This is a genomic window from Bailinhaonella thermotolerans (assembly GCF_003594875.1).
Lineage (GTDB): Bacteria > Actinomycetota > Actinomycetes > Streptosporangiales > Streptosporangiaceae > Bailinhaonella > Bailinhaonella thermotolerans.
The window spans coordinates 1-57,436 of the sequence record NZ_QZEY01000005.1 but is presented as its reverse complement, the minus strand read 5'-3'; the positions used below and the strand labels follow the sequence as shown (position 1 = coordinate 57,436).

46 protein-coding genes and 2 tRNA genes (1 of these 48 cut by a window edge) are annotated in these 57,436 nt (G+C 72.7%); 28 read left to right on the top strand and 20 right to left on the bottom strand.

Annotation, left to right across the window (positions count from 1 at the left end; translation table 11 throughout):
- Together D5H75_RS40880 and D5H75_RS43075 are read right to left on the bottom strand one after the other, a co-directional pair.
- Positions 1-801: the 5' portion of a TrbL/VirB6 family protein gene (locus D5H75_RS40880; protein ID WP_147425163.1), read on the bottom strand. It extends 222 nt beyond the left edge of the window; only the first 801 of its 1,023 coding nucleotides appear in the window; its start codon is at positions 799-801; its stop codon lies beyond the left edge, outside the window.
- 2 nt (positions 802-803) lie between these two features.
- The gene (locus D5H75_RS43075; RefSeq protein ID WP_242454264.1) at positions 804-2,132 is read right to left on the bottom strand and encodes a hypothetical protein; all 1,329 of its coding nucleotides are present in this window, start codon (positions 2,130-2,132) and stop codon (positions 804-806) included.
- Positions 2,133-2,585: 453 nt separating this feature from the next.
- On the opposite strand from D5H75_RS43075, the gene D5H75_RS15645 reads away from it, so the two are divergent.
- The 3 genes from D5H75_RS15645 (at position 2,586) to D5H75_RS15635 (ending at position 6,434) form a co-directional block, all read left to right on the top strand.
- Positions 2,586-3,500: an adenine nucleotide alpha hydrolase family protein gene (locus D5H75_RS15645; RefSeq protein ID WP_242454263.1), complete on the top strand. Its 915-nt coding sequence runs from the start codon at positions 2,586-2,588 to the stop codon at positions 3,498-3,500.
- A complete protein-coding gene (locus tag D5H75_RS15640) occupies positions 3,497-4,525 on the top strand; it encodes a DNA-methyltransferase (RefSeq protein WP_119927207.1) in 1,029 nt (342 codons plus the stop codon). The genes D5H75_RS15645 and D5H75_RS15640 overlap by 4 nt, the downstream gene beginning before the upstream one ends.
- 232 nt (positions 4,526-4,757) lie before the next feature.
- A complete protein-coding gene (locus tag D5H75_RS15635; RefSeq protein WP_119927206.1) occupies positions 4,758-6,434 on the top strand; it encodes a recombinase family protein in 1,677 nt (558 codons plus the stop codon).
- Here D5H75_RS15635 and D5H75_RS15630 read toward each other — a convergent pair.
- Positions 6,413-6,501: transfer RNA gene (locus D5H75_RS15630), tRNA-Leu, on the bottom strand. The genes D5H75_RS15635 and D5H75_RS15630 overlap by 22 nt on opposite strands.
- Positions 6,502-7,131: 630 nt before the next feature.
- Here D5H75_RS15630 and D5H75_RS15625 point away from each other — a divergent pair.
- Both D5H75_RS15625 and D5H75_RS15620 read left to right on the top strand, forming a co-directional pair.
- Positions 7,132-7,929, top strand: a complete 798-nt coding sequence (locus tag D5H75_RS15625; RefSeq protein WP_147425162.1) for a hypothetical protein — start codon at positions 7,132-7,134, stop codon at positions 7,927-7,929.
- A 428-nt stretch (positions 7,930-8,357) separates the two neighbouring features.
- Positions 8,358-10,148 carry a chaplin family protein gene (locus D5H75_RS15620; RefSeq protein ID WP_119927204.1) on the top strand — a complete coding sequence of 597 codons (1,791 nt, stop codon included), beginning with the start codon at positions 8,358-8,360 and terminating at the stop codon, positions 10,146-10,148.
- A gap of 920 nt (positions 10,149-11,068) precedes the next feature.
- Here the strand turns inward: D5H75_RS15620 and D5H75_RS15615 are convergent.
- The gene (locus tag D5H75_RS15615) at positions 11,069-11,254 is read right to left on the bottom strand and encodes a DUF5703 family protein (protein WP_119927203.1); all 186 of its coding nucleotides are present in this window, start codon (positions 11,252-11,254) and stop codon (positions 11,069-11,071) included.
- Positions 11,255-11,483: 229 nt separating this feature from the next.
- Between D5H75_RS15615 and topA the strand changes: the two genes are divergently transcribed.
- The 4 genes from topA to D5H75_RS15595 all read left to right on the top strand — a co-directional run bounded on the left by topA (position 11,484) and on the right by D5H75_RS15595 (position 19,567).
- Complete coding sequence (topA, locus tag D5H75_RS15610) at positions 11,484-14,195, top strand: type I DNA topoisomerase (protein ID WP_242454262.1); 2,712 nt, start codon at positions 11,484-11,486, stop codon at positions 14,193-14,195.
- A 177-nt stretch (positions 14,196-14,372) separates the two neighbouring features.
- Positions 14,373-15,716: a metallophosphoesterase gene (locus D5H75_RS15605; protein WP_119927201.1), complete on the top strand. Its 1,344-nt coding sequence runs from the start codon at positions 14,373-14,375 to the stop codon at positions 15,714-15,716.
- Positions 15,717-15,890: 174 nt separating this feature from the next.
- Complete coding sequence (gene tmk, locus D5H75_RS15600) at positions 15,891-17,942, top strand: dTMP kinase (protein ID WP_119927200.1); 2,052 nt, start codon at positions 15,891-15,893, stop codon at positions 17,940-17,942.
- 443 nt (positions 17,943-18,385) lie between these two features.
- Positions 18,386-19,567 carry a DNA polymerase III subunit delta' gene (locus D5H75_RS15595; RefSeq protein ID WP_119927199.1) on the top strand — a complete coding sequence of 394 codons (1,182 nt, stop codon included), beginning with the start codon at positions 18,386-18,388 and terminating at the stop codon, positions 19,565-19,567.
- 133 nt (positions 19,568-19,700) lie between these two features.
- Here D5H75_RS15595 and D5H75_RS41565 read toward each other — a convergent pair whose 3' ends face one another.
- The gene (locus D5H75_RS41565) at positions 19,701-19,922 is read right to left on the bottom strand and encodes a hypothetical protein (protein ID WP_202638196.1); all 222 of its coding nucleotides are present in this window, start codon (positions 19,920-19,922) and stop codon (positions 19,701-19,703) included.
- A gap of 73 nt (positions 19,923-19,995) precedes the next feature.
- A complete protein-coding gene (locus D5H75_RS15585) occupies positions 19,996-20,421 on the bottom strand; it encodes an SRPBCC family protein (protein WP_119927197.1) in 426 nt (141 codons plus the stop codon).
- 96 nt (positions 20,422-20,517) lie between these two features.
- Here D5H75_RS15585 and D5H75_RS15580 point away from each other — a divergent pair, with 96 nt between their 5' ends.
- The 4 genes from D5H75_RS15580 to D5H75_RS15565 all read left to right on the top strand — a co-directional run bounded on the left by D5H75_RS15580 (position 20,518) and on the right by D5H75_RS15565 (position 23,977).
- On the top strand, positions 20,518-21,114 hold the full coding sequence (locus D5H75_RS15580; protein WP_202638195.1) for a TetR/AcrR family transcriptional regulator: 597 nt from the start codon (positions 20,518-20,520) through the stop codon (positions 21,112-21,114).
- Positions 21,115-21,473: 359 nt separating this feature from the next.
- Positions 21,474-22,295 carry a PSP1 domain-containing protein gene (locus tag D5H75_RS15575; protein WP_119927195.1) on the top strand — a complete coding sequence of 274 codons (822 nt, stop codon included), beginning with the start codon at positions 21,474-21,476 and terminating at the stop codon, positions 22,293-22,295.
- Positions 22,296-22,320: 25 nt separating this feature from the next.
- Positions 22,321-23,841, top strand: a complete 1,521-nt coding sequence (locus tag D5H75_RS15570; RefSeq protein WP_119927194.1) for an alpha/beta hydrolase — start codon at positions 22,321-22,323, stop codon at positions 23,839-23,841.
- A 59-nt stretch (positions 23,842-23,900) separates the two neighbouring features.
- Positions 23,901-23,977 (top strand) — tRNA-Thr (locus D5H75_RS15565).
- A 681-nt stretch (positions 23,978-24,658) separates the two neighbouring features.
- Here D5H75_RS15565 and D5H75_RS15560 read toward each other — a convergent pair.
- Positions 24,659-24,943 (bottom strand): hypothetical protein, encoded by a 285-nt coding sequence (locus D5H75_RS15560; RefSeq protein WP_119927193.1) that lies wholly within the window; start codon positions 24,941-24,943, stop codon positions 24,659-24,661.
- A gap of 39 nt (positions 24,944-24,982) precedes the next feature.
- Between D5H75_RS15560 and D5H75_RS15555 the strand changes: the two genes are divergently transcribed.
- Both D5H75_RS15555 and D5H75_RS15550 read left to right on the top strand, forming a co-directional pair.
- A complete protein-coding gene (locus D5H75_RS15555; protein ID WP_119927192.1) occupies positions 24,983-25,213 on the top strand; it encodes a hypothetical protein in 231 nt (76 codons plus the stop codon).
- A gap of 271 nt (positions 25,214-25,484) precedes the next feature.
- Positions 25,485-26,837 carry a serine/threonine-protein kinase gene (locus tag D5H75_RS15550; RefSeq protein ID WP_119927191.1) on the top strand — a complete coding sequence of 451 codons (1,353 nt, stop codon included), beginning with the start codon at positions 25,485-25,487 and terminating at the stop codon, positions 26,835-26,837.
- Positions 26,838-26,857: 20 nt separating this feature from the next.
- Here D5H75_RS15550 and D5H75_RS15545 read toward each other — a convergent pair whose 3' ends face one another.
- From D5H75_RS15545 to D5H75_RS15525, 5 genes are all read right to left on the bottom strand, one after another.
- A complete protein-coding gene (locus D5H75_RS15545) occupies positions 26,858-27,286 on the bottom strand; it encodes a hypothetical protein (protein ID WP_202638193.1) in 429 nt (142 codons plus the stop codon).
- Between the two features lie 92 nt (positions 27,287-27,378).
- Complete coding sequence (locus D5H75_RS15540) at positions 27,379-28,059, bottom strand: FHA domain-containing protein (protein ID WP_119927190.1); 681 nt, start codon at positions 28,057-28,059, stop codon at positions 27,379-27,381.
- Between the two features lie 127 nt (positions 28,060-28,186).
- A complete protein-coding gene (locus tag D5H75_RS15535) occupies positions 28,187-28,579 on the bottom strand; it encodes a VOC family protein (protein WP_119927189.1) in 393 nt (130 codons plus the stop codon).
- 270 nt (positions 28,580-28,849) lie between these two features.
- Positions 28,850-29,626: a L,D-transpeptidase family protein gene (locus D5H75_RS15530; RefSeq protein WP_119927188.1), complete on the bottom strand. Its 777-nt coding sequence runs from the start codon at positions 29,624-29,626 to the stop codon at positions 28,850-28,852.
- A 531-nt stretch (positions 29,627-30,157) separates the two neighbouring features.
- Positions 30,158-31,351: an ROK family transcriptional regulator gene (locus D5H75_RS15525; protein ID WP_202638192.1), complete on the bottom strand. Its 1,194-nt coding sequence runs from the start codon at positions 31,349-31,351 to the stop codon at positions 30,158-30,160.
- Positions 31,352-31,534: 183 nt separating this feature from the next.
- On the opposite strand from D5H75_RS15525, the gene D5H75_RS15520 reads away from it, so the two are divergent.
- The 3 genes from D5H75_RS15520 (at position 31,535) to D5H75_RS15510 (ending at position 37,044) form a co-directional block, all read left to right on the top strand.
- On the top strand, positions 31,535-33,319 hold the full coding sequence (locus D5H75_RS15520) for an HSP90 family protein (protein WP_119927187.1): 1,785 nt from the start codon (positions 31,535-31,537) through the stop codon (positions 33,317-33,319).
- Positions 33,316-36,297 carry a tetratricopeptide repeat protein gene (locus tag D5H75_RS15515; protein ID WP_119927186.1) on the top strand — a complete coding sequence of 994 codons (2,982 nt, stop codon included), beginning with the start codon at positions 33,316-33,318 and terminating at the stop codon, positions 36,295-36,297. Before D5H75_RS15520 ends, D5H75_RS15515 begins: the two co-directional genes overlap by 4 nt.
- Positions 36,298-36,513: 216 nt before the next feature.
- Positions 36,514-37,044 (top strand): hypothetical protein, encoded by a 531-nt coding sequence (locus D5H75_RS15510; protein WP_119927185.1) that lies wholly within the window; start codon positions 36,514-36,516, stop codon positions 37,042-37,044.
- Positions 37,045-37,135: 91 nt separating this feature from the next.
- On the opposite strand, the gene D5H75_RS15505 is transcribed toward D5H75_RS15510, so the two are convergent.
- The 3 genes from D5H75_RS15505 to D5H75_RS15500 form a co-directional block, all read right to left on the bottom strand.
- The gene (locus D5H75_RS15505; protein ID WP_242454261.1) at positions 37,136-38,086 is read right to left on the bottom strand and encodes an NADP-dependent oxidoreductase; all 951 of its coding nucleotides are present in this window, start codon (positions 38,084-38,086) and stop codon (positions 37,136-37,138) included.
- A 164-nt stretch (positions 38,087-38,250) separates the two neighbouring features.
- Positions 38,251-38,442, bottom strand: a complete 192-nt coding sequence (locus tag D5H75_RS40875) for a hypothetical protein (protein ID WP_147425159.1) — start codon at positions 38,440-38,442, stop codon at positions 38,251-38,253.
- Positions 38,439-39,083, bottom strand: coding sequence for a TetR/AcrR family transcriptional regulator (locus tag D5H75_RS15500; protein ID WP_119927183.1), 645 nt, complete (start codon positions 39,081-39,083; stop codon positions 38,439-38,441). The genes D5H75_RS40875 and D5H75_RS15500 overlap by 4 nt, the downstream gene beginning before the upstream one ends.
- Positions 39,084-39,209: 126 nt before the next feature.
- On the opposite strand from D5H75_RS15500, the gene D5H75_RS41560 reads away from it, so the two are divergent.
- The 5 genes from D5H75_RS41560 to D5H75_RS15475 all read left to right on the top strand — a co-directional run bounded on the left by D5H75_RS41560 (position 39,210) and on the right by D5H75_RS15475 (position 46,159).
- Positions 39,210-39,509, top strand: a complete 300-nt coding sequence (locus tag D5H75_RS41560) for a hypothetical protein (protein WP_202638191.1) — start codon at positions 39,210-39,212, stop codon at positions 39,507-39,509.
- Positions 39,510-39,619: 110 nt separating this feature from the next.
- Complete coding sequence (locus tag D5H75_RS15490; RefSeq protein ID WP_119927181.1) at positions 39,620-40,576, top strand: sigma-70 family RNA polymerase sigma factor; 957 nt, start codon at positions 39,620-39,622, stop codon at positions 40,574-40,576.
- A gap of 78 nt (positions 40,577-40,654) precedes the next feature.
- On the top strand, positions 40,655-41,989 hold the full coding sequence (locus tag D5H75_RS15485) for an FAD-dependent oxidoreductase (RefSeq protein WP_147425158.1): 1,335 nt from the start codon (positions 40,655-40,657) through the stop codon (positions 41,987-41,989).
- A 644-nt stretch (positions 41,990-42,633) separates the two neighbouring features.
- Positions 42,634-43,044, top strand: coding sequence for a hypothetical protein (locus tag D5H75_RS15480; RefSeq protein ID WP_119927179.1), 411 nt, complete (start codon positions 42,634-42,636; stop codon positions 43,042-43,044).
- Positions 43,045-43,441: 397 nt separating this feature from the next.
- On the top strand, positions 43,442-46,159 hold the full coding sequence (locus D5H75_RS15475; RefSeq protein WP_119927178.1) for a family 20 glycosylhydrolase: 2,718 nt from the start codon (positions 43,442-43,444) through the stop codon (positions 46,157-46,159).
- A gap of 223 nt (positions 46,160-46,382) precedes the next feature.
- Here the strand turns inward: D5H75_RS15475 and D5H75_RS15470 are convergent, their stop codons facing one another.
- On the bottom strand, positions 46,383-47,348 hold the full coding sequence (locus tag D5H75_RS15470) for a hypothetical protein (RefSeq protein ID WP_119927177.1): 966 nt from the start codon (positions 47,346-47,348) through the stop codon (positions 46,383-46,385).
- A gap of 413 nt (positions 47,349-47,761) precedes the next feature.
- Between D5H75_RS15470 and D5H75_RS15465 the strand changes: the two genes are divergently transcribed.
- A complete protein-coding gene (locus D5H75_RS15465) occupies positions 47,762-49,186 on the top strand; it encodes a sensor histidine kinase (RefSeq protein WP_119927176.1) in 1,425 nt (474 codons plus the stop codon).
- Positions 49,183-49,854, top strand: a complete 672-nt coding sequence (locus D5H75_RS15460) for a response regulator (RefSeq protein ID WP_119927175.1) — start codon at positions 49,183-49,185, stop codon at positions 49,852-49,854. Before D5H75_RS15465 ends, D5H75_RS15460 begins: the two co-directional genes overlap by 4 nt.
- 113 nt (positions 49,855-49,967) lie before the next feature.
- Here D5H75_RS15460 and D5H75_RS15455 read toward each other — a convergent pair whose 3' ends face one another.
- Positions 49,968-51,446: an AAA family ATPase gene (locus D5H75_RS15455; protein ID WP_119927174.1), complete on the bottom strand. Its 1,479-nt coding sequence runs from the start codon at positions 51,444-51,446 to the stop codon at positions 49,968-49,970.
- A gap of 111 nt (positions 51,447-51,557) precedes the next feature.
- Between D5H75_RS15455 and D5H75_RS15450 the strand changes: the two genes are divergently transcribed.
- Together D5H75_RS15450 and D5H75_RS15445 are read left to right on the top strand one after the other, a co-directional pair.
- Positions 51,558-52,391: a class I SAM-dependent methyltransferase gene (locus D5H75_RS15450; RefSeq protein ID WP_119927173.1), complete on the top strand. Its 834-nt coding sequence runs from the start codon at positions 51,558-51,560 to the stop codon at positions 52,389-52,391.
- A 388-nt stretch (positions 52,392-52,779) separates the two neighbouring features.
- Positions 52,780-53,361, top strand: coding sequence for an HhH-GPD-type base excision DNA repair protein (locus tag D5H75_RS15445; RefSeq protein ID WP_119927172.1), 582 nt, complete (start codon positions 52,780-52,782; stop codon positions 53,359-53,361).
- 112 nt (positions 53,362-53,473) lie between these two features.
- Here the strand turns inward: D5H75_RS15445 and D5H75_RS15440 are convergent, their stop codons facing one another.
- From D5H75_RS15440 to D5H75_RS15430, 3 genes are all read right to left on the bottom strand, one after another.
- Entirely contained in the window at positions 53,474-54,376 is a 903-nt protein-coding gene (locus tag D5H75_RS15440) for a hypothetical protein (RefSeq protein WP_147425157.1), read from the bottom strand.
- The gene (locus tag D5H75_RS15435) at positions 54,316-54,621 is read right to left on the bottom strand and encodes a hypothetical protein (RefSeq protein ID WP_119927170.1); all 306 of its coding nucleotides are present in this window, start codon (positions 54,619-54,621) and stop codon (positions 54,316-54,318) included. The genes D5H75_RS15440 and D5H75_RS15435 overlap by 61 nt, the downstream gene beginning before the upstream one ends.
- A 711-nt stretch (positions 54,622-55,332) precedes the next feature.
- Complete coding sequence (locus tag D5H75_RS15430; RefSeq protein ID WP_242454260.1) at positions 55,333-56,721, bottom strand: benzoate/H(+) symporter BenE family transporter; 1,389 nt, start codon at positions 56,719-56,721, stop codon at positions 55,333-55,335.
- 154 nt (positions 56,722-56,875) lie between these two features.
- Between D5H75_RS15430 and D5H75_RS15425 the strand changes: the two genes are divergently transcribed.
- Positions 56,876-57,385 (top strand): helix-turn-helix domain-containing protein, encoded by a 510-nt coding sequence (locus tag D5H75_RS15425; protein WP_242454259.1) that lies wholly within the window; start codon positions 56,876-56,878, stop codon positions 57,383-57,385.
- Positions 57,386-57,436 lie beyond the last annotated feature (51 nt).

Below are 57,436 nucleotides of genomic sequence, written 5' to 3'. Positions count from 1 at the left end.
CGACCCGTCCGGCGTGAGCAGCACCCTCAGCGCGGTGACGAACACCAGCGCCTGACACAGCTGGATCGCCAGCACCCCGGCCAGCGCCCGCCACCAGAACCGCGCCACCGCCTCGGTCTGCGGCAGCGCATGACAGGCCAGCATCAACGGCGCCGCCACCACCAGCAGGATCGTCACCGTCACCCGCGCGGCGAACATGACCGCCAGCACCACCGCCAGCACGACGGCGGCCAGCACCAGCAGCACCAGGAACAGCCCGCCCGAGGCCACGTTGTGCACCAGCCGGTCCCGCAGGCTCCCCATCGCGACCCCGGCGTCGATCCCCGGTCCGAGCAGCCCGGCGGTCAGCGCGTTGGTCAGCTCGATCGTCCTGCCGGCCAGGTCCCGGCTCAGGTTCGCCGTGATGAAGGCCAAGACCAAACGGGGCAGGACGTCCTTGGCGCTGTAGGAGGTCTGCACCGTCTCGTAACCCATGAGCATCAGCCCACCGGCCATCACCAGCAGCACGAAGCAGCCGTTGGCCAGCGCCGCCGACGCCGTCCACAGATCCACCACCCGGGGCAGCTCATCCACCCGGGGCGTGGACAGCAGCCGATCGCCCAGGGTGTCGAAGGTGGGGCGGATCGCGCTCTCGGTGACGTCACGCAGCCACAGGTCCCAGGTCCGGCTGATCCGGCAGCCGACGTCGAACATGTCGCAGTCGCGCGGATGCGGCAGCGGCGGCTGAACGCTGACCCCGCCCGACGAGCCCGACGAGCCCGGCGAGCCCGGCGAGGGAGCAGGGGCGGGAGTGGGGGTCATGGTCAGACCCCCACGATCGACTTGAGCACCCGCACCAGCAGCGGCGCCAGCGCCGCGATCGCGTACCCGAAGGCGGCGAACCGCAGCGTGTTCTTGGCCTTGCCCACCTCGCCCGGATCGCCCCCGGCCAGCAGGTACCGCAGCCCCCCGATCGTGGCCATCAACGTGGCCAGCCCCACCAGCAGCCCCACGAGCCAGTTCCGCAGATTCGTGATCACCTGATCGAGAGAGGCAGGCGCGGCAAGCGACCGGAAGCCGCTCGGACCCGCTGATGCCGCTTTGGCCGAGCCGACGGCAACGCCGAGCAGCACGAGCACCGCGATGGCAACGAAGAGGAAGCGGGGGGTAAGCCGGGTGGCAATTCGGTACGGCCGACAGCGATACGGCATGCCGCGCGGCATGAGCCGGGCAACGTGCGTCCGCAGGACTGCCAGGGGGAAGGGGCGAGGGTTCCGCGCGGAGCCGGGAAAGGTGTCCCGGCCTCCTTTCAGATCGTCCTTGCGGGTTGTATCTGAGGCGTCCCGGCTCCGCGCGGAAGTCTGTGCCGCCCTCCAAGGGGCGGAGGAAGTGGTCGTCAGGGACAGCGGCGAGGACACATTGCCGTTGGCAATCGCGGAGCACAGGGCAGGCTCGGCCCGCTGCCGCCGCTTCTTGGCCGCCTCCTCGCTCAGCCCCAGCCGCCGGGCTGCCTGGGCCAGTGTGAGGTTCTCCAGCCGGGTCAGCCCGATCAGTTCGGCGTCGACCGGCCGCAGCACGCGCTTGGCAACCGCGTCCGCCAGCACCAGGTCCGGGTGCCCCCACGGCATCGGCGGCGGCGCCGAGCCATACCCGACGAAGCGCCGCTCAACTGCGGCCTCCCGCCGCTCCCTGACCCGCTGCCCCGCCCGCCGAGCGGCCTCGCACAGCCGAGGGCGCACATTCGGCCGCTCGACGTCGATCCGCCCCAGCGCCTCCAGGAACCCGGTCAGCACCTCGCTCTCCAGGTCACCGACCTCGTCCGCGGGCAACCCGTCGGCGAGCGCATGCGTGATGGCCTTCAATGCCGGCACCGACATGCCGACGGCCGCCACCTTCCACGCCGGCCCCGCGCCGCGCGCCCGCCGTACGAGCTCCCGCCAGACCTGATCCCGCGTGGGGTGACTGACCACCTTTCCGCACAACAAGGCCCGTAGCTCCACCAGCCCGATGGCGCGCTGCGGCATCTCCGGCGACAGCTCCCGCCCGTCCAGCCCGAGTCCGCCCGGTCCCTCGGCCAGCAACCGAAAGCTGACCTCGGCCATGTCCAACGGCGAATCGGCCATACCGGCCGCGCGTCGAATTCCACTGCCCATCTGATGCTCCCGAACAAGGTCACGACTACTGCTGTCGACCCCGGTATACGGGTCTTGTCAGGCGAATCAATGGCAGTGTTGAGAGCGAATCAATGGCAATAGACGAACGAATTGACGAGACGATCGGTAAGTGCTCTTACCGAACTGAGACGCGCCTGACACCGCGTAGCCAGATCACTCGCCTGCGACTTGCCTGCGTTGCACAGTCATGGGCAAGCAGGCCTGCCATCTGCTTGCCAACCCTGTGCCGCAGCGATCCTTACCTCAGATGGTGCCGCGCTCACGGTTGCCTGAGATCTGCCAGCCGCGCGTGATCGCCTGAATAGGCACCCGGCTGCGGGTGCACGTATCTGAGGCCCTGTCCCAACGTCAGAAATGGCGACCACACATGCACAAAAGCGAGCGGCAACAGAAACACATCACGATTCCCCAAGGGGTAAGCCGGCACTGCGCGTGCTTTCACTCGGAGCCGGCGTACAGTCCAGCACCCTGCTCCTGCTCGCCGTAGAGGGCGCCATCCCACGCTTCGACGCGGCCATTTTCGCCGACACCGGCTGGGAACCCCGCGAGGTCTACGCCCACCTGGACCGGATGGAGCAGACGGCCGCCCGCGTCGGCATTCCCATCCTGCGAGTCAGCACCGGCAACCTGCGCACCGACCTTCTCAACCCCACCCGCCCCAGCGCCTACCTGCCGCTCTTCGTCCGCAACCCCGACGGCACCCGGGGCCTCCTGGCCCGCCAGTGCACCCACAACTACAAGATCCGCCCCATCAAGGCCAAGATCCGCGAACTCCTCGGCTACCCTCACCCCCGCCGCGTCCCACCGGGCGTCTTCGCGGAACAGGCCATCGGCATCAGCCTCGAGGAGATCCACCGCGCCAAGGACGCCGACGTCCGCTACCTGCGCAACGTCTTCCCCCTGCTCAACCTCGGCTGGACCCGCGCCGACTGCCACGCCGTACTCACCGCCAAGGGATGGCCCGACGTGCCCAAGTCCGCCTGCCTCGGCTGCCCCTTCCACGGCAACACCGCCTGGCGCCGCATCCGCGACACCGACCCCGACGCCTGGGCCGAACTCCTGGACTTCGACGCCGCCATCCGCCACGGCCTGCCCCGCACCCGCGCCATGGGCCGGCCACCCCGCGGCACCTTCTACCTCCACCGCTCCTGCCGGCCCCTCGCCCAAGCCTCCCTCGACGACGACACTCACACCGCCGACCCCGACGGCTGCTCCCCCTGGTCCTGCCGCAACGGCAGCGCCGAGCAATCACCCCCCGCTACCGAACCGGCACCGGCAACCCCGGCACCTGCTCAGGCCGATCAGGTACGGCCGGGCGCCGCTCGCCGGGAGGGGGAGACCCGATGAGGCCGCCGTACTGGAGCGACGACCACACGACCCTCTACCTGGGCGACGCCCGCGAGGTCCTCACTGAGATGCCCACTGGCTCGGCGGACTGCATCGTCACCAGCCCGCCGTACTACGGCCTGCGCGACTACGCGCACCCCGACCAGTACGGCCAGGAGCCCACCCCCGAGGCCTACACCGAGACCCTGCGCGCCACGTTCGCCGAGGCTCGCCGTGTCCTGGCCGATGACGGGACCTGCTGGCTCAACCTCGGAGACTGCTACGCCGCCAACTCTGACGGATGGGCGCGCGGGGAGGCATACAACCCGCGGCAGCCGCGCATCCGCCCCCGAGCACGCCTGGCGGTCCCGCCCAAGAACCTGCTGGGAATGCCCTGGCGGGTCGCCTTCGCCCTCCAGGCCGACGGCTGGATCATCCGCAACGCCATCGTCTGGCACAAACCCAACGCGATGCCCCAATCGGTGCTGGACCGGCTCAGTACCCGGCACGAGCTGATCTTCCTGCTGGTCAAGCAGCGGCGGTACTGGTTCGACCTGGATGCCATCCGCCAGCCGTACACCGGCGACCGCGCACCCTCGCGCCGCGCCCGCCGGCCCGGCTGCGGGACCAAGCACACCACGATCAAAACGGGCTGGCCTCCAGGCAAATACACCGACGCCCAGCCGGCATGCCGCGGCAAGAACCACGGCCGCGCGATGCTGCCGACCGGACGTCGGCACGACGCCGCCCACCAGGCAGGTGCCAACCCCGGCGATGTCTGGTCCATCTCGACCCGGCCGCTGCGGCAGGCGCACTTCGCGGCATTCCCCATCGACATTCCGCTGCGTGCGATCGCCGCAGGCTGCCGCCCCGGCGGCACAGTCCTGGACCCGTTCTCCGGCGCCGCCACCACTGCCCTTGCCGCCCGTCGTCTCGGACGCCACTTCAGCGGAATCGAGATCAACGAGACCTTCTGCGACCTGGCCCGCGCCCGCATCCTCGCGACCATTGAGCCTCCCGAGACAGGGGAGGCGCAGGGTGACTGAACGGCTACAAAGGGCCTGCTCGGGGCCTCCCGAATCGGGTTCACGCCCGTACGCTGACGGGCCCGGGACCAGGGATGGCGCTCGCGGCAACCAGGTCCATGTGCTGTTGCCGGAGCTGCCGTCGCGGCTTCCTCCGGTTGCCGCCCGGGCGCTGTTGCGCATCCTCCTCGCCGCCTACGAGAGGCGGCAAGGGATCAAAGCCGAACACGACTAGGAGAGGTAGGAGACGAACGTGATCGATCTGGCCTTCTGGGGGCGGTGCTCGACCGAGGACCGGCAGGAACCTGAAGCCTCCCGGGCGTGGCAGCTCCGGCGCGCCAAAGCCCTTGTGGAGCCCCAGGGAGGCCGGATCGTCGCGGAGTACTTCGACATCGATGAGTCCCGCTCCATCCCGCCCCAGCGCCGCCCGGAGGCCAGCCGCCTGCTGGCCTCCCTAGGCGACGCGGGGCGGGGCTTCGACGCCGTTGTGGTGGGCGAGCCGCAGCGGGCCTTCTACGGCAACCAGTTTGGGCTGACCATTCCGCTGTTCGAGCACTACAAGGTGCCGCTTTGGGTGCCCGAGGTCGGCGGGCCCATCGATCCGGCCAACGAAGCGCACGAGCTGATCATGTCCATGTTCGGTGGTATCAGTAAAGGCGAGCGCAACCGCATCAAGATGCGGGTCCGGACGGCCATGTCCGCGCAGGCGCAGATCGAGGGGCGTTTCCTCGGCGGCCGACCCCCGTACGGCTACCGCCTCGCTGATCTCGGACCTCACCCCAACCCGGCCAAGGCGGCCGACGGAAAGCGGCTGCACGGCCTGGTCATCGATCCGGAGCCTGCCGAAGTCGTGCGGCGGATCTTCCGGGAGTACATCGCGGGCTACGGGATCGGTGCCATCGCCGAGGGCCTGACGAAGGAGGGCATCTCGTCGCCCTCGGCCTACGATCCCGCCCGCAACCGGCACCGCAACGGCATCGCCTGGTCCAAGTTCGCGATCCGGGCCATCCTGCTCAATCCCAGGTACACCGGCTATCAGGTCTGGAACAAGCAGCGCACCGACGAGGTGCTGCTCGACGTCCAGGACGTCGCCCTGGGCCACACCGCCAAGATGCGCTGGAACCACAAGGACACCTGGATCTGGTCCGAGCGGCCGGCTCACGAGCCGATCATCCCCATGGACACGTTCCAGCGCGCCCAAGGGCTTATGGCCGGCCGTGCGCGAGCCGCCGCCCCGCACAAGCCCCACCGGGCCCGGCACGACTACGTCCTGCGCGGCTGCATGTACTGCGGCGTCTGCCATCGGCGCATGGAGGGGCACTGGACCAACAAGGCTCCCTACTACCGATGCCGCTTCCCACAGGAGTACGCGATCGCCAACAAGCTGGACCACCCCCGCAACGTCTGCCTGCGCGAGGACGCCGTACTGCCCCACCTGGACCGTTGGCTGGCCGAGGTGTTCGCGCCCACCCGCATCGAGCACACCATCGAGGCCCTCGCGGCCGCCGCAGGGGAAGGCAGGCGCGAACGCGGGCGCGATGACGAGGCCCGCCGTCAGGTGGCCGAGTGTGATCGCAAGCTCCAGCGCTACAAGGACGCGCTCGACGCCGGAGCGGATCCGCTCGTCGTGACCGAGTGGATCAAGCAGACCCAGGCTGAACGCCATGCCGCCCTGGCCAAGCTCGACCAGATCGGCGGCCAGACCACGAACACCCGAGAGCAGATCGCCCACATGATCAGGAGGTTGGGAGACATGGTGGCGGTGCTGACCGACGCCGAACCGGAGAAGAAGAGCGACCTCTACCGCGGGCTCGGCCTGCGGGCCGAGTTCGACCCGGAAACCAAGAAGGTGCGGGCCGAGGTCACCCTCGATCCCGCACCCTCACGAACATCCCATTGGGATTCGGTTGGTGTCCGAGGGGGGACTTGAACCCCCATGCCCCGCAAAGGGCACTAGCACCTCAAGCTAGCGCGTCTGCCTATTCCGCCACCCGGACGTGGTGCCTGCACGCGACTCCTGTTCGCGTCGGCTGACCTAGGTTAGCAAACCTTTGGGGGTGAGGCATACACGCGGGCGGGAGGGCCGCGGGGGTTGTGGCCGGCGGGGGCGCGGGTGGTGGGGGCGCAGGCTGGGGGCGGGGGCGCGGGGGGTCGCCCGAGTCCTGGGGGTGGTGGGCGTGCTGGGGATGGAGGGCTGGGGTGCGGGGCGGTCTCTTCGTGTTTCGGGTGGTTTAGGGATGTTGGCGGTATCTGAGGGCTGTTTCTTGAGTTGTATGGGAATTGGGCGGGTCTGGGGGATGAATTATTGGAATATGGGATGGGTTTGCTGGGAAAGGTGGAGGTTTGGGAGGTGGGGTTGGGGGATTGTTGGTGAAGGGGTTAAGGAAGTTGGGAGAGGTTTTTGGAAAGGGGTGGTGTTGTCGGGGGCGAGTGCTACCTTGATTTGGCGTTCGGAGTTCTTGGCCGTCGGTTTCCGGCGGCTGGGTGGTTCGTTGGTATAGGGAGGCCTTGTGGGACGGCAAGAGTTGGATCGGGGGGCCCTGGGTCCTTTGGTCGGCTTGCCGTCCCTCAAGGTCGAGGCCGAAGTGGCCGCGACTTGCCGGGATTGGGCCAGGCGGGTCTTCGTCGTGGGTGGGATGCTGCTCGCCGGGTGGTTGCTCGGCGGGGCGGCGGCCCATGGCGATGTCGCGCCGGTGGAGCCGGTCGCCGGGGCGGTGGCGGAGGCCATCGGGCAGGCCGAGGAGGTCGCCCGGTCCGTGCCCCGTGAGACATCCGTGCCCGCGGCGGTCTCCCCCGAGAGGGAGGAGCCCGCGGCACGATGCGGCCGGGCGTGCGCTGTCGCGCCCGACGCGCGGCGGGTCGTGGCGCGAGTCGCCCGGCCTGTCGAGCGGATGCTCGCCGCCGCTCCCGTGACGCGGCGGCCCGCCGCGGACCCCCGTGCCGTCGAGCCGGTGGTCCGGGCCGCATGGCCGGCGGAGGTCCTCGGGGCCTTCGTCGCCGGCTCCGAGCGCATGTCGCAGGAGCTCCGGTCGCCGCGAGGCGGCGATGAGAGCGCCTGGGACTCCATGATCACGTCGGTGGGCGCACGTGCCGACCGGCGGGCCACGACGGACACCTCCCCGGCCCAGATCGGCGGGAGGTCTCCGTCCTCTCTCGCGGAGGCGATGGCGGGGCGCGGGATCAACGGTCAGACGACCGGCGACGCCGACCCCCGGCCGTTCCCGAGGGACGCGGGTCAGTCCCCGGACCTGCATGGATTCGTGCCCCAGTCGTTCGGCGGCGCGAGCCAGCACCTTCCTGTCGCCGGGGACGTCGCGCGGATGTTCGACCCCGCGCGGCAGATGACGGTGCGCGCCCCGCTGGCGTCGCACCTCCCACCGGCGGTCCGCACAGCCGCGGACGAGCCGTCGTTCTCCCCTGATTAGCGCCCTCGCGGGCTCCCGGCCGTCCCCCAGGTCGTGAGCCGCCCGGCGGCCGTGACTCTTCCAGACGCCGTACGCGGGCCGCCGCGCGCATCGAGTTCGCTCCAGCGCCACCACCGGTAGTCGCCGCCGGAAGCGGCGCGCCGCATCCGATCCGGTAAGCGGGCTGATCCTCGGCCCGGAAACGATCCGGTGCGAACAGCGGCCCGCATTGGAAGGCCCTGCGGAATTCACGGTGGTCCGCGATTCCCTGAGGACGTCGCAGCCACGGGTTCTCCCCGTCGCGCCGGCGTCAGCCGTACCCGAAACACGTTTCCGCCGTACGGCGGGGCGGCGCGTTTCCGGTGCCGGGGAGCGGCGGAGCGGGAGCGACGGGCGTTCACAGGAATTCAAAGTCAGGTATCCCCCCCGAAAACAAGGAGCAATAGACAATGCGAACGTGGGCGAAGGGCTCTGCGTTTCTGGCCGCCAGCGTCGTCGTGATGGGCGGCGGCGTCGCCGGAGCGACCGCGCACGCCGACACCGACGGGCAGAGCTCGGTCGGCGGCGGGAACCAGGTCAACCTGCCCGTGTCGGCGCCGATCGACATCAGCGGCAACAGCGTCGCCGGGTTCGGGCGGTCGCGCGCCGGGTCCGTGGGCGGGGCCTCGGTGGACAACGGCAGGCGCGGGGGCACCGGATCCACCTCCGGGCGCAGCAGCGTCGGTGGCGGCAACCAGATCACCGCGCCGATCAGCGCCCCGATCAACGCCTGCGGCAACGCGGTGTCGCTGTTCGGGAACGCGGACGCCGGCTGCAAGGGCGGCGCGACCGTCAGGAACAACGGCGGCGTCGGCGGGCGCGGGACGACCTCGGGCAAGAGCAGCGTGCTCGGCGGGAACCAGGTGACCGCGCCGATCTCCGCGCCGATCAACGTCTGCGGCAACGCCGTGGCGATCTTCGGCCAGGCGGTCGCGGGGTGCAAGGGCGGCGCGAGCGTGGACAACGGCGGCGGGCGCGGCGCCGGCCACACCTCCGGCCAGTCGTCGGTGGGCGGAGGCAACCAGGTCTTCGCACCGATCGCCGCGCCCGTCAACGTCTGCGGGAACGCCGCAGCCGTGTTCGGGCAGGCCGTCGCGGGCTGCAAGGGCGGCGCGACCGTGGACAACGGCGGCGGCAAGGGCAACCACTCGGCCCGGCCGTACGCCCAGCGGCGGCACCAGAACGGGCACGTGTTCGGGTTCGTCACCGACGGGCGGTCCTCTGTGGTCGGCGGGAACCAGGTGGTCAGCGGGGTGACCGCGCCGATCAACGTCTGCGGGAACGCGGTGGCGGTCCTGGGCGACGCGGCGGCGGGCTGCGTCGGCGGCGCGGACAACACCGGGCAGGCCGGCAAGGGCCGCAACCCCTTCACCGTCCCGCGCAACAAGACGGCCAAGGCGGACGGGGGCGGCCTGCTGCCGTCGCTGCCGCTGGCGCCCGGCGACCTGGGCAGCAAGGCCGGTGGCCTCACCAGCGGCAAGGTGGGCGGACTCACCGGCGGCAAGGCCGCGGGGATCGCGAGCGGCCAGACCGGCGGCGGGCTCGCCGAGCGCGAGGCGGCGAAGTACTACCGCTCGGCGCAGCTTCCCCCGGTGCCCGCCGTGGGCGACCCGACGGACACGTTCGGCCTGCCCGAGCTGCCCCTGCTGCCCGACGTCGGCGGGATCGCCGGCGGGCTGCCCGGCGGCGACCAGGCCAAGGGGCTCGGCGGCAAGGGCTCGGGCAAGGGCAAGGGCCTGGGGAAGGGCAAGGGCAAGGGCGTGCTCCCCGGCGGTAAGGGCAAGGGCAAGGCGGCGGTGCCCGGTCACGTCCGGCACGCGGCCACCGACATGCCCGCGCTCGTCCCGGTGAAGAACGCGCTCCAGGGCGTGCCGGTCGGCGACGGCCTGCCCTCCGCGGGCAAGCTGTCCGCGGACAAGCTGCCCGTCGACGGCCTGCCTACGGAGGGCCTACCCACGGACGACCTGCCCACCGGTGGCCTGCCGTCGACGGACGGCCTGCCCGGCAGCGGCATCGCCGACGTGGGCCTGCCGGCCGCCGACGGCCTGCCCCTCGGGAAGGCCGGCCTGATGAGCGCCGAGCAGCCCGGCCTGACCGGGATGAACAACGCCTCCCTGGCGGCCCTGCTGCTGGGTGGACTGTTCGCGGCCAGCGCCGCCGTCTCGGCCTTCGCGCGCCGCGCCCTGCGCCGGGTCAAGTAGCCACAGACGTGACCGGGGGCGACCCGGCGGCCCGCGCGGCCGCCGCCCCCGGTCCCCGTCGGTCCGGGCCGCCACCGCCTTCCGCAGGCGAACGGAGGCGGGCGGCACCAGGCCGAACCGAGCGCCGGCCGTACTCGGCCCGGACGGTCGGGATCCGGTAGGCCGGAGGATCGCGGACCCTGTACGCCGAAGGCACGGTCCACCATCGCCAAGTGAGGGAACGGACGGTCGTGACGCGGCCGAGAGCACGTGACCGGGTCTGGGAGGACGGGCTCCCGGAACGGCGGGCACGGCGATCGCGAGCGGCACGGCCGGGCGAGCCCCGCGCCGGAGGACGGGATCCGGCGCCGGAGCGGACCCGGGACGGGACATCTCGCCCCGGACCGGTGGACCGGCGACGACGTGACGGCGGCCCTCAATCCGCAGGGAACGACGCCGGGGAGGACGGGCTCCCCGGCGCACCGCCCGGCGGGAAGGCCGCCGAGGGATCGCGGGGAAGATCGGGACTTTCGTGGCGACACGGAGCGTTGGGACGACGGAAGGACCGGGAAGACGGGTTCCCGGACCGGCCGTCACGACCCCCGATCTTTCCGCCCCCGGCTCGCCGGACACCCTCGACGGGTTCCGGGCCGAGGCGGAACAGCGCGCGTAAAACGCGGGAAGGCGTAAGCCGTACGCCTTCCGAAAGTCGGCCGGCGCGTAAGCCGTACGTGATCAACAACACAATGCGGCCGAAGCGCGGCGACTTGGCCTAACACCATGTGACACCGCACAGGAAACAAAGCAGCACAGAGAACGCCGCTTTGCCCGCTCCGGGGACGAGGACCGGGGCGGGCGAAGCCGTATCCGGGGCGGAAACGCCTGAAACTCCAAGCCCCCAGACCAGGGCATACGCCATGGAACGGACGGCCCCGAGAGGCTCAGAACGTGCGCCTGGCGCGGATGATTCTCCGGCGGAGCTGCACTCGGCGGCTGCCGTCGGGATACAGTCGCAGGCGGTCGAGTTCCCAGTCTCCGTATTCGGCGTGCTCGGTGAGAATCCGCCTGGCGGTGTCACGCGACGTGCCCCGAGGCAGATAGAGCACTAGGTAGGAGTACTCCAGCATTGGCTCTATTCTGCGTCCTCACGGACGCACTCGAAAGGCCCGATACAGGGCCTGGTACGCCGGGCCGCGGGTTGGGTAGCTCAGGGGGAGGCCGCCCGAACCGCCAGAAGGGGTTACCGTCAGGCTTGTGACGTTCACCTGAACCGCGAACGGGCAAGCGGCGCGGGGGAAGGTCGCAGGGGGACCGGGGCAGCCGGACATGACAGCGAACAGCGAGGTAGGAAGCAGCGTGCCAGCCAAGAACGGCAACGGCGGTGGAACCCGCCTGGTGATCGTGGAGTCGCCGTCCAAGGCGAAGACGATCGCCGGGTATCTCGGCCGTGGGTACGTCGTGGAGTCGAGCATCGGCCACATCCGCGACCTGCCTGAGAAGGCCGACGACATCCCTGAGCGGTACAAGAAGATGCCGTGGGCGCGGCTGGGTGTGAACGTCGATCACGAGTTCGAGCCTCTCTACATCGTCAACGCGGACAAGAAGGCCCAGGTCAAGAAGCTCAAGGAGCTTCTGAAGGACGCCGACGAGCTCTACCTCGCGACAGACGAGGACCGCGAGGGCGAGGCGATCGCCTGGCATCTGCGCGAGGAGCTCAAGCCCAAGATCCCGGTGCGCCGGATGGTCTTCCACGAGATCACGCCCAAGGCGATCCAGGAGGCCGTGCGCAACCCGCGCGACCTGAACCTCAAGCTCGTGGACGCCCAGGAGACGCGCCGCATCCTGGACCGGCTGTACGGCTACGAGGTCTCCCCGGTCCTGTGGAAGAAGGTCAAGCCGCGGCTGTCCGCCGGCCGCGTGCAGAGCGTGGCGACCCGGCTGGTGGTGGAGCGCGAACGCGAGCGCCTGGCGTTCACGGCCGCGCACTACTGGGACATCTCGGCGCTGCTGGACACCGGCCGCGACGAGGACCCGCGGGTGTTCACCGCCGGCCTGATCAGCGTGGACGGCCGCCGCGTGGCCCAGGGCCGCGACTTCGCGACCACTGGAACGCTCAAGAACGCCGACACGCTCCACCTCGACGAGCCCGCCGCCCGAAGCCTCGCGACCAGGCTGGAGAACCGGCCGTTCGAGGTCACGAGCGTCGAGCGCAAGCCGTACAAGCGCAGCCCCTACGCGCCGTTCCGCACGACGACGCTTCAGCAGGAGGCCAGCCGCAAGCTGGGCTTCTCCTCGAAGTACACGATGCAGATCGCGCAGCGGCTGTACGAGAACGGCTTCATCACCTACATGCGTACCGACAGCATCACGCTGTCGGAGACCGCCATCGCCGCGGCGCGCTCGCAGGCCGTCAAGCTGTACGGCTCGGCGTACGTGCCCGACAAGCCGCGGGTGTACCAGAGCAAGGTCAAGAACGCGCAGGAGGCGCACGAGGCGATCCGGCCGTCCGGGGAGGAGTTCCGCACCCCGGGCGAGACGGGGCTGAGCGGGGACCAGTTCCGGCTGTACGAGCTGATCTGGCAGCGCACGGTGGCGTCGCAGATGAAGGACGCCGTCGGCGAGTCCGTGTCGGTCCGGATCCAGGGCACGTCCACCTCGGGCGAGCGGGCCGAGTTCGGCGCGTCCGGGCGCGTGATCACGTTCCACGGGTTCCTCAAGGCGTACGTCGAGGGCGCGGACGACCCGTCCACGGACCGCGACGACCAGGAGCGGCGTCTCCCGGCGCTGGCCGAGGGCGACCGGCTGACCGCGACCGAGATGAACCCCGAGGGGCACTCGACCCGGCCGCCGGCGCGCTACACCGAGGCATCCCTGATCAAGGAGCTGGAGGAGCGGGAGATCGGCCGCCCGTCCACCTACGCCTCGATCATCGGGACGATCCTCGACCGCGGATACGTCTTCAAGAAGGGCACCGCGCTGGTGCCGAGCTTCCTGGCGTTCGCCGTGGTCAACCTGCTGGAGAAGCACTTCGGGCACCTGGTGGACTATGAGTTCACCGCCCGCATGGAGGACTGCCTCGACTCGATCGCCCGCGGCGAGGCCGAGCGGGTGCCCTGGCTGAAGAGGTTCTACTTCGGCGACGACGCCGCGGCCGACGGCAACGGCGACACGGGACTGAAGTACCTGGTCACCGACCTGGGCGAGATCGACGCGCGGGAGATCAGCTCGATCCCGATCCGGGGCACGGACATCGTCGCCCGGGTCGGGCGCTACGGGCCGTACCTCCAGCGGGGCGACGACCCGCAGCGGGTGAACATCCCCGACGGCATGGCGCCCGACGAGCTGACGGCGGAGAAGGCCGAGGAGCTGTTCTCCGCGCCGAGCGGCGACCGGGTGCTGGGCAACGACCCGGTGACCGGCCGCGAGATCGTGGCCAAGAGCGGCCGCTACGGGCCGTACGTCACGGAGGTGCTCCCGGAGGACGCGCCGAAGGACGCCAAGCCGCGGACCGCGTCGCTGTTCAAGTCGATGTCGCTGGACACGATCACGCTGGAGCAGGCGCTCCCGCTACTCTCGCTGCCGCGCGTGCTCGGCCGGCTCGACGGCGAGGAGGTCACCGCGCAGAACGGCAAGTTCGGCCCGTACATCAAGAAGGGCACGGACTCGCGGTCGCTGGCGGCGGAGGAGGACCTGCTCACGGTGACGCTGGAGCAGGCCAAGGAGCTGTTCGCGCAGCCCAAGCAGCGCGGTCGCGGCCGGGCCGCGGCGCCGCCGCTGCGGGAGCTGGGCGAGGACCCGAACTCCAAGAAGCCCATCGTGGTCAAGGAGGGGAGGTTCGGCCCGTACGTCACGGACGGGGAGACCAACGCGTCCCTGCGCAAGGGGGACACGGTGGAGGACATCACCCTCGCCCGGGCGGCGGAGCTGCTGGCCGAACGGCGTGAGAAGGCCCCCGCGCCGAAGAAGAAGGCCGCCGCGAAGACGTCGAGCAAGAGCACGACCAAGAGCACGACGAAGACCGCGGCCAAGACCACCAAGAGCAAGGCCAAGTCGAGCACCAAGTCCTGAGATCCGGTCTGGGCTCGGCCGGGGCCCGTTCGCGTCGCCGCCGCCGTGCGCGCGACGTGGGCGGGCCTTTCGGCGTCTCCGGGCCGCGCGGGCGGCTGAGAGCGCGCTGAGAGCGTTCCGCGCGCATTCGGCTCGCCGCCGTAGCATGTCCGGGCACCTCTCGGACATCAGGGAAAGATGGGGCGGGCCGTGGGATTCGTGGTCATGATCGCGCTGGTCACCTTCGGCGTGCACTATTACCTGTGGCGGCGGCTGGTGCGCGACACCCTCAGGCCCGGTCGTGGGCGGCGCGTGGCCACGGTGGCGCTGGTGCTGCTCGGGTCCCTGATCCCGATCACGCAGTTCCTCGCGCGGGCGATCGGTCCCGAGGCCTCCCGCTGGGTCGCCTGGCCGGGGTACCTCTGGCTGGCGATGATGTTCTACCTGTTCGTGATCCTGCTGGTCCTGGAGATCCCCCGGGCGATAGCCGTACGGCTGGCGCGCCGCGGCGGGGACGCTGCGGGGAAGGCGGGGGAGCCGGCGAGCGAGGTCGCGGCGCGGGACCTGGTGACGGCCTCGGCGGTCGCCGGGGACGCGGCGGGTGCCGAGGCGGTGCCCGCCGGTGTGGCCACCGACCCTCAGCAGCCGGGGAAGGGCGAGGACGGCGCCGGGGTCTCCCTGAGCGCGCCGGACCACCCCGAGGCCGGGATGGACCGGCGGATGTTCGTGACGCGGACGGTGGCCGCGGTCGCGGGGGTGGCCGCCGTGGGGACCGTCGGGTTCGGGATGCGGACGGCGCTGGGAGACCCGCTGATCAAGCGGGTGCCCGTGACGCTGGCACGGCTCGACCCGCGCATGTCGGGGCTGCGGATCGCGGTCGTGAGCGACATCCACCTCGGGCCGCTGCTCGGGCGGGCCCACACCGAGCGGATCGTCCGGAAGATCAACGAGCTGGAGGCCGACGTCGTCGCCGTCGTCGGCGACCTGGTGGACGGCTCGGTGCGGGAGCTGGGCGCCGCGGCCAGGCCGTTGCGCGACCTGGAGTCGAGGTACGGGTCGTTCTTCGTGACGGGGAACCATGAGTACTTCTCCGGTGCGGACGAGTGGGTGGAGGAGGTGCGCCGCCTCGGCCTGAAGCCGCTGCGGAACGAGCGCGTGGAGATCGCGCACGCGGGAGCCGTACTGGATCTGGCGGGCGTGGACGACGTGACCGGGACGGGTTTCGGGCGGGGGCCGGACTTCGGCAAGACGCTGGGCGGCCGGGACTCCGAGCGGGCGGTCGTGCTCCTGGCCCACCAGCCGGTGCAGGCACGCGAGGCGGCGCGGCACGGGGTGGATCTCCAGCTCTCCGGGCACACCCACGGCGGCCAGATGGTGCCCTTCAACCTGGTGGTGCCGGTGCAGCAGCCCGTGGTGAGCGGGCTGGGCGAGGTGGACGGGACCCAGGTCTACGTCACCAACGGGGCGGGTTTCTGGGGGCCGCCGGTGCGCGTGGGGGCCCCGCCGGACATCAGCCTCGTGGAATTGCGGTCGAAGCGGTAAATAGCCTGGCGCCGCCGAATTGTGATTTTTCCCTTTAGTCCGACCTTGCCTGCGGAGGGGCGTCTTCCCGTATACGCTCTGGGCCACGAGCGGACCCTCGGATCCGCCCGCAGACGCCGCCTCTCCTGCCTCAGACCTGCGTAAACCCGCGAATGTACTGGATACGCTGACAGCATGACCGCATCGGGCCGGGCCACACGCCGCAAGCAGCCGCACGTCCTGAGCTTTCCGTCGTTCAGGCGGCTGTGGGTTTCCATGTCCCTGTGCAGCCTCGGGGACTGGCTGAACTTCCTGGCGCTCCAGGCGCTCGCGGTCGGCATCACCGCGCGGAGCAGCTACACGGCGATGGGCCTGGCCGTGGGCGGTGTGCTCGCGGTCAAGATGCTGCCGGCGATCATCCTGGGCCCGGTGGCCGGGGCCGTCGCCGACCGGTTCGACCGGCGGATGACCATGGTCGTCGGGGACCTGCTGAGGTTCGCGCTGGTGTTCTCGATCCCGCTGGTGGGCAGCCTCCAGTGGTTGCTGATCGCGACGTTCCTCGTCGAGTGCGTGAACCTGTTCTGGGTGCCGGCGAAGGAGGCCACGGTCCCCAACCTGGTGCCCAGGGACAAGCTCGCCGAGGCGAACCAGTTCGGCCTGCTCGTGACGTACGGCTCGGCGCCGGTGGCCGGCGCGTTGTTCGCCGTGCTGTCGCTGATCAGCGGGCCGCTGTCGGACGTGCTGCCGGTCTTCGAGAACGAGGCGTATCTCGCGCTCTACATCAACGCCCTGGCGTTCCTCGCCTCCTCGGTCATCATCTTCACCACCCGCGGCATCCCGCGCGGCGGCGGGCGCGTCTCGACGCCGTCGGTGCTCAAGCAGATCTTCGAGGGATGGCGGTTCGTCGGGGCGACGCCGCTGGTGCGCGGGCTGGTCATCGGCATGGTCGGGGCGTTCGCGGCCGGCGGGGCGGTCATCGGCGTGGCCACGCTGTACGTCAAGGCGCTGGAAGGAGGCGAGGCGGCGGTCGGCGTGGTGTTCGGCGCGGTCTTCCTCGGCATGGCGCTGGGCATGTTCTTCGGTCCCCGGATGCTGCGGGAGCTGTCGCGGCGGCGGATGTTCGGGCTGGCGATCGTGGCGGCCGGCCTCGCGCTGGCGCTGGTCGCGCTCATCCACAACCTGGTGATCGTGGTCTTCCTGACCGTGGCGCTGGGGCTGTGCGCCGGGGCCGCGTGGATCACGGGCTACACCATGCTCGGCATGGAGGTCAGGGACGAGATCCGCGGACGGACGTTCGCGTTCCTCCAGTCGCTCGTGCGGGTCACGCTCCTCCTCGTGGTCTCGGTCGCGCCGGTGCTGGCGGCGCTCGTCGGCAAGCACGAGCTCCAGGTCGGCAGCGAGAGCGTCTACACCTTCGACGGCACCAACGCCGTGCTGCTCGTCGCCGCGCTGGTGGCCGTGGTCGTCGGGTCCCTCGCGTTTCGCCAGATGGACGACCGCAGGGGCGTGCCGCTGCTCGCGGACCTGCTCGCGGCCGTGCGCGGCGAGCAGTACGTCACCGAGACCGAGGACCAGACGCGCGGGCTGTTCATCGTCTTCGAGGGCGTGGACGGCTCGGGCAAGACCACCCAGTCGCGGCTGCTCGGGATCTGGCTGCGCGACCAGGGCTACGACGTGGTCACCACGCGCGAGCCGGGCGCCACGAAGGTGGGCATGCGGCTGCGGGCGATCCTGCTGGACAGCTCCCACCAGGGGCTCTCGCCGCGCTCCGAGGCCCTGCTGTACGCCGCGGACCGCGCCGAGCACGTGGACAACGTGATCCTGCCGGCGCTGCGGCGGGGCGCGATGGTGGTCTCCGACCGCTACGTCGACTCCTCCCTCGCGTATCAGGGGGCGGGGCGGGTCCTGGAGATGCGTGACGTGGCCCGGGTGAACGCCTGGGCGACCGGCGGGCTGGTCCCGGATCTGACGGTGCTGTGCGACCTGCCGCCGGAGGTCGGGCGCGGCCGGTTCGCCAGCCCGGCGGACCGGATCGAGTCCGAGCCCCAGGATTTCCACGAGCGGGTGCGCCGGGAGTTCCGCGCGATCGCCGCGGCCGACCCCGACCGCTACCTCGTCGTGGACGCCACGCAGGACATGGACGTGATCGCCCGGCAGATCCAGGACCGCGTCCGCGAGATCCTCCCTGACCCGGTGGCTCCCGGCGCCGAGGACATCACCCACACCATGCCCGCCATCCGCGACTGATCCGCTCCCGGCGAGGCGTCTCAGCGCCGCCCGGGCACCTCTCGCCGCGCCCGGGAGAGCGCCGTGCGAGCCGTACGGCATCGCCACATGCGTCGGAGCGCCGCGCGCGCCGTACGGCATCGCGTCAGGTGCCGGGTCGCCGCGCGAATCGTGCGGGGGCGCGCCGCGCGAGCCGTACGGCGGGATGCCGGGCACGCGCGGGGGAATCCGGCGCGGCGCGGCCGTGGGTGCGGGGCGCGCGCCGTACGGCATCGCCACATGCGTCGGAGCGCCGCGCGAGCCGTACGGCATGGGGCCGTGGGGGAAGGAAGCGAAGGTGTCCATGGCCGTGAGTTTCATTTATGGGCGGAGCCCCGCGGGAAGCCGAACGCGGTTCTGTGGATAACGGCGAGGCTGTGGATAACGGGCTTGACGGGTCGCGGGGACGGCTAGGCTTCGGAGTCGTGAGCGTGTTCGACGACCTGGTGGGGCAGGAGCGGGTCGTTTCCGTGCTGCGGGACGCGGCGGCGGCCGGGGCGCAGGCGCTCGCGGGCGGGCGCGGCATGGGGATGACGCACGCCTGGCTGTTCACGGGACCGCCGGGATCCGGGCGGTCGATGGCGGCGCGGGCGTTCGCGGCGGCGTTGCTGTGTCCCGACGGCGGGTGCGGGCACTGCGCGTCCTGTCACCAGGTGGACGCGGGATCGCACCCGGACGTGGAGTCCGTACGCCCCGAGGGACTGTCCTACAGCGTGAAGCAGACGCGCGAGCTGGTGCTCAGGGCGTCGGGCGCGCCGACGCAGGGGCGCTGGCGGATCGTGCTGTTCGAGGACGCCGACCGGGCCACCGAACAGGCGGCGAACGCGCTGCTCAAGGCCATCGAGGAGCCTCCGCCGCGGACGGTGTGGCTGTTGTGCTCGCCGTCGCCCGACGACATGGTGATCACCATCCGGTCCCGGTGCCGGGTCGTGACGCTCGCCGCGCCGTCGAGCGCCGCCGTCGCGGAGGTGCTGGTCAGACGGGACGGCATCGATCCGGCGACCGCCGCGTTCGCCGCGCGCGCCGCCCAGGGGCATATCGGGCGAGCCCGGCGGCTGGCGCTGGACGAGGAGGCCCGCGCGCGGCGCGACGCCGTGCTCTCCCTGCCGCGTTCGCTCACCGGGCCCGCGACCTGCATCGCGGCCGCCGAACGCCTGGTCAAGGCGGCCGAGGCCGAGGCCGCCGCCGCGACCGGCGAACTGGACGAGAAGGAGACCGCCGAGCTGCGCCAGATCTACGGCGACGGCTCGTCGGGCAAGGGCCTGGGCAAGGGGCTCGTGCGGGGCGGCGCCGGCGCGATGAAGGAGCTGGAGGACCGCCAGAAGTCGCGCGCGACCCGCATCAAGCGCGACTCCCTCGACCTGGCGCTCCTCGACCTCATGGCTTTCTACCGCGACGTGCTCGCGGTCCAGCTCGGCGCTCCCGTCGAGCTCGCCAACGAGGACCGCCGCGGCGACCTCGACGCCCTCGCCCGCGAGTCCACGCCCGAGCAGACGCTGCGCCGCATCGACGCGATCAGCGAGTGCCGCGAGCGCCTGACCGCGAACGTGAACCCGCAGCTCGCCGTCGAGGCCATGGCCCTCGCCCTCGGCGCCCGCCGCCCCTGACCCGTCCTCAAGGGGCTGGCCGAGAGCGCCCTCCAGGGCCTGGCCGGGGGCGGTGAGCGACTGGTCGTACGGCTCCGCGCTCCTGCGACCCCGCTGAACGGCACCGCGTCGCGCGGGACCTGGAAGCACGGCGTCACGCGGGGACCTGGAACGGCACGCTGTCGCGGACGTGGTGAACAGCCCTGGCGAACGACCCGCTCTGAACCTCGTCGTGCGGCACCGCGTCGTGCGGCACCGCGTCGTGCGGCACCGCGTCGTGCGGCACCGCGTCGTGCGGCACCGCGTCGTACGGCACCGCGTCGTACGGCACCGCGTCGTACGGCACCGCGTCGTACGGCACCGCGTCGTACGGCACCGCGTACGGGGATCGCGGACGAGAACGGCAGGCGCGGCGACCCGAGGCAGCGCGCACGCGCCGCGAACCGGTCTCAGGCGGGCCCGGCGACGGTCCCCTCGTCCCGGGACGCGAGGGAGCGCCGCAGGAGCGGGATGAGGCGGTCCATCGCCGTGGCGAGCCAGCCGGACAGCTCGTCCGGCAGGGTGTCGTGGATCCACACGAGGCGACTGCGCCCCGGGCCGTCCGCGAAGACCTGCATCGAGGTGTTGTCGTGGACGACGTCGTCGGAGATCCAGCCCCAGACGACACGCCTGGCCTCGTCGTCGCGGGCGATGAGCCGTTCCCTGACCACGGTTCCGTCGGGGAAGGTGAGGGCCCGGACGCCGGGCTCGACCAGGCGGCTGTCGGTGAACGCGCCCGGCCCCATGCGCAGCGGGCCGCCGACGAAGTCGCTGATCGCCTCCCAGACCGTCTCGGGGGAGGCGTCGATGTCGATCTCTCGGATGACCGATGCCATTCGCTCGTCCATTCTGCGAGGGAAGTGAGGCGAGTAGACAGGTCTGTCTGCTCGATGTGTGCAACGGTAGACAGATCTGTCTGGTACCGTCAAGGGGTGATCGCGAAGACCTCGGAGCGTCCCGAAAGCCCGGCCCGTCGCCGCATCCTCGACACCGCCGCGGCTCTCTTCTACGCCGAGGGGGTCCACGCGGTCGGCATCGACCGGATCATCGCCGAGGCCGCCGTCGCGAAGGCGACCTTTTACCACCACTTCCCGGCGAAGGACGAGCTGGTCCGCGCATACCTGGAGCGGGAGTTCGAGCGGCAGCGCGGGGCCCTCGAAGCGGTGCGGGCGGCCTCGGGCGGGCCGCGCGAGGCGCTGCTGGCGATCTTCGACGCGCTGGCCGCCAACGGAGCGGCCGCGGGCTTCCGCGGGTGCCCGTTCACCAACGCCGCGGCCGAGTACCCCGATCCGGCCCATCCGGTGCGCCGGACGATCGCCGCCTACCGGGACTGGAACCGCGGCCTCTTCCAGGAGCTGTGCGCCGGTGCCGGAGACCCCGCACCGGGCCGTACGGCCGTCCTGCTCATGATGATCCGTGACGGAATCGTCGTCGGGAGCGACCTCGACGACCCGGGGTCGCTTGGCCCCGTCGTCCGTGACGCGGTCAACCGGGTGCTGAGCGGCGGTGAGACGCCCGGCGCCGGCTGACCGGGCCGTGCCGGGCCGCCGTGCCGGGCCGAGCCGCGCCGGGCGGCGCCTTCCCGGATCGCCCCGGGGCGGCGATGTGTCGGACTGCACCGGGGCCGGGCCGGCGCCGGACGGCGGCGTGTCGGACTGCGGACGTGTCGGCCCATCGGTCGCTGGCCGTTCGGGCTTGAGAGTGCCGCGTCGGAGGGGACGCGGGACGCGAGGTCTACTCTCGATCGTGGTGATCGGAGGCATCGCCGGCGCACCTGTGGGGGATCACCCCGCGGCGTCCCCGGCTCGACTTCGCCCGAAGTTATCCACAGGCTGTGGATGGGCGGCGGGGGCTTGGTGGAGGCGTGACGTAGGGTGGGCGTGTGGGCATGGTCATGGCGGTCAGCTTCACCCGTTACGGGCGTCTCTATTACCTCGATCCCGGTGAGCACAGTCCCAAGGTCGGGGACAAGGTGCTGGTCCCGACCGACTCAGGGCCAGAGGTGGCGGAGTGCGTGTGGGCCCCGCAATGGGTGTCGGAGGACATCGAAGGGCTGCCCGTGTGCGCCGGGATCGCGACCGAGGAGCATCTCGGGCGCGATGAGGGCAACCGGCGGCGGCGGGCCGAGGCGCGGAGCGTGTCCAAGCGGCTGATCCGCCGCCACGAACTGCCCATGAAGGTCATCGCCGTCGACTATCTGGATCAGGACAACGTTTTCACCGTCTATTTCTCCGCTCCGCACCGCGTCGACTTCCGCGCGCTGGTCCGCGATCTGGCCCGCAACCTGCGCGCCCGTGTCGAGCTGCGGCAGATCGGCCCGCGCGACGAGGCCCGGCTCCAGGGCGGCATCGGGCCGTGCGGGCGCGACCTGTGCTGCGCGACGTTCCTCAAGGAGTTCGAGCCGGTCTCCGTGCGCATGGCCAAGGACCAGGATCTCCCGGTCAACCCGCTGCGCATCGCGGGGGCGTGCGGCCGGCTGATGTGCTGCCTGAAGTACGAGCACCCGCTCTACACCAAGGCCCACAAGGAGATGCCCGAGATCGGCGAGACGGTGGAGACCCCGTCAGGAGTCGGGCGCGTGGTGGGCCGCAACGTCCCGTCCGACACCGTGACCGTGCGATTGGAGGAGTCCGGGGCTCGCTGCGCGTGCCCGTCCGCGTCCGTGTGCTCTCCGCGACGGCAGCATGACGCGATGTATACCTCCGAATGACGCCCGGGCGGTGTATGAAGGGGAGATGGCCGAGTTCCGCACCCGGACGCGCCGTGTCCTGCCGGCGATCCTGCTGATCGCCCTCACCGCCTGCACCGCGCTCGACCGGTCGAGCCCGAGCACGCCCGACACCACCAGGGCGCCCGCGCCCGGCCTCGCGCCGTTCTACTCCCAGAGCCTCGACTGGTCCGACTGCGGCGACGGTTTCGAGTGCGCCAAGCTGGCCGTACCCCTCGACTACGACAACCCCGGCGGCGACCGCATCGAGATCTCGGTCATCCGCCTCCCCGCCCAGGGCTCCGGGCGAATCGGCTCTCTCCTGGTCAACCCGGGCGGTCCTGGCGGTTCCGGGGTGGAGTACGCCCGCTCCGCCTCCTCCATCGTCAGCCCGGCGCTCCTGCGCGCCTTCGACATCGTCGGGTTCGACCCGCGCGGCGTCGGCGGCTCCACGGCCGTGCGCTGCCTGCCCGCCGAGCGCCTCGACCACTTCCTCGGCCTCGACAACACCCCCGACTCCGCCGCCGAGATCGCCGAGCTGGAGAAGGGCGCCCGCGAGTTCGGCGAGGGCTGCCGCGCGCGCTCGGGAAAGCTGCTCCCGCACGTCAGTACGGCCGACGCGGCCCGCGACATGGACGTGCTCCGCGCCGCCCTCGGCGACCAGGGCCTGACCTACCTCGGCAAGTCCTACGGCACCCTCCTCGGCGCCTACTACGCCGAACTCTTCCCCGCCCGGGTGCGCGCCCTGGTCCTCGACGGCGCGGTGGACCCGCAGGTGCCCCCGCTGGAGATGAGCGCGGCCCAGGCGCGCGGCTTCGAGGTGGCCCTGCGCGCGTTCGCCGAGTCCTGCCTCAAGGATTCCGCCTGCCCGCTGAAGGGATCCGTGGACGACGCCCTGAAGGAGGTCGCGGACCTCATGCGTACGGCCGACGCCGAACCCCTCGGCAACCAGGCCGGCGACAGACGCCAGGTCACCGAGTCCTGGGTGTCGCTGGGCGTGGCCGCGGCGCTGTACGACAAGGGCGCCTGGCCCCTCCTGCGCGAATCCCTCGCCCAGGGCGCGCGCGGCGACGGCTCCGGGCTCATCCGCCTGGCCGACCTCCTCATCGGCCGCGACTCATCCGGCCGCTACACCAACCAGACCGAGGCCAACATGGCCGTCAACTGCGTGGACGAGACCTTCCCGACCACCTCGAAGGACTTCGCCACCGCCGCCGAGAAGGCGCTGCGCGGCGCCCCGCGCTTCGGCTCCTTCATCACCTGGGGCTCCCTGCCCTGCGCCTACTGGCCCGCCGAATCCGGCGAACCCGACCGTCCCCTCAAGGCCGCCGGCGCCGCCCCCATCCTCGTCGTGGGCACCACCCGCGACCCCGCGACGCCGTACGAATGGGCCAAGGCCCTGTCCCGCCAGCTCACTTCCGGCGTCCTCCTGACCTACGACGGCGACGGCCACACCGCCTACCGATCCGGCTCCACCTGCGTGGACAAGGCCGTGGACACCTACCTCACGACCGCCCGCGCCCCGTCCCCCAACACCACCTGCCCCTGACCCCTGCACACGTACCCGCCCGAACCCTGTAGACTTCCGCATGCTGACCCGTTCAGCACGCCGCCTTAGCTCAGTCGGCCAGAGCGACGCACTCGTAATGCGTAGGTCAAGGGTTCGATTCCCTTAGGCGGCTCCAGTCAGAAAGGCCCCGCGTGAATCCCACGCGGGGCCTTTTCGCGTACGGGCTCGGCCCGCGAAGCTTCCGTACGGCGTCCGCCCCGGTCCGGCGACGTACGGCGTCCGCTTGGGGGCGACGTACGGCTTTCGCCCCGTGAGGAAGGTCGTACGGCGTTCGCCCCGCCTTGAGGGCGGCGTACGTCAGCGACGGGGCGCGGGCGGGGCAAGGAAGGGCGGCGGCGGGGGTGGGTGCGTTGGAGGTGAGCGGGGCGAAGGGCGGGGCGCTGGAGGTATGCGCGGCGAAGGGCAAGGGCCTTCGCGTGTGAGCGCTTCGCGCGTTCGTGCTTCGGGCTCTGCTTGGCGGGGGCTGCGCCCCCGCGCCCCCGGCGAGGGGCTGCCGCCCCTCGCGCTCCCCGCAAGCCTCGGGCGCATGAACGGCCGACGGGCCGCGGGGCCGGCACGAATACCGCGGGGCCGGCACGAATACCGCGGGGCCGGCACGAATAACGGGCGTCGCCGCCGCTGACGGAGCGGCGGATGGAGGCGCGCTGAGGCGGGAGCGTCGAGGGAGGCCGATCGCGGGGGAGCGCCGGCGAGGGCGTGCCGGCAAGCGCGTCTCGGGGAGCGTTGGCAAGGGGGATCTCGGGGAGCGTCGGCGAGGGGGTCTCGGGGAGCATCGGCGAGGGGGCTCGGAGGGCGGTCAGAGGGGTTCCTGGAGGGCGGCTTCGGTTTCGGCGTCGGTCGCGGCGCGCCATTGGCCCGTTGTCTCGTCTTGGAGGAGCCAGGGTTGGTGGAGGGTGGCCTCCGCCCAGCGGCGCAGCCACTCCGTCAGGCCGAGGTGCTGGGGGAACAGGGAGACCTCGCGCATTTCCAGGGGGGCGGGGTTCGGGTCGATCGCCCACATGGGATGGGCCGGGTCGGTCAGGTCGACGTACGAGGTGATGCCGCATCCCCAGTGGCAGACCGGCAGCAGGGCCGGGGCCATGGGGCGCCAGGCATCGGGCCAGGCCCGCTGTTGCTCTCGGTGGTCCTTCCGGATCGCCCGGAGGGACTGGAGGCCCTGGCCTGGGCCGAAGCCGCCGTCGCCGAGTTCCAGGTAGCAGCGGCGCAGCAGGGGCGGCAGAGGGTGGCCCAGGTGGATCTCGCATTCCTCGACGGCGTCGGGCGAGGGAGGGTCGGCGGCGGCAGGGGTTCGAGCAGGCCGGCGGCGCGGGCGGCGTCGTACTCGGGCGAGTCCCTCCAGTACACCCGTTGAAGCCGCCCGTCCCGGGAGCCCTCGAACACTCCGCCGCCTCCGACGTCGGCGCCCGGTGATCCGTACCTCCGGTCGAGGTGGTCCCCCGACTCCACCCGTGCGCGCACCGCCGCGAAAGCGCGTTCCTCTCCATCGGCCATGGGCCAAGGAGGCCGGGAAATCAGGATGAATCGGGGTCATTCCCGTGGTCTCAAAGCGAATGAGAGAACGTTGGGTATCGGGTCCTTCAAGGGTGTTGACAATTTCCTGAGAATCGCGAGACATACGGTGTGTGACGGGTGACGCTCGGTATCGAAGAAGTGAATTGTTGGGGGCTGGGGCTTTCGCTTCGGTTTGGCGGGGCCATGACGAGGAGCTGGATGTGGCGGTCGCCGTCAAGGTGCTCGCCGAGAACTGGGCTCGGCGGCCGGCCGTCCGGAGGAGGTTCCTGCAGGAGGCGCGGATTCTGCGGCAGGTCTCGTCTCGGCACGTCGTGCGGGTCTTCGACCTCGGGGAGGCGGACGGCCTGCCGTACCTCGTGATGACCCTGGCGGATCAGGGGACGTTGCAGGATCTGCTGGCGCGGGGGGCGGTGCCCCTGGACGAGGCCGTCGGGATGATGCGGCAGATCTGCGCGGGAGTGGGCGATCTGCATGGGTTCGGGGTGATCCATCGGGATCTGAAGCCCGCGAACATACTGATCGCGACGGACCCGGACGGGGGCAGGGTCCTGCTGGTCGCCGATCTCGGCCTGGCCAAGGCCGCGACCGACCCCACCGGCCTCACGGTCGGCGGGACGCCCGGGTACATGGCTCCCGAGCAGCGTCAGCCGGGGGCCTCGGTCGACGAGCGCACCGACGTGTACGCCCTCGGCGCGATCACCTTCCACCTGCTCACCGGCGAGCCGCCGGCGGAGCGGAACGTCTCGCCGCGGCGGCTGCGGCCCGGGTTGCCGGTCGCGGTCGACGAGGTCGTGGTCCGGGCGCTGGAACCGGAGCGGGAGCGCCGCTGGGAATCGGCGGCGGCGTTCGCGGAGGCGCTGGCCCTCTCGGCCGCGGGCGGAGGGGCCGGGAGGCACTGGCGGGTGCGGCGCCGGCTGCGGCAGGTGCCCAGGTCGTGGGTCTACAGCAGCCTCGGGCTGGTGGTGGGGGCCGGAGCGGCGACGCCGGTGCTGGCCGGCCTCTTCGCGCCGCCGCCGTCGCTGCGCGAGGGGACGGACATCCCCGCCGCGTACCACGACCTGATCATCGACGCGGGGACCAAGTGCGAGCTCGAAGGGCTCAGCCCGCCGCTGATCGCCGCGATGCTGAAGGCGGAGAGCGGCTTCGATCCGCGCCTGGTGGACGACGCGAAGGACGAGTACGGCGTCGCGCGCTGGACGCCGCGTGTCCTGGCGGGATACCTGCCGCCCGGGGCCGACGCGAAGAAGGCGGCCTTCGACCCGCGGATCGCGATCCCGAAGATGGGTGAGCTGATGTGCAGGTTCGGGCCGATGGTCCTGGATGTGCGGGCCGATCCCGCGTTGCGGCTCGCCGCCGTCTACCGCACGAGCGCGGGTTCGGTACGGCGGGCCGGCGGGATCGCGCCCGCGCTCAGGCCGTACATGGACAGGGTGCGGGCGTACATGGCCGGCTACCGGCCCTGAGACCGGTAGCCGGCCGTGCCCTAGTGGAGCCCGAGCAGGATGGAGTCGATCGGGTCGAAGTTGTAGACCCCCGAGCCGCCCATCGGAATCCAGACCCGGCAGTCGCGGCCGCCGTACTCCCAGCACAGGTCCGCCCAGGCGTGCTTGCCCTTGTCGGGGTGCTGGTTGTTGACGACGAGGCGGTTGCCGTAGACGTTGCTCAGGTTGTGCGCGCCGTATGTCCAGAACGTGCGCTGGATGCCGCTGCCCGCGGTGCTGCCCCGGTACAGGCAGACCGCCCCGGACGGGCAGGCGGCGGCGGATTTCGCGGCGAGCGCGGACATCGCGCCGGCGGCGGGCTTCCGGGCGGCGGACTCCGCGGCGGCGGGGGACGCGTGGACGGCGGCCGTGGCGCCGAGGGCGGCCAGGAGGAACGCGGCCGAGAGGACGGAACGAGCGGACTTCGCCATGATGAGCTCCCTTGTTCGTAGGCGTTCGGCGAGTGATCCGATGGTCCGCCGGGAGCGGCCCGCCCGACTATCCGGAAGCTGCCAGGGTCCCCTCAGGTGAGCAGGTCAAGGTGCTCGGCTCGCACCAGGTCGTACCGGAGGGCGGTCGCCACGAGCGCGGCGCGCTGCCAGTCGGCCTTGCCTCCCTCACCGGTCTCCTTGATCCGGAGTTTGCGGGTCGCGAGGTACTCGATCTGGAAGGCGATGGCCTTGCGGCTCAGGCCGTACCGGCTGAGGCGTTCCTGGAGCTGCGGGGTGCCGGGGATGACGGCGGTCGCGGGGTCGCGCAGGCGCGGCTCGCAGAGGGCGACGAGGACGAGGAAGTACTTGGCGGTGTGGTCCAGGGGGTAGGCCAGCATGGTCGGCTCGCCTGCGCTGTCGATCTCGGCGTCGAGGAACGCCTGGCAGGGGGCGAAGACGAGCAGCGAGGCCGCGGTGCCGGGAACCCGCAGCCTGCCGAACTCGAACGGCACGGGCGCGTCCACCCGTCCCGGCGGGATCTTGATGAACTCGCCGCCGCCCTCGGGGTTCTCCACGACGTACGTCACCCGGGCGCTCAGGTTGGTGACCAGCCAGTGGTCGCCGGCCGCCACGAGCCGTCCGGCGCGGCGGGAGACGGCGGGCTCGTCCAGCACGACGTCGCACTCACCCGCCCGCCCGAACGTCAGCCGCTCGCCGGGCGCCAGTTCCCAGCTCGCGCTGCCGCCTTCAAGCTGCACGATGACGGTCTCCACCGTCGGAAATTATCAGGTCCCAGCCTTTCGGCCGGACGCGGAAAAGCAATTCCCCTTGGCGTGGGAGGCGATGGCGAAAAGGGTTTGGCCGTTGTCGTCGGGGGGCGCGCCGTTTACGCGAGGATTTTCACTTCTCGGTGGGATCCGGGGGGAAGGAAAGGAGATGGACTATTCCGGCGGGATTCTTGATCCAGTGCGTTCGGGTGCCGTGGCTGGGGAGGGGTTCCACCTCGTCGCAGGGGCGGACGCCCGTCGCGGCCAGGGTCGCCACGGCGGCGGGGAGGTCGTCGGTCTGGAGCTGGAGCCAGAGTTCGGCGCGGGTGCAGGTGTCCACGCGGTCCAGCCACAGCGTCATGGGGCCGAATTCCACGGTGTGGGTCTCGGCGACCGTGGGCGCGTCGCTCGCGTCGGCCTGGCGGACGTTCAGGCCGAGGGTGTCGCGGTAGAAGGCGACGGTGCGGGCGTAGTCGGCCTTGGGGATCTTCATGGCGATGTTGAGGCCGGGGGTGAACTCGGGCATCGGCGTACCTCACGGGACGGGGCTCGACTCAGGGGGCAGCCTAGCCGGGGGCACCGACGGTTTCGGGTACGGCGAGCGAGCCCGTCTCCCCATGGCAGGCCCCCCGGCCCCCGCCGTACGGCAGGCCCCGCGCCCCCGCCGTACGGCGAGCGAGCCGCATCCGCATGGCAGGCCCCCGGCCCCCGCCGTACGGCGAGCCGCGTCCGCACGACGGGCAGGCGGTACGGCGGGCCGCCGGCCTCCGCCGTGCCCGAGCCCCGGCGACGGCGGTCAGTAGACGTGGACCTCGCTGCCGCGTTTGAGCCAGGGGCTCTTCCAGAGCCAGTCCATGGCGTCGAGGCTGACGCGTACGCAGCCGTGGGAGGCGGGCTGGGGCGGGACGGAGCCGTACCCGTGGACGGCGATGCCGCCGCGGAAGTACTTCGGGCGGTAGAGGGAGCCGAGGGGGCCGCTGTCCCAGCCGTCCACCTGCTTGTACACCTTCCAATCGCCTTCGGGGGTTACGGCGACCTTGGAGATGCCGCGTGAGACGTAGGACTCGCCGCTGCCGGTCGAGGTGTTGAGCACCTGCTCCACACGCCCGTCCCGCACCAGGACGAGGATCTGTCTTCGCAGGTCCACCTCGGCGTGGTAGCCCGGGCTCGTCAGCCTGGCGCGCGGCGCGGTCCCGCGTTCGAGGGCGGCCCAGGTCTTGCGGCCGACGACGCCGTCGCGGGGCAGCCCGGCCGCCTTCTGGAGCGCGTACACCGCCTGCGTGGTCCGCTCCTCGAACCGGCCGTCGGGCTTCCCGTTCCAGTAGCCCGTCGCGTTGAGCCGATCCTGCAGGTCACGGACGTCCTCGCCGGTGTCGCCGGGGTTGAGCTTGCCTGGGAAGCGGCGTGGTTCCGGAATGTGCGGAAGCTGGGGTTCCCGTACGGTCTTCACCTTCTTGGGCACGGCGGCCGCGCCCGCCCGCGCGTCGGTCTCGGGCGCCTTCCGTTCCGCCCCGCACCCCGCCACGATGATCGCCGCACCGCCCAGCAGAGCACCCGTAAGCCGCAGCCTCATGCCGCCCCCCTAAGCCCCTCCCGGAATCGGTCGGGCTCCCGTCGGAACCGCTGTCCCAATCCCGGCTACCCCCAACAAACTCGGACATTCATCCGAAAGTTCCAGCTCACGGAGCTTTCAGACCGTCTCCCCCCACCCCTCCGCGGCCTCCCCGCCCCCAGCCGGCCGCCCGCGCCCACGAGCCCGCCGCAACGGAAACGCCCGGAAACGACCGGAAAAGGCGGACACGCCGCATGGCGGAGAGAACCGCCACCATCTCGTACGGCTGGCGCCGGGCTCGACGGACGAATTTCTGGTGTCCGCGCCCGCCCCTGACGGGCAGCACGCCTCGGCGGGAGGCGGCCCCGGCTCGCCGGGCTCCCCGTTCCCGGCGCGAGCCCCGAACCTCGGGACCGCCGCCCGGACCTCGGGACCGCCGCCCCGAAACCACCCCGCCCGACCGCCCTTTCGCGGCGATCGCGCCCCCATGAAGCCGCCTCAACCCCACGCCAGGAAGCCGCGGGTCTCCGGCCGCGGGCCGGGACCGCGCGTTCAGGGGTGGAGGTCGGACCAGGTGGCGAGGGCGGATTCGGTGGTGATGTGGTCAAGTCCCACGGCGGCGGCGCCGTGGAGCGAGCCGTCGTCGGCGTGGGCGGCGTCGAGGACGGGCGGCGGGGCGGCGCGGTGGAAGGACATGAGCCCGTCGAGGTACGCGGCGTCGAAGGCGTCCCGCGCGGCGGCGCGGAGGGGGGCGGCCAGCCCGCCGAGGGTGATCACGTCGGGGTCGTGGGCGTTGGCCAGCCCGGCGAGCCCCGAGGCCAGCGCGACGGCCGCGTCCCGCACCGCCCGCCCCGCGCGGACGTCCCCGGAGGCCGCGCGGGCGAGGACCGTTTCGGTGTATGTCCGGACGTCGGAGGGGGTGGGATCCCCGAGGGAACGCGCCAGCGCGTTCCCGTCCACCACCACGTCCCAGCAGCCGCGCGCCCCGCACAGGCAGCGCAGCGACCGGTCCCCGAACGGCATGTGGCCGAACTCGCCCGCCGTGCCGTGCGCGCCCTCCATCGGCCGGCCGTCGAGGATGAGCGCGCCGCCGATCCCGGCCTCCAGGATGAGGTGGACCGCCACGGCCGCGCCGACCGCCGCGCCGGTGCGCGTCTCGGCGACCCCCGCGAGGATCGCGTCGTTGCCCACGAGCAGCGGCGCTCCCGTTCCCGCCGCGAGGTCGGCGAAGTCCACCGCCCGCCAGCGCAGCGTGGAGTTCTCCACCAGCCGCCCGCCGCGGACCGGCGCGGGCACCGACAGCGACACCGCGCGCACCCGCCGCTCGCGGCCCCGCCGTACCCGGTCCAGGCCGGAGCGCATCGCGGCGAGGACGTCGGCGGGACCGTGCCCGGGGCCGTGGCGCACCGTCTCGACCAGGCGCACCGCGCCGTCCAGGGAGGCGACGGCCGAGCGCCAGTCCTCCTGGCGCAGTTCGAGCACGGCGACGAGGGGCCCCTCGGGGTGGGCGCGGAGCACGGTGGTGGGGCGGCCGCGGCCCCGCGCGGGGGCGGGTTCCTCGGTGAGCAGGCGCAGCTCACGCAGCCGGGCGCACAGCTCGGTGGCCAGGCCGCTGCTCAGGCGCAGCCGCCGCGCGATCTCGGCGCGGGTGACGCCGGGCGTGCGGCGTACCTCCGCCAGCAGGTCCGCGGCGGTGCGCCAGCGGGCGCGGCGGGCGCGTTCCGGCCGGTCGTCGTCCTCGCTCACGATCACCCCGCTTTTGCTCGTTCTCCGAGTCTAAGCCGGAGGCGGCACCCGCTTTCCCATGATCTCGCCCGTGCCGCCGGCTGGGAAACGGGAAGGCGATTTGTCATTCTCCGCCGCTAAGGTTGAGCATCCGCCGGGCGAGGACGGACCGGCGGACTCGGACGAGGCGGGAGGTTCAGCCGGGTGGAGAGTGCCTTTCAGGTCGATCTTCGAGGCGTGGTGGACCTGCTCAGCAGGCACCTCTACTCCAGCCCGCGCGTCTACGTCCGGGAGCTGCTCCAGAACGCCGTGGACGCGATCCGCGCCCGCCGCCTGGACGACCCCGCCGCGCCGGCCGAGGTGCGCGTGACCGTGGCCGACGGGATCGTGCGCGTCCACGACAGCGGCATCGGCCTGACCGAGGACGAGGTCCACACGCTGCTGGCGACCATCGGGCGCTCGTCCAAGCGTGACGAGCTGGGGTTCGCGCGGCACGAGTTCCTCGGCCAGTTCGGCATCGGCCTGCTGTCCGGGTTCCTGGTCGCCGACGAGATCGAGGTGGAGACGCGCTCGGCGCGCGGCGGCGCCACCGTGCGGTGGACCGGCCTGGCCGACGGGCGTTACCGCGTGGAGAAGGCCGCGGCCGAGCGCCCCGAGCCCGGCACCACCGTCACGCTCCGGGCGCGGCGCGACGCGGCCGAATGGGTCACCGAGCGCAAGGTCGCCGAGCTGGCCCGCCTCTACGGCTCGCTGCTCCCCGCCGAGGTCACCGTGAGCGGGATCCGCGTCACCGAGCCCGAGACGCCCTGGTCGCGGTCCTACGCGAGTACGGCCGAGCGCCGCGCCGCCCTCCTGGCATACGGCCGGGAGCTGTTCGGGTTCACCGCGCTGGACGTGGTGGACCTGGCGGTGCCGGAGGCCGGGCTTACCGGGGTGGCGTTCATCCTGCCCACCGCCGCGAACCCCGCCGTGCGGTCCACGCACCGCGTCTACCTCAAGCGCATGCTGCTGACGGAGAACACCGAGGGCCTGCTGCCGCCGTGGGCGTTCTTCGCGCGCTGCGTGGTGGACGCCTCCGAGCTGCGCCCGACCGCCAGCCGCGAGGCGCTCTACGACGACGATCTGACCGAGCAGACCCGCGACCGCCTGGGCGAGCAGCTCCGGGCGTGGCTGGTCCGGCTGGCCGAGACCGACCCCGACGGCCTGCGCGCGTTCCTGCGGCTGCACCACCTCGGGGTCAAGGCGCTCGCGCTGCACGACGACGACATGCTGCGCCTGGTGGACCGCTGGCTCGACTACGAGACGAGCGACGGGCCGATGACGCTCGCCGAGTTCCGCCGGCGGCACCCCCGGGGCCGCTACTCCGGCACGGTGGACGAGTTCCGGCAGCTCTCCGGGGTCGCCGGGGCGCAGGGCGTGGGGCTGGTCAACGCCGGATACGTCTACGACCGCGACATCCTCGAACGCCTGCCGCGCATCGACCCCGACGCCCGCCTGGACCGGCTCGACCCCGCCGACCTGGCCAGCCACCTCGGCCCCGCCGACCCGCTCGCGGAGCTGGAGGCGCGGCCGTTCCTGCTGGCCGCCGCCCGCGCGCTCGACCCGCTCGGCTGCGACGTGGCCCTGCGCGACTTCGACCCGGCCTCGCTGCCCGCGCTCTACCTCACCAGCCGCGCCGCCGAGCACCAGGCCGAGCTGCGCGAGAGCCGCGAGCTGAGCGACGGGCTCTGGGCCGACGTGCTGGGCGCGGTCGAGCGCGCCGTCGCCGCCGACCGGCCGCTGCTCGTGCTCAACCACCGCAACCCGCTCGTACGCCGCGTCTCCGGGCTCGCCGACACCGATCTGGCGGCCTCGGCCGTGGAGGCGCTGTACGGCATGGCGCTCATGCACGGCCACCACCCGCTGCGCCCGGCCGACACCGCCGCCCTCAACCGTTCGTTCCTCGGCCTGCTCGACGCGGCCGTCCTCAACCAGGAGGGACCTCGATGACCGCCGGTGAGGTGCACGCCCTGATCGAGCGCGCCGAGGGCATGCCGTACGGCGAGGCGCGCTCGGTGCTGCTGGAGGAGGCGCTACGGCGGGCGGACGCCCTGCGCGACGACATGCTCGCGTTCAACGTCCGGCTGGAACAGATCAACTCCTACGTGCACGGCGGCGAGCCGGCGAAGGCGTTCGCGCCGTTCTCCCGGTGCCTGGCGGCCTACGACGCCGAGCCGGGGCGGTTCGAGCGCTGGCAGCACCACACGCTGCTGTGGCACTTCAAGGCCATCATCGGGGCGATGACGCGGTTCCCCGAGGTGCCGCTCCAGCGGACCTACGACGCGCTCGACGAGATGGAGCGCCGCTACCTCGCCGCCGGGCACAGCCTCCACCCGGTCTACGCCCAGCGCTGCTACGTCGCCGGGCACGTGGGCGACGGCACGGCCGCGGACTGGTTCGAGAAGTGGCGCACCGCGCCGCGCGGGGAACTGTCCGACTGCGTCGGCTGCGACCCGAGCGGGCAGGCGTGGTTCCTGTCGAGCCAGGGCCGCTACGAGGAGGCCGTCCAGCTCGCCGAGCCCGTGCTCGCGGGCCTGCTGACCTGCGCCGAGCAGCCCCAGGACATCCTGGCCGAGCTGCTGGTGCCGTACGTCGCGACCGGCCGCCACGAGGAGGCCGCGCACGCGCACCGCCGCGCCTACCGGATCATCCGGGGCCGGGTGCAGGATCTCCAGGAGATCGGCAAGCACATCGTCTTCTGCGCGCGCACCGGCAACGAGGCCCGGGGCCTGGAGATCCTGGAGCGCGAGCTGCCGCTCCTGGACCGCGCGCCCAGCCCCCGCGACCGCATGTGGTTCGCGGCCTCGGGGGCCCTCCTCCTGCGCCGCCTCCGCGAGACCGGCCACGCCGACCTGCCCGTACGCCAGAGCGCCGGCGTCCCGGACGCCCCCGCCGTACGGCGGGACGCCACGCCCGGCGGGAGCGCGACGGGCGCCGCCATGGCGGACGGCGGGACCTCGGACGGCGGGACCTCGGGTGGCGGGACCGCGGGTGCTGGGACGGCGGGCGGCGGGACCTCGGGTGGCGGCCTCCGGCGGGACGGCGAGATCACCGTCGCCGAGCTGGAGGCGCGGCTGGCGGCGACGGCCCGGGAACTGGCCGCCCGCTTCGACGCGCGCAACGGCACGGGCGAGCAGAGCCGGCTCATCGAGGCCCGCCTCGCCGCGGAACCGCTCACCGAGTACATCCCGCTGACCTCCCAAGCCCGCCGCCTCACCGCCTACACCTCGGCCCCGCCCGCTCCGTCGCCGGCGTCCGGGACGTCCCTGACGTCGGACGCTGCGGCCGGTGACGCGCCCGCCCAGGGGGCGGAGTCCGGCGTCGCCGGGGCGTCCGGTGTCGCCGGGGCCGGCGCGGCGGCGGCCGTTCCGGACTCGGGCCAGGTGGCGACGGATTCCGGCCAGGGGGCGACGTCCGGTGTCTCCGGGCTGGGCGAGCTTGGGCCGGACGAACTGCTGGACCTCGCCGAGGCGCGGTGGGCGGCCGAGGACGCCGAGGGGGCGTTCGCCGCCTGGGACCTCTTCGCGGAGCGGCACGCCGGGGCGGCGACCGACGCCCAGGCCGGGCGCCTCGCCGACGGGAAGGGGCTGGCGGCGGCCGTACAGGACCGGTACGAAGAGGCCGTCGCCGACTGGGAGCGGGCGGCCGAGCTGCACGGACGCGCGGGGGACGAGGAGCGGCGGCAGGTCTCGCTCGGGCGGCTCGGACTGGCGCTGTGCCGGGCGGACCGCGTGAGCGAGGGAGTCGCGCTGGTCGAGGAGTCCTCGGCGTACCTCATCGGGCTCGGCGGGGAGCGCCGGGACGCGGCCGAGCTCCGCCTCGCCCAGGCTTACGCCATGAGCGGGCGCGAGGCGGACGCGGTGCGGCTCCTGGAGGAGACGATCGACGCGGAGCGGCCGGACCCGGACAGGCTCCGCCTGCTCGCCGGTCTGCTCGCGAGAGATCCCGAGCGCCGGGCCGACTGCGTCGCCGTGGCGGGCCGGGCGCGGGAAGCGCTCCGCGAGCGGGGTGGCGACGACTTCGCCGAGGCGTGCCTGTTCCACGGCGCGCGGCTCCGGGAGGTCGAGTCGCCGGACCCCGAGGAGCTGCTGAACGCGTTCTCCGAGGCGCTCGCCCACGCGTCCCGGCGGCACGTCCCGCTGCGCGCGGCCGGTCACGCCATGCGGGGTGAGCTGCTGGTGAACCTCGGCCGCGGCGACGAGGCGGTGGACGACCTGGAGGAGGCGGTGGCGTCGTACACCGCGATCGGCGACGCGCCCCGGGCCGCGCTCGCGCGGGTGGACCTCGGGCAGGCGTACCTCTCGGTGGGCCGCGCGCTCGACGCCGCCGAGATCGCCGAGGAGGCCCTCGCGCTGCTCCCGCCCGAGGACACCCTGAACCTCCTGACCGTCCGGTCCGTCCGCGCCCACGCCCTGCGTGACCTGGGCGAACTCGACGACGCGCTCGCCGCGTTCCGGGCCCTCGCCGGGGAGCACGCCTCGCTGGGGCACGACTGGGACGTCGCCCGCTCCTTCGAGGAGGCGGGGGGCGTTCTCGACCGGCTCGACCGGGACGCCGAGGCCGCGGCCGAGTTCGCGAAGGCCGCCGAGGGTTACGCGGGCGCCGGCGACGCGGTGAGCGGGACCAGGGCGCTCCGCCGTCACGCGGTCTCGCTGAAGTGGGCGGGTGAGCCCGAGTCCGCCGAGGCGGCGTTCGGCCGGGTCAGGGAGTCGCTGAGCGGGCTTCCCGCCGACCCGCCGGAGGCCCGGACCTGGGAGGGGGCCGTCCTCGACTACGAGTACTCCCTGTTCCTGGCCAACCAGGACCGCATGCCCGAGGCCGTGAAGCACTGCGCCGACGCGATCGAGGCCTTCTCCGCCCTGGGCGCGGAGGACGCCGCGGGCCAGGCGCGCGAGCTCCTGGAGCGCCTCGAGGCGGAGGTGTCCTGACCCGGCCGGCCTCACCGCCGCTGTCAGGGGTGCCGCCCGGCTGAGGGGTCTGGGGGCGTTCCGCCGTCATGGCGGCGGGGCGGTTCCGAGGCGGCGGGGCGGTTCCCCGGGCGGAGGAGCGCTTCCCGGGCGGGGGAGCGGTTCCGGGTCTGGGGCGTGGTTCCGGGCGGGGGAGCGGCCCGCGCCGGGTGGCGATCATCGACCTAGACTTCGGGTATGCGGCGGCTGAACAGCACTGTGGTCGTGGTCGTGGGGGAGCGGGCCGCGGAGGTCGTGGGCTCCCTGGGGTCCCTGCACAACGTGCGCGCGGTGGTCCGCGGCGATCGCGACCCCGCCGAGGTGACCGAGGTCGTGCGCCGGTCCGGCGCGATGTACGTCGTGCACGACGCGGACCCGCTGGCCGAGGTGGCGCGGACCTGGGAGGCGTTCTTCGACGGCGACGAGCCGACGGGCGGCCTCGAGGTGGCGATCGAACGCGCCCTGTCCGACCTCCGCGCCGACCGCGCGATCCTCCCCGACTACTACGTCGTCCTGGACCCCGAGGACCTGCCGCCCACCCGCCGCCACTGGTGGATGGGCGTCATGGCCGCCGCCGCGCCCGTCCGCGTGGTCCCCGCGAAGGCGTCGGCCCCCGACGTCGCCGAGGCCCTGAGCGGCCTGTCCGCCGGCCGCTGGTGGCCCCAGGACCTTGCCTCCTGGCTCCGTGCCCTGCCCAGGACGGTCCCCGACCAGCCCCTCCTCACCTGACCGCCCGCCCGGCGCCCGCGGGACGCCGTACGGCACGCGCGGTGCGGGAGCCGTACGGCGTGGCGCGGGCCGGGCCTTCGCGGCTGGGAGGTCAGGGCACGGTCAGGACGATCTTGCCGGTGGCGCGGCCGGTCTCGACGCGGGCGTGGGCCCGGGCGGCCTCCTCCAGGGGATACACGCTGTCGATCAGGACGCGCAGGCGGCCGGCCGTGGCCAGGTCCGCGAGCGAGGTGAGCGCGAAGTGGTCGGGCTCGACCAGCATCGACTCCGCGCGGATCCCCAGGTCGGCGGCCCGCGCGTCGAGGCCCTCGGCGACGTCGCTGAGCACGAGGGACACGAGCACCCCGCCGGGCCGGAGCGTCCGCAGGGAACGGGGGCCGTACTCCCCGCCCATCGTGTCGATCACCGCGTCCACGTCCCGGACCGCCTCGGTGAAGTCCACCGCGCGGTAGTCGATCACCTCGTCCGCCCCCAGCCCGCGCACCAGCTCGTGCTTGGCCGCGCTCGCCGTGCCGATCACGTAGGCCCCGCGCGCCTTGGCGATCTGCACGGCCAGGTGCCCGACGCCGCCCGCCGCCGCGTGGATCAGCACCCGGCTCCCCGCCCCGGCCCGCGCCGTGTCCACGACGGCCTGCCATGCGGTCAGCCCCGCCAGCGGCAGCGCGCCCGCCTCGACGACCCCGAGAGACTCCGGCCTGCGCGCGAAGGTACGGGCGGGCGCGGCGACGTACTCCGCGTAGGCCCCGTTCCCGAAGGGGTACCGCAGCATCCCGAACACCTCGTCGCCGGGCTTGTGGAGGGCGACCCCCGGCCCGACCTCCTCGACGGTCCCCGCCACGTCCCATCCGAGCACGAACGGCGGCTCACCCAGCCAGCCGCCCCAGGACCGCGTCTTCCCGTCGGCCGGGTTGACCCCGGCCGCCCGCACCCGCACCAGCACCTCGGCCGGCCCGGGCTCCGGCCGCGCCACCTCCACCATCCGCAGCACCTCGGGCCCGCCCAGCGTGTCCTGCCGCACCGCGCGCATCGTCTTCTCACTCATGCCGCCCACCTTCTCGCCCCCGGGCGCCGCCCACGAGTGGCCTGATGGCCAATCCCCGAAAGATTCCGGCCAACTCGTCCCCGCCCCCGGCCCGGCCGCCGCGCTCGCCGCACGGCTTCAGCTCCGCACGACTGAACGGCCCACGCCGGGCTCGCCGCACGGCCTCAGCGCCGCACGTGAAAACGGCTCGCGCGGGTGCCGTACGGCCTGATGCTCCCGCCGTACGGTTCGCGCCGGGCCGCCGTACGGTTCGCGCCGGGCCGCCGTACGGCTCGCGCCGGGCCGCCGTACGGCTCGCGCCGGGCCGCCGTACGGCTGGCGCGGGGTGACGTGGGGTGGGCGGGGTGGTTCGTCATGGGCGGGGGCGGATGGCGTAGTCGCCGAGGGAGGGGTGGAGGAGGTCGAAGACGCGGAGGGCGGAGGCGGTCACGCGTTCGGCGACCTCGTCGCCGGGGAGGCCTTCCAGGGTCAGGCGCTGGATCTGCTGGAAGAGGACGCGGTGGGCGGCCCCCAGTTGCGCGCCGACGGCGTCCGGCGTGATGTCGTCGTCCACGGCGTTGGTCTCGGCGCGGAGCACGGCCGCCAGGGCCTGTTCGCGTTGTTCGTGCAGGTCGCGCAGGCGGGCCACGAGTGTGGGGCTCTGCTCGATCATGCGGGTGAAGGGGAGGCCGGCGAACCCGGCGACCGGGTTCTGCTGCCGCGCGGCCTCCAGGAACGCCTCGCGCAGGGCGGCCAGGGCGGACTGGCCGGGGGCGCGCGAGGCGACCACGTTGGCCAGGCTCGCCACGAACTGCTCGTGGTGGTCGAGGGCCAGGTCCTCCTTGCGGGCGAAGTAGTTGGTGACCGTCTTCTTGGCGACCCGCGCGGCGTGCGCGATGTCGGCGATGGTCGTCTCCTCGAAGCCGCGCTCGATGAAGAGCCTGGTCGCTTGGTCGGAGATGAGCTGGCGGGTCTCCAGCTTCTTCTGCTCGCGCAGGCCCAGCGTATCCGTCGTCATGAGGCCATCCTTCCATAGGTCCGAGGAAAATTTACCCTCATCCTAAGATTGCTGTTGACATACGCGCCACGCTCGTTCTAAGTTTACGTCCGTCGCAAACTTCTCCTCGACGAAAGGTCGCCGCGTATGCGCACCACCCCCCGCCGCCCCGCCCCTGCCGTCGCCTCCACCGAGATCCACCGCACCGCCGAGGAGACCCACCCCATGCGCGCGAACGTCGAACTCCCCCTCACCGCCCCGGTCCCGCTCGCCCCCGCCACGCTCGGCGTCACGGTCAAGCTCGGCCCCGCCGTACGGCGCGACCAGGGCGGGAACTCCCTCCCGCCGCGCCGGTCCCGCCGCGACCACCACGACGCGGCGGCCGCCACCGCCCGCGCCTACCCCTCGCGCCGCCCCGTCGCGGTCCCCCGCCGCCACGGGAACTGATCCGCGGGCGCCCCCCGGACCGGCCCCTCCCGCCCAGAACGCCGCGGAGGGGAACACACCAGGCCGAACCCTCGTTGCAACCCCCGCCGATCCTCCGAAAGAAGGTGCCGATGTCTGTGACCGCGCTCGCCCCCGCCCGCGCCGCCGCCGCCACGCCGGGCGAGGACGCCGTACACCACTACCTGCGCCGGATCGGCCGGATCTCCCTGCTGGACGCCGAGGGGGAGGTCGCGCTGGCCAAGCGGATCGAGGCCGGGCTGCTCGCCCGGGAACGGCTGGAGCGGGAGGCCGCGCGCCTCACCCCCGAGGAGCGCGCCGGCCTGGAGTGGCTGGCCGCCGACGGCGGCCACGCCAAGGACACGATGGTGACGGCGAACCTCCGCCTGGTCGTGTCCATCGCCAAGCGGTACGCCGGCCGCGGTCTCTCCCTGCCGGACCTGATCCAGGAGGGGAACCTCGGGCTGATCCGCGCCGTGGAGAAGTTCGACCACACGATGGGGCTGAAGTTCTCCACCTACGCCACCTGGTGGATCAAGCAGGCGGTCGGCCGCGCCCTCGGCGACCAGTCCCGCACGATCCGCGTGCCAGCGCACATGAACGACAGCATCAACCGGGTCAACGCCGCCCTCTCGCGCCTGCGCCGGGAGCTGGGGCGCGAGCCGTACCCGGAGGAGATCGCGAAGGAGACGGACATGACCGTCGAGAAGGTCGCCGAGGTGCGGTCGTACGACCGGCTGCCCGTGTCCCTGCACACCCCGCTCGGCCAGGACGGTGAGGCCGAGCTGGGCGACCTCATCGAGGACTCCGACGCCGCGTCGCCGTTCGAGGAGATCGACCACGGCCTGCTGCGCGACCACCTCCGGCGCGTCCTGGCCGCCCTGCCCGAGCGCGACGCCAAGGTGATCAGCCTGCGGTACGGCATGGCCGACGGGGAGCCGAAGACCCTGGACGAGATCGGCCGGCTGTTCGGCCTGTCGCGGGAGCGGGTGCGCCAGATCGAGGCCAAGACCCTCGGCGTCCTCCGCCGCCCGGCCAACGCGAGCGCGCTGCGCGCCTACCTCAACTAGGCGCGGCCGGGGTACGGCTGACAGGAGGGGGAATTGCGGCGTATGTTCGAACCGCGGTTCCCCCTCCCGGAGGTTCACATGTCGCACGCGGTGGTCCTCGGCGCCGGGATGGGCGGCCTGCTGGCGGCCCGGACGCTCGCCGAGCACTTCGACCGGGTGACGGTGGTCGAACGCGACAAACTGGACGCCTCGGTGGCTCCCCGGCGCGGGGTGCCGCAGGGCAGGCACCTCCACCTGCTCCTCCCGCGCGGGGGCCAGGTCCTCAACCGCCTCTTCCCCGGCCTGACCGGCGAACTCACGGCGGCCGGGGCGCCCCTCGCCCACCACGAGCGCGAGGTGCGCGTCGTCCTGTCCGGCCTCACGCAGGCCCGGCCGCGCCTGGACGCGGTGACCATCCTCGCGAGCCGCCCCCTCCTGGAGTCCACGGTCCGCGCCCGGGTCGCCGCCCTCGGCAACGTCAAGATCCTGGACGAGCACGCCGTCACCGGGCTGATCACCCACCGGGGCCGCGTCGTCGGCGCCCGCGTTTCCCCAGGTCATTCTGGTACGGCTGACGCCGGCGCGGCGCCGGTGGGATCGGGCGAGGAGGTGGAGGCCGACCTGGTCGTGGACGCGCTGGGCCGCGCCGGCCGGACGAAGGCGTGGCTCGCCGAACTGGGCCACCGCACGCCCCCGGAAGACCAGGTCAAGGTCAACGTGGCGTACGCCAGCCGGTTCCTGCGCATGCCGGCGGACGCGCTCGGCGGCGACCGCGTCGTGCTGGTCGCCGCGATCCCCGGGCGTCCCCGCGCCATGGTCCTCGCCCGCCAGGAGGGCGACCGCTGGATGCTCAGCCTCGGCGGCCTGGCCGGGGACCATCCGCCCCTGACCGGCGCGGGGTACCTCGACTTCGCCGCCACCGTCGCCCCGCCGGACGTCCACGCGGCCCTCCGCGACGCCGTCCCGCTGAGCGACCCGGTCCGGCAGCACTTCCCCGCGAGCGTGCGCCGCCGCTACGAACGCCTCCGCACCTTCCCGCCCGGCCTCCTCCCCTTCGCCGACTCGCTGTGCAGCTTCAACCCGCTGTACGGCCAGGGCATGACGGTCGCCGCCCTGGAGTCGGAGGCGCTGGCCGCCGGCCTGAGAGCGGGCACCCGCGACCTCCCCGAACGCTTCTTCCGCGCCGCTGCCCGCGTGATCGCCCCCGCCTGGCTCGTGGCCGCCGCCGGTGACCTGGCCCTCCCCGAGGTCCCCGGCCCCCGCCCCGCCCGCATCCGCGTCCTCAACACCTACATCCGCCGCCTCCACCGGGTGGCCCACCAAGACCCCACGGTCGCCACCCCCTTCGCCCAGGTCATCACCTACCTGGCCCCACCGGCGAGAATCGCCGCCCCCACCACCGCCCGCAAAGTCCTCCGCGGCCCCCGCCCCTAACACCAGCCCAGCCCGCCGCACCCCCGCCCGCCCCTCACCGACCTGCGATCTCGCAACCGCCGCCCATCCCCCGACCCACCCGAACGTGATGGCGCGACCTGCTGCCTCGAACCAGCCCTGCGGGCAGGACCCGGACCAGGTCCCGAGGGCCGCGAGATAGCCCCCTCCGCCGTGAGCCGGCGCGTGCTCCCCTTCCCGTCGTGATCTGGCAATCCCCACCTCCATCCCGGTCGAGGAGTCAGGAAGGGGGAGGCCGGGGCGGGATCGCGAGATCACGGGCACAGGGGTGGTCGCGGCACGTTATGGGCCTGTAGCGGCATTCACGCAGGTACCGCGAAGGTTCGCAGACGTTCGGCACGGGCGCGGCGGCCCGTGCCGGAGTGGTCCGGGTCCCGGGGCGTTCTTCGAAGGCCGGTGGGGGCCGGGGTTGGCCCAGCTCAGGCCCAGACCGTACGCGCGGTGCGAGGGCCGGGCTCAGGGAGAGGTCGGTCCGGGCCGGCGGGGAGCCGGGGGGCTGAGACGTCGGAGGGTGGGGCGTCAGGGGCGTGTAAGGGCGGTGGCGGTGTGGTGTCAGTGGAGGGCGGGATTGTTGGTGTCGTAAGCGGTTCCGCGAGGGCGGGGCCGGGATCTGAAGGAGGAGCACCATGACCGTCACCCTCACCGACCAGGACAAGCGCACCCTGCGGACCGCGGCCTACGGCGCCGTCGCGCTGATGAGCGCCGCCGACGCGGCCGGCTCGCCGCACAAGGCCGCCACCGCCGGGTCGATCGCCCTCGCCTCGGGGACCGGCCTGATCGGGCACGTGCTCGCCGCGAAGACCCGGGACCTGAAGCTGGCCGGCAAGACCACGGCCGCGCTCGCCGACCAGGTGCTGCCGTCCCTGACGGAGTCGATGAGCCTGCTGAGGAAGCAGGACGCGGCGGAGGCCGGGCACTTCCGGGCCGCCGTCATGATCGCCGTCGAGGCGGCCGCCCGGACCCACGAGGGCGCGCCGAGCCCCATCGTGGCCGGGATGGCCCGCAAGATCACCGAGGCTCTCGACGCCGCCGCCTGAGGGCCCGGCATGCGCGGCCACAATGTGTCACGGGGGTTTTGGAGCCCCCGTGACACAACGCGGCCGGTGGGGGCCGAGTCCCGAGGTGGGCGCGCGGGGGCTGGGTCGCCGCTTCGGGAGATGGCGACGTGGCTGCCCGATGGGGTGTCTGCGGGAGTGGCAGCCCTGTGACCTGCGAGTTTCTTATGAAGCCGCGAGTTTGGATCCCGGCGGACGGGCGGTTCGGGAGGGGGTCCGCCCGCGCGGTGGAGGGCCGATGGCCGGATGCGGACAGAGGGCGGACAGGCGGGAATTGAAAGGTTAGTTTCCTATTTGCGGCGCGATGGGCGTCGCCACCCTCGTGTTGGTGGAGGTTCTCTCAATGTACGCCTCCCTACGTTCTTCGCTTCGGTCGCGCATGGCGGCCGTCGTCGCGGGGGCGCTGGTGCTTTCGGTGGCGCCGGCGTCCGTGGCCGCCGCTGAGGGGCGGGCCTGCCGCCCTGACGCGAACGAGCTGCTCGTGACGTTCCAGCCGGTCGATCACACGGTCGGGGATCACCGGTACTTCCGGGGAGAGATCACCGTTCACAACCGGGACCGGGGTTGTGAGCTGGGCCGCGACTGGGCCCTGTACTTCAGCTCGGTCCGGCAGCCGCTGGCCGTCTACCCGCCGGAGCTGGGGGATCCGGCGCGGGCGGAGCTGGCCGCGCAGGGGCTCACGCTGACGCGGGCCGACAAGGCGCAGAGCGGCGACTACTTCGTGCTCAAGCCGACCGCGTCGTTCCAGCCGATCCGGCCGGGGCAGCAGCGGAAGATCGGCCTGAACCTGGAGTTCTGGGCGATCCACAAGAGCGACGCCCCGGCGGGCTGGCACATTTCGTACGGCGGGGCCACGCCGCGCTGGGTCCCGGGTAAGACGCTGCTCGACCCGGACGACCCCAAGCAGACCACCGCGTTCGACGGCGACGTGCGACCCGTCGAGACGGCGGCCTCCCGGTTCAAGGAGAACACGGCGCAGCGCGCGGACCTGGCTCTCGCCGACCGCATCCTGCCCAGGCCGCTCTCCGCGACCGCCGGACAGGGCACGCTCACGCTTGAGGCGCGCGGCCTGACCGTCGAGAGCGCGCCCGACCTGCGCAACGAGGCGTCCTACCTGGAATCCGCCCTCGACGACGTCCTGGGCGGCGACCGTGGCGACGCCGCGTCCGCCGGCGCCGGGTCGCCCGAGGCCGCGGGCGGGAGCCGTACGCGGATCAAGCTCGCCACCAGCGCGGGCCTCGACGTGGACGGCGACGGCAAGGCCGATCCCGAGGGCTACCGGCTCGCCGTCGGCGACAAGGGCGTGGAGATCACCGGCGCTGACCGGGCCGGCGTGCTCTACGGCATCCAGACGCTGCGCCAGCTCATCCCGGTCGAGGCGTACGCCGCGGCGGCGCGCGGGCGTGAGCCGGACCGGATCAAGATCCCGCGGGCGACGATCGCGGACGCGCCGTTGTTCGGGTATCGGGGCATGGCGATCGACGTGGGCCGCCACTTCGAGACGCCGCGCACGGTGAAGAAGTTCCTCGACCTCATGTCGTATCTCAAGCTCAACCGGCTCCACCTGCACCTGACCGACGACGAGGGCTGGCGCGTGGAGATCCCCGGGCTGCCCGAGCTCACGACGTTCGGGGCGCGGCGCGGGCACGACCTGGCCGAGAAGTCGATGCTGCACCAGGCCATGGGATCCGGCAACGACCTGCGGCCCGGTGACGGGATCGCGGGCAAGCCGCGTGACGAGCGGCAGGCCAACCTCGGCCGGATCCCGGCCTACCAGGGGTACGAGGACGCGATGGTGAACCTGGTCGGCAAGGGCAGCGGGCACTACTCCCGGCGGGAGTTCGTGGACCTGCTCGCCTACGCCAGGCAGCGGCACATCCAGGTGGTGCCGGAGTTCGACTTCCCGGCCCACGCGCGGGCGGCCGTGCAGGCGATGGAGCGGCGCTACCAGCGGCTCAAGGACTCCGACCCGGCCGAGGCGAACAGGTATCGCCTGCTCGACCCCGAGGACACCACGCGCCACGTGTCGGTGCAGTACTACACGGACAACATCGTCAACCCGTGCATCTCCTCGACGTACGCCTTCCTGACGAAGGTCGTCACCGAGGTGAAGAGGATGTACGACCAGGCCGGGGCGCCGCTGACCACGGTGAACCTCGGCGGCGACGAGGCCCCGCACCCGACCTGGACCGAGTCGCCCGCGTGCGACCGGAACCCGGAGACGGCGGGCAAGACCGACCAGCAGCTCATGGACCTGTTCTTCGCGGAGTGGAACAAGATCGCGCAGACGGTCGCGCCGACCACGGCGGGCTGGGAGGACGTGCTCAAGAGCGAGGGCCGGGAGATCACGCTGCCGAACTTCATCGCCCTGCCCTGGCAGAACGTGTGGGGCTGGGGGCGTGAGGACTGGGCCTACCGGTTCGCCAACAAGGGCACGAAGGTCGTGCTCGCCCACGCGACCAACCTCTACATGGACCTGGCGTACAACAAGGACCCGGACGAGCCGGGGTACTACTGGGCGGCGTACGTCGACGAGGAGTCGACCTTCACGTACCAGCCGTTCAACGTCTACGCCAACGCCACGGAGAACCGCTGGGGCGGCCCGGTGACCCCGAGCCCGGCCTGGGAGCGGCTCACCGAGGAGGGCAAGAAGAACATCCTCGGCATGGAGGCCCAGCTCTGGGCGGAGAACGGCAAGGCCCCCGAGATCCGGGAATACCAGGCGTTCCCCAAGCTCCTCGGCGTCGCCGAGCGCGCCTGGAACCGCCGCACGCCGACTCCGGAGCAGATGCCGGCGGCGTGGAAGGTCTTCGTCAACACCCTCGGCCAGGTCACGTTCCCGCTGCTGTCCTTCTACCAGCCGGTCGGCCTGGACGGGGTCGGGGTCAACTACCGGATCCCGCTCCCCGGCGGCGAGATCAGGTCCGGCACGCTCACCGCGAACGTCCGCAACCCGGGCCTGACGATCGAGTACTCGACCGACGGGCGCACCTGGCGGACGTACACGGCCCCGGTCCAGGTGGGCGACCGCGCCTTCCTGCGCACCAAGGCCCCCGACGGCCGTACGAGCCGGGTCGCCCCGGTCAAGTCCGGCTGATTCGTCCGATCGGTCCGCTCCTCCCGATCGGCCCGGCGGCCCGCCCCCACCACCTGGGGGCGGGCCGCTCCGTGTCATGGCTCTTCCCGCGTGGCTCATGTCCGGCCCTCCCTGCGAAGTCGTGCGGCCCCTGCGGACGCCGTACGAGCATCGCCCGAAACCGGGACCCCCGAGCGGCCCGAGCCGCGTTCTGGGGATAAGTGGCCATTACCCCCGGAGGGTGTCAGCGGCGACGCGGTACGGCTCGCGCCGCGACCGCCCGGACCGCCGCGACCGCCCCGCGTGCCGCGACCGCCGCCGGCACCGCCAGGAGCCCGGCCGCCAGGACGTAAGCGGCCACGAAAGGCCAGGTGAGGCCGGTGATCGGCGGCAGTCCTGCCGCGGTGCGGGCCAGCACGACGCCGACCAGCAGCGCGTACCCGAGGATCGCCGACACCACGAGGGCGAGCTGCCGCCGTACGGCGAGCCCGGAGAACGCCAGCGCCCCGGCCAGCACCGTGAGGGCCTGGATCGCGTGCATGGGGACGGCGTGGGCCACCTTCATCGCGCCGGCCGCGCCGTACACGGTCAGCTCGCGGGTCAGCGGGGTGAAGCCGGCCTCGGACAGGTCGGTCCCGTGGTTGATCATCCACAGGCCCACGAGCTGGGCGGTCAGCAGCGACACCATGCCCGCGCGGAGCGCCCACGCCATCGGCGCGGGGACCGTCGCGAGCACGAACACCGCGACCGTCATGGCCGCGATGACGAGGTTCGTGACGCCGATGGCGACCCCGGCCCCCACGAGCAGCGCCTCGTCCAGGCCGGTCGCGAAGTTGAAGTGCGAGGGGACGCCCCGCGCGTGCTGGAGCGCGACCCACGCGACCTCCACGACCGTCGAGGCGCACAGCAGGACGGCGCCGGTCCAGCCGGCCCACGGCCGGACGCGCAGGCACGAGGACACCCAGCCGAGCGTGACCGTGGTCAGCCCGAACGAGAACCCGAAGGTCGCGGGCTTGCGCCAGGACAGCGGCCCCTCGACCGGCGCGCCGGTCGCGAGCCCGAACCCCGCGTGGAGCACGCCGGTGGCGATCAGCGCCGCGCCCACGACGTAGGCGAACCGCCGGTATCCGGGGGAGCCGTCCCAGTGCGCCAGCAGCGGCGACAGGAGGGACGACCGCGCCGGGCGGGCGGACGCCGCGAATACGTTCATGACCGTCTCCTAGGGGAGTGGAAGGACACCTGGACCGTAGGCAGCGCCCTGACCTGCGCGAATCCCCCGCGCTCGCCAACCTCGCGATCCCTCGCCCAGGGGACCGCCCACGCCCCGTCCCCATCCGAGGGGACCGCCCGCACCCCGTCCCCATCTGAGGGGGCCGCCTGCACCCCGTCCTCATCCGAGGGGACCGCCCGCACCCCGTCCCCACCTGATGGGGCCGCCACGCTCCGTCCCCATCCGAGGGGGTCGCCCGCGCCCCGTCCCCACCTCAGGGGGCCGACCGCGCTCTGTCCCCACCTGAGCGCCCGCACCCCTATCCCGGCGGCCGGACGAGATCGCGGGCGGGTATGGGGTGATCCCCCGGACGGGGGAGGTTCGCCGGGGACGATTCCCCGATACTTGGGCGCATGGTGACGAGCCGCGCCCTCGGACCGGCGGGGTGGGCCAGGAGGAATCCCCTGGTCGCCGACGGGGTGCTCGGGCTGCTGCTCGCGGTGGTGTCGCTGATCGCGCTGGTCTTCCAGGCGCGCAACGAGCACCTGCCCGCGCCTTCACCGCTCGCCGTGGCGCTCGTCCTGCTGGTCACCCTGCCGCTCGCCGGGCGGCGCCGGCACCCGCTCGCGGTCAACCTGGCGGTCCTGGCGATCGCCGTGCTGTACGCCGCCACGCCGTACCCCGACCTGGTGACGCCGATCCCGCTCGGCGGGGTCGTCGCCGTCTACAGCCTGGCCGCGTGGTGCGAGCGCCGGACGGCGTTCACGGTCGGGGCCTTCGTCTGCGGCTCGCTGAGCGTCGTGGCGATGCTGCCGGCCACCGACTCCGACCTGCTCGACGTCACGTTCACCGCGTTACTGCTGATCAGCGCGCTGGTGCTGGGCGACAGCGCCCGCGTCAGGCGGGCTCACGCGGCCACGCTCGAGGCGCGGGCGGCCTGGCTCGCGCGCGAGCGGGACCTGGAGGCGCACCGGGCGGTGGCCGCCGAGCGCGCCCGCATCGCCCGCGAGCTGCATGACGTGATCGCCCATCACGTGAGCATGATGGTGGTGCAGGCCGAGGCGGGCCCGCCCGCGGTGGAGCGCGGCCTGCCCGACGCCGCCCAGAAGTTCGACACGATCTCGGCGCTCGGCCGCCAGGCCCTCGCCGAGATGCGCCGCCTGCTCGGCGTCCTGCGCGAGGAGACCGGCCGGACCGAGCCCGCGCTGGCCCCGCAGCCCGGCCTCGACCAGCTCCCCGACCTGGTGGAACAGGTACGGCGGGCCGGCCTCGGCGTCGAGCTGACCGTCGAGGGGGAGGCCGTCCCGCTCCCGGCGGGACTGGACCTGTCCGCGTACCGCATCGTCCAGGAGGCCCTGACCAACACCCTCAAGCACGCGGACGCGTCCCAGGCGCGGGTCCGCGTCCGCTACCGACCCCGTGAGCTGCGCATCACGGTCCACGACGTACGGCGGGCCGGGGCGGCGCGGGCGGCCCCGGAAGGGAACGCCCCCACCGCGCGCGGCGACGACGAGCCGGGCGCCTACGAACGCCGAAACGGACACGAGCCGGACGGCGAACGCCGAAACGGGCGCGAGCTGGATGACCTGGATGACGCTGAGCGAAACGGACGCGAGCCGCCCGGGGCGCGGCGAAACGGGCGTGAACTGAACATCGCGGGACGAGACGGGCGCGAGTTCGACGGCGCGCGGGGAGACGGGCGCGAGCGGCGGGGCGGGCACGGGCTGGTCGGGATGCGGGAACGGGCGCAGCTCTTCGGGGGGACGCTGACCGCCGGGCCGGGGGCGGACGGCGGGTTCGTGGTGGACGCGCGGTTGCCGATCGGAGGAGGCCGGTGAGCATCAAGGTGCTGGTCGTGGACGACCAGGGGCTCGTCCGGGAGGGGTTCCGGCTGATCCTGGAGACGCAGCCGGACATCGAGGTGGTCGGCGAGGCCTCGGACGGCGCGCAGGCCGTCATCGACGCGCGCCGGCTGCGCCCGGACGTGGTGCTCATGGACATCCGCATGCCGCGCATGGACGGGCTGGAGGCCACCCGCCGCCTCGCGGGCCCGGGCGTCGAGGACCCGGCCAAGGTGCTGATGCTGACGACGTTCGACCTGGACGACTACGTCTACGAGGCGCTGCGGGCCGGGGCCAGCGGCTTCCTCCTCAAGGACCTGCGCCGCGAGGACCTGGTGAACGCCGTGCGCGTCGTCGCCGCCGGGGAGGCCCTGCTCGCGCCCGCGATCACCAAGCGCCTGATCGGGGAGTTCGCCCGCCGTCCACGCCCGCCGGAGCACGCTCCCCCCGCCCTCGACCGGCTGACCGCCCGCGAGCGCGAGGTGCTGGAACTGCTGGCCCGGGGCCGTTCCAACGCCGAGATCGCCGCCGCCCTAGTGATCGGCGACCAGACGGTCAAGACGCACGTGGGCAACATCCTGTCCAAACTCGCCCTGCGTGACCGCATCCACGCCGTGATCCTCGCGTACGAGACCGGCCTCATCCGCCCCGCGGACCCGGCCTGACCCGCGGACCCGGCCCGACCCGCGCCGGCCCCGCTCACCGGCCAGGCTCGACCCACCGGCCATACCGGCTCACCGGCCAGGCCTTACCCATCGACCAGGCCGGATGATCCGCGTCATTCGTACCGGGCTCGCAGGTCGAGGTCCGGGCCCGGGGCGAAAGGGGGAGCCTCGGCGAAGTCGTCGAACGGGTCCGGCCCGGCGTCGCCGTACTCACCGCCGCCGAGCAGGGAACGCGTGAGGGCCTCGCGTTCGCCGAGCATCTCGTCCAGCGCCGTGGTCAGGTGCGCGCCGGTCAGCGCGTCCACGGATTCGCGCTCGCGGAGGGCGGTGAGAACCGTACGGCGGAGCAGCTCCTTGAAGAACGACGCGGTCATGCCCTCGGTGCGCGCGACGACCTCGGCGAGGTCCGGCGGCAGCCGCAGCCCCCGGCCGTACAGCCTGATCAGCGCCTCGCGGCCCTCGGCGTCGGGCTTGGGCACCTCGACCGCCAGGTCCACCCGGCCGGGGCGGTAGGAGAGCGCGCGTTCCAGGGCGTCGGCGCGGTTGGTGGTCAGCACGAACGTCACGTCGCAGTCGGCGCCCACCCCGTCCATCGCGTCGAGCAGGGAGAACAGCAGCGGATTGCCGCCGGGGGTGTACTCGCGGTCCATCGCGATCAGATCCACGTCCTCGATCACCACGATCGCGGGCTGGAGCCGGCGCGCCAGCGCCGCCGCCTGGGAGATCCACTGCATCGCGGGCCCGGTGATCACGATCACCGTGCTGCCGGGTGTGCGCCCCATCAGGTAGCGGACCGTGTGCGTCTTGCCGGTGCCGGGCGGCCCGTGCAGCAGGAGGCCGCGCTTGAGGTGCTGCCCGTGGGCGCGCAGCCGGTCCGCCATCGCGCCGACCTCGATCACGTGCCGCTCGATCGTGTCGAGCACGCCGGGCGGCAGCACGATCTCGTCGGCGCGCAGCTCGGGGCGGGGCATGAAGCTGAGCAGTTCGTTGCCGCGGTGCTCGCTGGAGCCGAACGTGAGGATCTTCCCCCGGAACACGTCGTGCTCGCGCATCCGCCGCGTGACCTCGTCTCTCGCGGCGGTCGCGTCGGCCCGGGAGGCCGCGAGCACGTCGATCCGGCACTCCGGCAGCCCGTGCTCCGGCATGCCGCGCAGTCCCAGGATGATCGGCGCGCCGCCGGGGGAGGAGGTCAGGACGAGCCCCAGGTGCACCGCCTCCATGGTCTCGTCGGGCCCGACCGCGACGGTGGCGTAGTCCACGGCCCCGGCCTCGTACTGCTCGAAGCCGCGCTCCAGCGACATCAGCATGTTGACGAGCTCGTCGTGCTCGCGCCCGTGCCCGGACACGCCGAACCAGTCGCCCGCCCCGCCGTACGACCTCAGGTAGTCCTCGACCCCGAGCTGGAGGTTCGCGTGCTCCCAGCTCGGGAACCGCTCGGTCACGCAGACCACGTCCTTCACGTCGCGGTCCAGGTGCCCGCGGATCCGGCTCAGCAGCGGCGACGACCCGGCGGCCGCTCTCAGCGTGGTCTGGGCCTGGTCGAGCAGGTCCCGCAGCGCGATCGCCAGCGTCCTGGCGTCCCCGAGCTCCATCGGCGCCTCCCCGTGTCGGATCCGCCCAAGGGCCGGATCCGCTCAAGGTACGGGACGTCAGCCTTGGGCGAAAGGCGTTTCCCCCGGGCCGGGACCGCCGAGGATGAGGGAATGGCGAACACCGAGCAGGCCGAGGCGTGGAACGGCGACAACGGGAAGTACTGGGCCGAGAACGAGGACCGCTACAACCGGCTGATGCGGCGGCTCACCGACCGCCTGATGGAGGCCGCCGCCGTGTCCCCGGGCGAGCGGGTCCTCGACGTGGGCTGCGGCTGCGGGGAGACGACCCGCCTCGCGGCCCGGAGTTCGGGGCACGGCGAGGTCCTCGGCGTGGACCTGTCCGCCCCGATGCTGGCCCAGGCCCGTGCCCAGGCCACCCGGCTGGGCCTGGCCAACGTACGCTTCGAGCAGGCCGACGCCCAGTCGCACCCCTTCCCCGGAGCCGCCTTCGACCTGGCGCTGAGCCGGTTCGGGGTGATGTTCTTCGACGATCCGGTCGCGGCGTTCGCGAACGTCGCCGGTGCCCTCCGCTCCGGCGGCCGCCTGGTCTTCCTCTGCTGGCAGCCGCTGGCCCGGCAGGCCCAGCGCGTGATCCCGCTGCGCGCGATCGACCCCGGCACCGAGATCCCGGAACACCACGACCCCGCCGAGGGCGGTCCCTACTCCCTCTCCGACCCCGCCCACACCCGCGACGTCCTCACCAAGGCCGGCTTCACGGAGGTGGACATCCGCCCTGTGGAAGAACCCGTCCTGGTGGGCGACGACCCCGACGACGCCGTCTCCTTCCTCCGCCATTCCCCCAGCATCGGGAGCCACATAGACGAGGCCGCGGACGAACGGGCCGCCCTGACCGCCCTCCGCGACGCCCTGGCCGCCCACCACCACCCCACCGAAGGCGTCCGCCTCGGCGCCGCCACCTGGCTCGTCACCGCCCACCGCCCCTGACCCCCACCCGAAACCGATCCCAAGGCACGACCCAAGGCCCCAGCCATCCCCAACCCACACGGCGAAGCGCGAGCCGTACGGCGGACGCAAGCGGTACGGCGGGGCGTAAGCGGTACGGCGGGGCGTAAGCGGTACGGCGGACGCAAGCGGTACGGCGGGGCGCAAACGGTACGGCGGGGCGCAAACGGTACGGCGGGGCGTAAGCGGTGCGGCGAGATTCCCGCGGCGTACGAGCAGGGGAACGGGCGGCGACGCCCGACGCCGAGGGTAGGCGCGGGCGGCGGCACGCCGAGGCCACGCGGCAGGGTGAAGGGCCACGGGCCCGGGCGGATGGCAAGCTGAGGCGAGGACCCGCACGAAAGGAGCCGGGCCGAGCGCCCAGACCACCATGAAGCCTGACCTGCACCTCTCCCAGCGCCCCGAGGCCGACGCCCTCCTGTCCCGCAGCCCCCTCGCCCTCCTCATCGGGATGCTCCTGGATCAGCAGGTGGCCCTGGAGTGGGCTTTCGCGGGGCCGTACACGATCGCGCGGCGGATGGGGGTGGAGGACCTGGACGCCCATGAGATCGCGGCGCGGGATCCTGAGGCGTTCGCGGCGCTGCTGTCGGAGAAGCCGGCGGTGCACCGTTACCCCGGCTCGATGGCCAAGCGGGTCCAGGCGCTGTGCCGCTACCTGGCCGAGCACTACGACGGCGACCCGGAGAAGATCTGGCGCGACGTCCCCGACGGCAAGGAACTCCTCAAACGCCTCAACGACCTGCCCGGCTACGGCAAGCAGAAGGCCCAGATCTTCCTGGCCCTGCTCGGCAAGCAACTCGGCGTCCAGCCCAACGGCTGGCGCGAAGCCGCCGGCCCCTACGGCGAGAAGGACGCGTTCCGCTCCGTCGCCGACATCACCGACCAGGACTCCCTGGAAAAGGTCCGCGCCTCCAAACAGGCCGCCAAGCAGGCGGCCAAGAAGAACGGTTGAGGGTCCGGTCCGGGGGCCTGTGAAGGCGACGCGTCGAAGCTGAGGGCCGCAGTGGAGATCAGTGCCCGGCGATCCCGCGAATTCACTCAGGTGGGGTGGGGGCTCCTGGCGGTCAGGGGCAGGGGGCGGGGACGGTGTTGGTCCAGAGGCGGTGGGTCAGGTCGGTGGCGTTGACTCGGCCGTCGGTGGCGGAGAAGTGGATCACGAGGCCGGGGACGCAGGGGAGGGGGATGGGGAAGTCGAGGGTTCCGGAGGGGGTCGCGGAGGTGAGCCAGTACCACTCGAAGACCTGGCCGTCGCCGGGGCGGACGCCGCGGACGGTGATCTGGGCGTTCGGCAGGAAGCCTGAGCCGGTCAGGGTGAAGACGGTGCTCTCCCCGGAGCCGGTGGTGCTCACCTCCAGGCGCGGCGGCCGGGTGGCGGGCTGGGGCTGCGGGGGCGGCGGGGGCGGTGGCGGCGCCGGCGCAGGGTCGGCGACCTTGCTCCAGACCCAGGCGCTGCCGTCAGGGGCGACGGCGTAGGCGTTGTCGACGTAGTCGCCGGAGATCCGCCGGGCGATGAGGTCCCCCCGGCGTACCTGGGTGTGGCCGTCGGCCGTCGTCCACACGGTGCCGTCCGTCTTGACCATCCACAACTCGGACGCGGCGGCGGACAGGTCCGCGACGCCCAGGATGGCGTTGGCGCCGGGCTGCCAGAAGCCGTGGCAGAACACCAGGCCGTTGTCGCCCACCATGTCGCTGACGCCCCAGGCCTTCCCCGCGTCCTGGACGGCGCCGCCCTCGAGGAACGTCGGCTGCTCGATGCCGGTGATCACTTCGATGGAGAGCAACTGGGGGACGTGCTGGGGCGCGGAGGAGTCGTTGCGCCGCACGTAGTACCGGGTGTTCTCCATCACGAGCCACACCGACCTGTCGGCCGCGACGTCGACGTCCACGACCTTCTCGCCCGGCACCGTCACCGGCGTCCAGTGGAAGTCGCCCCGCATGACCAGGCCCGGCCGTGACGGTCCGCGCACCAGACGCTCATGTCGGGCGAGACCGCGACGCGGGTCAGGTCTCCGGGGGACGGCACCTGTTCCAGGACGGTCACGAGATGGAACGTCCGCCACAGGGATCCGTCGCTGCCGACCCAGTAGACGTACGTCCTGTGGTTCGGGTCGTGGCTGAAGGGGTCGATGTTGACCTTCATCGCGCTGACGTCCCGGACATGCGGAAGTGTGGCGCCGGGAACCCCGAGCGGCGTCCAGCGAAGCTCAGCCATCGACGTCCCCCGATCCGCCGGCCATCCACTCCGGTTCGTGTCGCAGCGTGCGCGTTCGGTGTTCATGACACTATCCGTCACGCCCGCCTGATCGGAGGAAGGCGTCCCCGCATGTCGCGCGGCCCGCCGTCGGCTGGGCGGTTCATTTCGGGTACGGCGGCGCCGGACCGGAGGCGTGGAATCCTCCTCTTGAGGGGGAGCCGGGAAAGGGCGGAAACGGGTACGGGCTTCGTGTCGGTTTGAATACCGGGAAGTGCTGTGAGGTGTCGCCGGGGAACGTTGAGCCGTGCATTCTCGTGGGAAGGTAACCGAGTGTGTGCGCGAGCACGGCCGAGACCGTGCCGATGGATGGAGCCATGACGGGGCCCCGGTGAGCCGGTTGGGGGCGGGTGCTCGACGTGGATTCGGGGGCGTGACCTGGGGTTGTCTCGGATCGCGGTCGGGCCGGGGAGTATCGCGGGCGGGTTCCGCGGCCCTTCGGCGTCTCCATGCCTTAACCGACGACGCGGTGACAAAAGGCCACAAGCCTATTGAAGCTAACAATCCTGACAATCTACGTCAAGTCTTGAAAGGAGGAGGATTACCACGGAATATGACGGCGAGTCGAAGATTGGGAACTATCCCCGCAAGTGGGGTTATTGGGAATTTCGGGCAGAGAGAGGAGGTACTAGATGCGCGGTCTTTCCTGGACGTGATCGGCGAGGAGTAGCGTCAGTCCGAGCCGCCTGCGCCGCGGGACAGGCGGCTCGGCCGCGCGCTCACCGCCTTCCCGTCGTCCCCGCCCCCTCCCGGCCGCGCGCCGCCGCCTTCTATCGGACCGCCGCCTTCTATCGGACCGCCGCCTTCTGCCGAGCCGCCGCCGTCTAGCGGGCCGTCCCCTTCCGCCGCGCCGTCCCCTTCCGCCGGGGCCGCTGACCCGTTCCGGGCGTCCCCCGGCTCAGTCCGAGGTCGTACGGCTCGCGCCCGCCCTCCCCGGAGCAGCAGGGTCATCAGGCCGCCCGCGACCAGTCCCCAGAACGCCGCGCCGACGCCGAGCAGCGTCACCCCCGACGCCGTGACGACGAAGGTGACCACCGCGGCCTCCCGCCCCTCGGGATCGGCGACCGCGGCCGAGAGCGCCGAGCCCAGCGCCCCCAGCAGCGCCAGCCCCGCCACCGCCTCGATCAGCACGGGCGGTGAGAGCAGCACGAGCGCCGTGGCCAGGCCCGCGCCCAGGCCGAGCACGATCATCGAGACGCCGGCCGTGAGCGAGGCGATCCACCGCCGCCCCGGGTCGGGGTGCGCGTCGGGCCCGGCGGCCAGCGCGGCGGTGATCGCCGCGAGGTTCACCGCGTGCCCGCCCAGCGGCGCGGCCGCCGCCGAGGCGGCTCCGGTCGCGACGAGCATCCCGCGCAGCGGCGGGCGGTAGCCGTACCCGGACAGGACGGCCATGCCGGGGACGTTCTGCGCGGCCATCGTGACCAGGAACAGCGGGATCGCGACCCCGACGACCGCCTGGGCGCCGAAGCTCGGCGCGGTGAGCACGAGGTCGGGGCGGAGGTCCACCGCGCCCAGCCCGGGGCCGCTCACCGCGATGCCGGCGATCGCGGCAACCAGCGCGCCCGGCACCGCCCAGGTGCGGGCGAACCTGAACAACACCGCCCAGACGAGCACGACGGGGACGGCGAGCCAGGGCACCTCGACCACGGCCCGCACGGGGGCGACGCACAACTCCAGCAGCACCCCGGCCAGCATCGCCCCCGCGATCGGCCCGGGGATGGCGGCCACCAGCCGCCCGAGCGCGGGGAACAGCCCGGCGATCACGATCAGCGCGCCGCACACCACGAACGCGCCGACCGCCGCGGGGAATCCGCCCTCGACGCCGCCGGTGGACACGAGCAGCGCCGCCCCCGGCGTGGACCAGGCCACGGCCACGGGCATGCGTAATCGCACGCTGAGCCAGATCGCCACCGCGCCCACCGCCACGCACAGCGCCAGCAGGCCCGACGCGGCCTGCGCCTGGTCGGCCCCGGCCGCCCGCAACCCGGCCAGCACCACGGCGAACGAACTCGCGAACCCGACCAGCGCGGTCACCACGCCGGCCACGATCGGCTGCACCATGACGAAGCCCTCCCGCCCGGATCCAGCGTTCCGTAAACGGAACGCCCTGCCTGTGATGCACCATAGCCCCATGAATCCCGGCCCGCCAAACGCGAGGAACGCTCCGAGTCCGCCTCGGGAGAAGTCCCAGCTCAGACCCGACGACGCGGCGGAAGTGGGCCGCCGGATCCGGGCGCTGCGGGAGGAACGCGGGCTCTCCCTGTCCGAACTCGCGCGGCGGGCGGGTGTCGGGAAGGCCACCCTGTCCGGGCTGGAGAACGGCACCCGCAACCCGACCCTGGAAACCCTGTGGGCGGTCACCGGCCACCTGGGTGTGCCCCTGGCGGCCGTGGTCAGGCCCGGCCCGGTCGCGCCGGGCGCCGCCGTACACGCCGAGCTCCTCCAGTCCTTCGAGGAGTCCACGGCGACGTACGAGCTGTACCGCCTGCGGATACCCGCCGGCACCGCGCAGACCAGCCCGGCCCACGCCGAGGGCGTGACCGAGCACCTCACCGTGTTCCAGGGCGTTCTGACCGCGGGGCCCCGGGACGCCCCCCGGACCCTGGTCCCCGGCGATCACCTCACGTGGACCTCCGACGTCCCCCACGTCTACGAGGCCGCCGGCGATGACGTCCACGCCAGTCTGCTGATGCGCTACCCGCGCCCCGCGCCGCCCGCCGGCTAGGGCGTGTTTTGTGGATCGGTGGATGTGGATCTGGTGGTCGGGTTGTGATGG

Excerpts from the sequence above, each read along its gene's own strand:
- D5H75_RS43075 (WP_242454264.1), bottom strand. The coding sequence starts at position 2,132 with ATGGGCAGTGGAATTCGACGCGCGGCCGGTATGGCCGATTCGCCGTTG.
- D5H75_RS15640 (WP_119927207.1), top strand. The coding sequence starts at position 3,497 with ATGAGGCCGCCGTACTGGAGCGACGACCACACGACCCTCTACCTGGGC.
- D5H75_RS15620 (WP_119927204.1), top strand. The coding sequence starts at position 8,358 with ATGCGAACGTGGGCGAAGGGCTCTGCGTTTCTGGCCGCCAGCGTCGTC.
- D5H75_RS15615 (WP_119927203.1), bottom strand. The coding sequence starts at position 11,254 with ATGCTGGAGTACTCCTACCTAGTGCTCTATCTGCCTCGGGGCACGTCG.
- D5H75_RS15605 (WP_119927201.1), top strand. The coding sequence starts at position 14,373 with ATGGGGCGGGCCGTGGGATTCGTGGTCATGATCGCGCTGGTCACCTTC.
- tmk (WP_119927200.1), top strand. The coding sequence starts at position 15,891 with ATGACCGCATCGGGCCGGGCCACACGCCGCAAGCAGCCGCACGTCCTG.
- D5H75_RS15585 (WP_119927197.1), bottom strand. The coding sequence starts at position 20,421 with ATGGCATCGGTCATCCGAGAGATCGACATCGACGCCTCCCCCGAGACG.
- D5H75_RS15575 (WP_119927195.1), top strand. The coding sequence starts at position 21,474 with ATGGTCATGGCGGTCAGCTTCACCCGTTACGGGCGTCTCTATTACCTC.
- D5H75_RS15570 (WP_119927194.1), top strand. The coding sequence starts at position 22,321 with ATGGCCGAGTTCCGCACCCGGACGCGCCGTGTCCTGCCGGCGATCCTG.
- D5H75_RS15560 (WP_119927193.1), bottom strand. The coding sequence starts at position 24,943 with ATGGCCCCGGCCCTGCTGCCGGTCTGCCACTGGGGATGCGGCATCACC.
- D5H75_RS15545 (WP_202638193.1), bottom strand. The coding sequence starts at position 27,286 with ATGGCGAAGTCCGCTCGTTCCGTCCTCTCGGCCGCGTTCCTCCTGGCC.
- D5H75_RS15535 (WP_119927189.1), bottom strand. The coding sequence starts at position 28,579 with ATGCCCGAGTTCACCCCCGGCCTCAACATCGCCATGAAGATCCCCAAG.
- D5H75_RS15530 (WP_119927188.1), bottom strand. The coding sequence starts at position 29,626 with ATGAGGCTGCGGCTTACGGGTGCTCTGCTGGGCGGTGCGGCGATCATC.
- D5H75_RS15515 (WP_119927186.1), top strand. The coding sequence starts at position 33,316 with ATGACCGCCGGTGAGGTGCACGCCCTGATCGAGCGCGCCGAGGGCATG.
- D5H75_RS15510 (WP_119927185.1), top strand. The coding sequence starts at position 36,514 with ATGCGGCGGCTGAACAGCACTGTGGTCGTGGTCGTGGGGGAGCGGGCC.
- D5H75_RS15505 (WP_242454261.1), bottom strand. The coding sequence starts at position 38,086 with ATGAGTGAGAAGACGATGCGCGCGGTGCGGCAGGACACGCTGGGCGGG.
- D5H75_RS40875 (WP_147425159.1), bottom strand. The coding sequence starts at position 38,442 with ATGACGAACCACCCCGCCCACCCCACGTCACCCCGCGCCAGCCGTACG.
- D5H75_RS15500 (WP_119927183.1), bottom strand. The coding sequence starts at position 39,083 with ATGACGACGGATACGCTGGGCCTGCGCGAGCAGAAGAAGCTGGAGACC.
- D5H75_RS41560 (WP_202638191.1), top strand. The coding sequence starts at position 39,210 with ATGCGCACCACCCCCCGCCGCCCCGCCCCTGCCGTCGCCTCCACCGAG.
- D5H75_RS15490 (WP_119927181.1), top strand. The coding sequence starts at position 39,620 with ATGTCTGTGACCGCGCTCGCCCCCGCCCGCGCCGCCGCCGCCACGCCG.
- D5H75_RS15485 (WP_147425158.1), top strand. The coding sequence starts at position 40,655 with ATGTCGCACGCGGTGGTCCTCGGCGCCGGGATGGGCGGCCTGCTGGCG.
- D5H75_RS15480 (WP_119927179.1), top strand. The coding sequence starts at position 42,634 with ATGACCGTCACCCTCACCGACCAGGACAAGCGCACCCTGCGGACCGCG.
- D5H75_RS15475 (WP_119927178.1), top strand. The coding sequence starts at position 43,442 with ATGGCGGCCGTCGTCGCGGGGGCGCTGGTGCTTTCGGTGGCGCCGGCG.
- D5H75_RS15470 (WP_119927177.1), bottom strand. The coding sequence starts at position 47,348 with ATGAACGTATTCGCGGCGTCCGCCCGCCCGGCGCGGTCGTCCCTCCTG.
- D5H75_RS15465 (WP_119927176.1), top strand. The coding sequence starts at position 47,762 with ATGGTGACGAGCCGCGCCCTCGGACCGGCGGGGTGGGCCAGGAGGAAT.
- D5H75_RS15455 (WP_119927174.1), bottom strand. The coding sequence starts at position 51,446 with ATGGAGCTCGGGGACGCCAGGACGCTGGCGATCGCGCTGCGGGACCTG.
- D5H75_RS15450 (WP_119927173.1), top strand. The coding sequence starts at position 51,558 with ATGGCGAACACCGAGCAGGCCGAGGCGTGGAACGGCGACAACGGGAAG.
- D5H75_RS15445 (WP_119927172.1), top strand. The coding sequence starts at position 52,780 with ATGAAGCCTGACCTGCACCTCTCCCAGCGCCCCGAGGCCGACGCCCTC.
- D5H75_RS15435 (WP_119927170.1), bottom strand. The coding sequence starts at position 54,621 with ATGGCTGAGCTTCGCTGGACGCCGCTCGGGGTTCCCGGCGCCACACTT.
- D5H75_RS15430 (WP_242454260.1), bottom strand. The coding sequence starts at position 56,721 with ATGGTGCAGCCGATCGTGGCCGGCGTGGTGACCGCGCTGGTCGGGTTC.